43 protein-coding genes, 2 tRNA genes and 1 riboswitch are annotated in these 48,400 nt (G+C 72.2%); of the genes, 38 read left to right on the forward strand and 7 right to left on the reverse strand.

The annotated features are described in order from the left end of the window. Positions 1–192: 192 nt before the first annotated feature. Positions 193–606 (reverse strand): SsgA family sporulation/cell division regulator, encoded by a 414-nt coding sequence (locus tag ABD323_RS15325; protein WP_030056266.1) that lies wholly within the window; start codon positions 604–606, stop codon positions 193–195. Between the two features lie 330 nt (positions 607–936). On the opposite strand from ABD323_RS15325, the gene ABD323_RS15330 reads away from it, so the two are divergent. Together ABD323_RS15330 and ABD323_RS15335 are read left to right on the forward strand one after the other, a co-directional pair. Continuing rightward, a tRNA-Val gene (locus ABD323_RS15330) sits at positions 937–1,008 on the forward strand. Between the two features lie 212 nt (positions 1,009–1,220). Further along, positions 1,221–1,292, forward strand: a tRNA-Val gene (locus ABD323_RS15335). Between the two features lie 117 nt (positions 1,293–1,409). Here ABD323_RS15335 and ABD323_RS15340 read toward each other — a convergent pair. After that, complete coding sequence (locus ABD323_RS15340; RefSeq protein ID WP_425556002.1) at positions 1,410–2,150, reverse strand: 3'-5' exonuclease; 741 nt, start codon at positions 2,148–2,150, stop codon at positions 1,410–1,412. A gap of 245 nt (positions 2,151–2,395) precedes the next feature. On the opposite strand from ABD323_RS15340, the gene thrS reads away from it, so the two are divergent. Continuing rightward, complete coding sequence (thrS, locus tag ABD323_RS15345) at positions 2,396–4,375, forward strand: threonine--tRNA ligase (protein WP_344442123.1); 1,980 nt, start codon at positions 2,396–2,398, stop codon at positions 4,373–4,375. Between the two features lie 81 nt (positions 4,376–4,456). After that, a complete protein-coding gene (locus ABD323_RS15350) occupies positions 4,457–5,020 on the forward strand; it encodes an HIT family protein (protein ID WP_344442124.1) in 564 nt (187 codons plus the stop codon). A gap of 110 nt (positions 5,021–5,130) precedes the next feature. On the opposite strand, the gene ABD323_RS15355 is transcribed toward ABD323_RS15350, so the two are convergent. Continuing rightward, a complete protein-coding gene (locus ABD323_RS15355) occupies positions 5,131–6,780 on the reverse strand; it encodes a hypothetical protein (RefSeq protein ID WP_344442125.1) in 1,650 nt (549 codons plus the stop codon). 160 nt (positions 6,781–6,940) lie between these two features. On the opposite strand from ABD323_RS15355, the gene ABD323_RS15360 reads away from it, so the two are divergent. The 16 genes from ABD323_RS15360 (at position 6,941) to ABD323_RS15435 (ending at position 23,259) form a co-directional block, all read left to right on the forward strand. Next, positions 6,941–7,354 carry a thiol-disulfide oxidoreductase DCC family protein gene (locus ABD323_RS15360; protein WP_344442126.1) on the forward strand — a complete coding sequence of 138 codons (414 nt, stop codon included), beginning with the start codon at positions 6,941–6,943 and terminating at the stop codon, positions 7,352–7,354. 167 nt (positions 7,355–7,521) lie between these two features. Next, positions 7,522–8,169, forward strand: a complete 648-nt coding sequence (gene pgsA / locus ABD323_RS15365) for a phosphatidylinositol phosphate synthase (RefSeq protein WP_344442127.1) — start codon at positions 7,522–7,524, stop codon at positions 8,167–8,169. A 53-nt stretch (positions 8,170–8,222) separates the two neighbouring features. After that, complete coding sequence (locus ABD323_RS15370; RefSeq protein ID WP_344442128.1) at positions 8,223–9,197, forward strand: phosphatidylinositol mannoside acyltransferase; 975 nt, start codon at positions 8,223–8,225, stop codon at positions 9,195–9,197. A gap of 30 nt (positions 9,198–9,227) precedes the next feature. Continuing rightward, positions 9,228–10,394: a glycosyltransferase family 4 protein gene (locus tag ABD323_RS15375; protein WP_344442129.1), complete on the forward strand. Its 1,167-nt coding sequence runs from the start codon at positions 9,228–9,230 to the stop codon at positions 10,392–10,394. A 131-nt stretch (positions 10,395–10,525) separates the two neighbouring features. Next, complete coding sequence (locus ABD323_RS15380) at positions 10,526–11,071, forward strand: hypothetical protein (protein WP_344442130.1); 546 nt, start codon at positions 10,526–10,528, stop codon at positions 11,069–11,071. Between the two features lie 186 nt (positions 11,072–11,257). Next, positions 11,258–12,172: a pyridoxal 5'-phosphate synthase lyase subunit PdxS gene (gene pdxS, locus ABD323_RS15385; protein WP_344442131.1), complete on the forward strand. Its 915-nt coding sequence runs from the start codon at positions 11,258–11,260 to the stop codon at positions 12,170–12,172. Between the two features lie 113 nt (positions 12,173–12,285). Next, positions 12,286–12,897 carry a pyridoxal 5'-phosphate synthase glutaminase subunit PdxT gene (pdxT, locus tag ABD323_RS15390; protein ID WP_344442132.1) on the forward strand — a complete coding sequence of 204 codons (612 nt, stop codon included), beginning with the start codon at positions 12,286–12,288 and terminating at the stop codon, positions 12,895–12,897. Positions 12,898–12,999: 102 nt separating this feature from the next. Further along, the gene (locus ABD323_RS15395; protein ID WP_344442133.1) at positions 13,000–13,764 is read left to right on the forward strand and encodes a YebC/PmpR family DNA-binding transcriptional regulator; all 765 of its coding nucleotides are present in this window, start codon (positions 13,000–13,002) and stop codon (positions 13,762–13,764) included. 152 nt (positions 13,765–13,916) lie between these two features. Next, on the forward strand, positions 13,917–14,564 hold the full coding sequence (gene ruvC / locus ABD323_RS15400; protein ID WP_344442134.1) for a crossover junction endodeoxyribonuclease RuvC: 648 nt from the start codon (positions 13,917–13,919) through the stop codon (positions 14,562–14,564). Then, positions 14,561–15,172 (forward strand): Holliday junction branch migration protein RuvA, encoded by a 612-nt coding sequence (ruvA, locus tag ABD323_RS15405; RefSeq protein ID WP_344442135.1) that lies wholly within the window; start codon positions 14,561–14,563, stop codon positions 15,170–15,172. Before ruvC ends, ruvA begins: the two co-directional genes overlap by 4 nt. Positions 15,173–15,281: 109 nt before the next feature. Beyond that, positions 15,282–16,379: a Holliday junction branch migration DNA helicase RuvB gene (ruvB, locus tag ABD323_RS15410; protein ID WP_344442136.1), complete on the forward strand. Its 1,098-nt coding sequence runs from the start codon at positions 15,282–15,284 to the stop codon at positions 16,377–16,379. A 182-nt stretch (positions 16,380–16,561) separates the two neighbouring features. Further along, complete coding sequence (yajC, locus tag ABD323_RS15415; RefSeq protein WP_344442137.1) at positions 16,562–16,960, forward strand: preprotein translocase subunit YajC; 399 nt, start codon at positions 16,562–16,564, stop codon at positions 16,958–16,960. 112 nt (positions 16,961–17,072) lie between these two features. Next, positions 17,073–18,950: a protein translocase subunit SecD gene (secD, locus tag ABD323_RS15420; RefSeq protein WP_425556003.1), complete on the forward strand. Its 1,878-nt coding sequence runs from the start codon at positions 17,073–17,075 to the stop codon at positions 18,948–18,950. Positions 18,951–18,954: 4 nt separating this feature from the next. After that, on the forward strand, positions 18,955–20,085 hold the full coding sequence (gene secF / locus ABD323_RS15425) for a protein translocase subunit SecF (RefSeq protein ID WP_344442138.1): 1,131 nt from the start codon (positions 18,955–18,957) through the stop codon (positions 20,083–20,085). Between the two features lie 20 nt (positions 20,086–20,105). After that, complete coding sequence (locus tag ABD323_RS15430; protein ID WP_344442139.1) at positions 20,106–20,657, forward strand: adenine phosphoribosyltransferase; 552 nt, start codon at positions 20,106–20,108, stop codon at positions 20,655–20,657. A 157-nt stretch (positions 20,658–20,814) separates the two neighbouring features. After that, positions 20,815–23,259, forward strand: a complete 2,445-nt coding sequence (locus ABD323_RS15435) for a RelA/SpoT family protein (RefSeq protein ID WP_344442167.1) — start codon at positions 20,815–20,817, stop codon at positions 23,257–23,259. Between the two features lie 108 nt (positions 23,260–23,367). Here ABD323_RS15435 and ABD323_RS15440 read toward each other — a convergent pair whose 3' ends face one another. Further along, positions 23,368–24,597, reverse strand: a complete 1,230-nt coding sequence (locus ABD323_RS15440; RefSeq protein ID WP_344442140.1) for a DUF349 domain-containing protein — start codon at positions 24,595–24,597, stop codon at positions 23,368–23,370. Positions 24,598–24,850: 253 nt separating this feature from the next. Then, positions 24,851–25,672 carry a peptidylprolyl isomerase gene (locus ABD323_RS15445; RefSeq protein ID WP_344442141.1) on the reverse strand — a complete coding sequence of 274 codons (822 nt, stop codon included), beginning with the start codon at positions 25,670–25,672 and terminating at the stop codon, positions 24,851–24,853. 268 nt (positions 25,673–25,940) lie between these two features. On the opposite strand from ABD323_RS15445, the gene ABD323_RS15450 reads away from it, so the two are divergent. The 7 genes from ABD323_RS15450 to rpsD all read left to right on the forward strand — a co-directional run bounded on the left by ABD323_RS15450 (position 25,941) and on the right by rpsD (position 33,689). Then, positions 25,941–26,648: an MBL fold metallo-hydrolase gene (locus ABD323_RS15450; protein WP_344442142.1), complete on the forward strand. Its 708-nt coding sequence runs from the start codon at positions 25,941–25,943 to the stop codon at positions 26,646–26,648. A gap of 11 nt (positions 26,649–26,659) precedes the next feature. Further along, entirely contained in the window at positions 26,660–27,922 is a 1,263-nt protein-coding gene (gene hisS / locus ABD323_RS15455; RefSeq protein WP_344442143.1) for a histidine--tRNA ligase, read from the forward strand. Further along, positions 27,919–29,709 carry an aspartate--tRNA ligase gene (aspS, locus tag ABD323_RS15460; RefSeq protein WP_344442144.1) on the forward strand — a complete coding sequence of 597 codons (1,791 nt, stop codon included), beginning with the start codon at positions 27,919–27,921 and terminating at the stop codon, positions 29,707–29,709. Before hisS ends, aspS begins: the two co-directional genes overlap by 4 nt. A gap of 77 nt (positions 29,710–29,786) precedes the next feature. Continuing rightward, positions 29,787–30,293 (forward strand): GNAT family N-acetyltransferase, encoded by a 507-nt coding sequence (locus ABD323_RS15465; RefSeq protein WP_344442145.1) that lies wholly within the window; start codon positions 29,787–29,789, stop codon positions 30,291–30,293. Between the two features lie 153 nt (positions 30,294–30,446). Then, positions 30,447–31,367, forward strand: a complete 921-nt coding sequence (ppk2, locus tag ABD323_RS15470; protein WP_344442146.1) for a polyphosphate kinase 2 — start codon at positions 30,447–30,449, stop codon at positions 31,365–31,367. Positions 31,368–31,404: 37 nt separating this feature from the next. Next, positions 31,405–32,754, forward strand: coding sequence for a replication-associated recombination protein A (locus tag ABD323_RS15475; protein ID WP_344442147.1), 1,350 nt, complete (start codon positions 31,405–31,407; stop codon positions 32,752–32,754). Positions 32,755–33,074: 320 nt separating this feature from the next. After that, positions 33,075–33,689 (forward strand): 30S ribosomal protein S4, encoded by a 615-nt coding sequence (gene rpsD / locus ABD323_RS15480; protein WP_344442148.1) that lies wholly within the window; start codon positions 33,075–33,077, stop codon positions 33,687–33,689. A gap of 21 nt (positions 33,690–33,710) precedes the next feature. Here rpsD and ABD323_RS15485 read toward each other — a convergent pair whose 3' ends face one another. Then, positions 33,711–35,921: an ATP-binding protein gene (locus ABD323_RS15485; protein WP_344442149.1), complete on the reverse strand. Its 2,211-nt coding sequence runs from the start codon at positions 35,919–35,921 to the stop codon at positions 33,711–33,713. Positions 35,922–36,112: 191 nt separating this feature from the next. Between ABD323_RS15485 and ABD323_RS15490 the strand changes: the two genes are divergently transcribed. From ABD323_RS15490 to ABD323_RS15520, 7 genes are all read left to right on the forward strand, one after another. Further along, positions 36,113–36,589, forward strand: a complete 477-nt coding sequence (locus ABD323_RS15490; RefSeq protein WP_344442150.1) for a DUF948 domain-containing protein — start codon at positions 36,113–36,115, stop codon at positions 36,587–36,589. Between the two features lie 6 nt (positions 36,590–36,595). Continuing rightward, positions 36,596–37,009, forward strand: a complete 414-nt coding sequence (locus ABD323_RS15495) for a DUF6167 family protein (RefSeq protein WP_344442152.1) — start codon at positions 36,596–36,598, stop codon at positions 37,007–37,009. A 15-nt stretch (positions 37,010–37,024) separates the two neighbouring features. After that, positions 37,025–39,694, forward strand: a complete 2,670-nt coding sequence (gene alaS / locus ABD323_RS15500; RefSeq protein ID WP_344442153.1) for an alanine--tRNA ligase — start codon at positions 37,025–37,027, stop codon at positions 39,692–39,694. Continuing rightward, positions 39,694–40,185, forward strand: a complete 492-nt coding sequence (ruvX, locus tag ABD323_RS15505; protein WP_344442155.1) for a Holliday junction resolvase RuvX — start codon at positions 39,694–39,696, stop codon at positions 40,183–40,185. Before alaS ends, ruvX begins: the two co-directional genes overlap by 1 nt. 98 nt (positions 40,186–40,283) lie before the next feature. Then, a complete protein-coding gene (mltG, locus tag ABD323_RS15510) occupies positions 40,284–41,492 on the forward strand; it encodes an endolytic transglycosylase MltG (protein WP_344442156.1) in 1,209 nt (402 codons plus the stop codon). 172 nt (positions 41,493–41,664) lie between these two features. Continuing rightward, positions 41,665–43,602, forward strand: coding sequence for an endolytic transglycosylase MltG (mltG, locus tag ABD323_RS15515; protein WP_344442157.1), 1,938 nt, complete (start codon positions 41,665–41,667; stop codon positions 43,600–43,602). A 35-nt stretch (positions 43,603–43,637) separates the two neighbouring features. Beyond that, positions 43,638–44,462, forward strand: coding sequence for a shikimate dehydrogenase (locus ABD323_RS15520; RefSeq protein WP_344442158.1), 825 nt, complete (start codon positions 43,638–43,640; stop codon positions 44,460–44,462). Positions 44,463–44,499: 37 nt separating this feature from the next. Here the strand turns inward: ABD323_RS15520 and ABD323_RS15525 are convergent, their stop codons facing one another. After that, the gene (locus ABD323_RS15525) at positions 44,500–44,751 is read right to left on the reverse strand and encodes a CBU_0592 family membrane protein (protein ID WP_344442159.1); all 252 of its coding nucleotides are present in this window, start codon (positions 44,749–44,751) and stop codon (positions 44,500–44,502) included. A 20-nt stretch (positions 44,752–44,771) separates the two neighbouring features. Then, positions 44,772–44,836, reverse strand: a riboswitch (guanidine-III (ykkC-III) riboswitch). A gap of 199 nt (positions 44,837–45,035) precedes the next feature. Here ABD323_RS15525 and aroC point away from each other — a divergent pair. The 4 genes from aroC to aroQ all read left to right on the forward strand — a co-directional run bounded on the left by aroC (position 45,036) and on the right by aroQ (position 48,346). Then, positions 45,036–46,220: a chorismate synthase gene (aroC, locus tag ABD323_RS15530; protein WP_344442160.1), complete on the forward strand. Its 1,185-nt coding sequence runs from the start codon at positions 45,036–45,038 to the stop codon at positions 46,218–46,220. Next, positions 46,217–46,750 (forward strand): shikimate kinase, encoded by a 534-nt coding sequence (locus ABD323_RS15535; RefSeq protein ID WP_344442162.1) that lies wholly within the window; start codon positions 46,217–46,219, stop codon positions 46,748–46,750. The genes aroC and ABD323_RS15535 overlap by 4 nt, the downstream gene beginning before the upstream one ends. After that, entirely contained in the window at positions 46,747–47,832 is a 1,086-nt protein-coding gene (aroB, locus tag ABD323_RS15540) for a 3-dehydroquinate synthase (protein WP_344442163.1), read from the forward strand. Before ABD323_RS15535 ends, aroB begins: the two co-directional genes overlap by 4 nt. Before the next feature lie 73 nt (positions 47,833–47,905). Beyond that, a complete protein-coding gene (aroQ, locus tag ABD323_RS15545) occupies positions 47,906–48,346 on the forward strand; it encodes a type II 3-dehydroquinate dehydratase (RefSeq protein ID WP_344442164.1) in 441 nt (146 codons plus the stop codon). Positions 48,347–48,400: the final 54 nt, after the last annotated feature.

A 48,400-nucleotide genomic window follows, 5' to 3' on the forward strand; every position in this document is an offset into this window, starting at 1 on the left:
CCCGCCGCGACGACGGCGGGAGGGCTGCGCAGGGCGCCGGACGTCTGGGCCGGCGTCCCCGCGCGCAGGATCGGACGCCGTGAACCGACGGAGCCCGGGAACCGCGCGGCGCGGTTGCGTGGGTGGCCGTGCCCCCGAGTAGGACAGCCACCAAGGTGTCGACCAGACCGCCGGGGGCTCGCCCCCGGGGTTTCAGCTCTCGGCAAGGATGTGCGACAGCTCCCGATCCAGATCGAAGTGACGGTGTTCGGTGCCGGGCGGCACGGCGGCGTCGGTCCGCTTGAGGAAAGACTCAAGCGCCCGGGCCGGGGCCTCCAGCAGGGCTTCTCCTTCCGGAGAGCTCAGCGCGATGCAGACGACTCCCTGTCCGTGACTGCGTGACGGCCACACCCGGACGTCGCCGGTCCCGGTGGGTCGGTGCAGCCCCTCCGCGAGGAGGTCGCGGGCGAACACCCACTCCACGGTCTCGTCGGCACCGGTGTGGAAGGTGGCGTGCACGGCATAGGGGTCGGCAGTGTCGTAGCGCAGGCCCGCGGGGACGGGCAGTGACGACTCGCTGGACACGATGAGGCGCAGGTGCAGCTCGCAGCTGACCGTGGTGTTCATAAGCGCCAGGGCCTTTCGCTCAGTGTGCGCTCGGGGAATCGCACGTCGGCGAACGGACCATCCCACCCCCAGCGCCGATGTAAACCCCTCTGTCCCGATTCGGGGCCCGCCGGTAACCCTTCCGGCGCATTGCGCAAAGGGCCGGAAGCGGTGGTCCGCGGCGATATCGGACGGTCGGGTCGGCCGGCCGCGACCGCCGGGCGGGTGGTGACGGAGAGTGATCGGGAGCGGTTGCCGGGCTGGTGGAGTCCTGCGGACGGGGACGGGGAGTGATCGGGGAGGGGTGGTGCGGAGCACCCCTCGGGATGCGGTAATGTTTTCCCTGCACCCGGGCGATTAGCTCAGCGGGAGAGCACTTCGTTCACACCGAAGGGGTCACTGGTTCGATCCCAGTATCGCCCACCGGATAGTGCAGTAAGGCGTAGGACTCTGGTTTTTTATGACCGGAGTCCTACGCCTTTTTTCATTCCGTCATGCTGTTCCCGATCTCCCGGGGAGCTGAGCGGTCGTCACCGTGCCTTTCGGCGGCGGCTGCTGGCGGGGCGTCGGGCGTCCCCGGGACAACCGCCTTGCAAGGCACCCCCACCACGGTGCTATTGTTCATCTCGTTGCCCGGGCGATTAGCTCAGCGGGAGAGCACTTCGTTCACACCGAAGGGGTCACTGGTTCGATCCCAGTATCGCCCACCGGACAACATCGGGCCCCGACTGCCACGGCAGTTGGGGCCCGATGCATGTCTGAGGGGCTGTCAGGCCCGGTTCCGCGCCGAGGGTCGGGGCGGCTGCCGGTCGGCCCCCACGGGGTCAGGCCGCGTCCTCCGAGCGGGCCGCCGGGCGCAGCGGCCAGGAACGGTCCACCCGTTCCGCGGTGCCGGACCGGTCGAACCACTCCTGCAGCCCGCGCGCCTGGGCGGCGTGCCAGACCCGCTGACGCAGGTGCAACTCACCGGGGGAGACGTCGCCCAGGGCCGAGCGGTGCCGGATCCCTATCGCCCGCACCAGCTCCAGCGCCGCCGTCGCGTCGGCCGCCGCGTCGTGTGCGCCCCGCAGCTCGACGCCGTAGTGGGCGCAGAGGTCGGTCAGCGTGCGGCGCCCCTTGCGGTAACGGTCCAGGTGCTTGTCGAGCACCCGCGGATCGACCACCAGCAACTCGGCGCCGGCCAGGAAGGTCTCCAGCGAGCCGAGCCCGTGGCGGCGCAACTCGCGGTCCAGCAGCGTCAGATCGTAGGGGGCGTTCATCACCACCAGCGGGACGCCGGCGCGGGCCTGCTCGGCCAGCGCCCGGGCGATCTCGGCGGCGACCGCGGCCGGCGGGCGGCCGTGCGCGCGCACGTGCTCGTCGCTGATGCCGTGCACGGCGCGGGCGCCCTCGGGGATCGGGATGCCGGGGTCGGCCAGCCAGGTCCGCCGCTCCAGCGGGCCGCCCGGCGCGTGCTGGACGACCAGGGCGCCGGAGACGACCCGGTCCTGCTCGACGTCGACGCCGGTGGTCTCGGTGTCGAAGGAGGCGAGTGGACCCTCGTACCAGTCGTGGCTCTGCATCATGACCACCCCTCAGGTTCCCCCGGCCCGTGCGGTGCACCGCCGAGGACTGGCGGTGCACCGGCTCATGGTGCCGTTCCGACCAGGTGATACCCCGTGACGCCACCGGTTCAACCCCGCCGCGGTCGGTGGCACGGCGCGGGGGCGGGCCGGGTGGAGATGGGTGCACGGCGAGGTGGGCGGGCTCGGTACCATCGGGGAACGCAGCATCAGCTGCGTCATCAGATCCAGCACGTCAGGAGAGACCGGTGACGGACGTCCGGGTAATCATCAACCGCGAACCCGATCGGGAAGAGCGCGTGGTGACCACGGGCACCACCGCCGCCGAGCTGTTCGCCGAGGACCGCGCGGTCGTCGCGGCCAGGGTCGGGGGCGTGCTGAGGGACCTCGCGTACCAGGTGCAGGACGGCGAGGTCGTCGAGCCCGTCGAGATCGGCAGCCCCGACGGCCTCAACATCCTGCGCCACTCCACCGCGCACGTGATGGCGCAGGCCGTGCAGGAGATCTTCCCCGAGGCCAAGCTGGGCATCGGCCCGCCGATCAAGGACGGCTTCTACTACGACTTCGACGTCGAGAAGCCCTTCCACCCCGATGACCTGAAGACCATCGAGAAGAAGATGCAGGAGATCATCAAGCGCGGGCAGAAGTTCGCCCGCCGGGTGGTCACCGACGAGGCGGCCCGCGAGGAGCTGGCCGGCGAGCCGTACAAGCTGGAGCTGATCGGGCTCAAGGGCTCGGCCGCCAGCGCGGGCGAGGGTGCGGACGTCGAGGTGGGCGGCGGCGAGCTGACCATCTACGACAACCTGGACCCGAAGACCGGCGAGCTCTGCTGGGGCGACCTGTGCCGCGGCCCGCACCTGCCGAGCACCCGGATGATCCCGGCCTTCAAGATCATGCGCTCGGCCGCCGCCTACTGGCGGGGGAGTGAGCGAAACCCGCAGCTGCAGCGGCTCTACGGGACCGCCTGGCCGACCAAGGACGAGCTGAAGGCCCACCTGGACTTCCTCGCCGAGGCCGCCAAGCGCGACCACCGCAAGCTCGGCAGCGAGCTGGACCTCTTCTCCATCCCCGAGGAGATCGGCTCCGGCCTCGCGGTCTTCCACCCCAAGGGCGGCGTGATGCGCCGGGCCATGGAGGACTACTCCCGCAAGCGGCACGAGGAGGCGGGCTACGAGTTCGTCTACACCCCGCACGCCACCAAGGGCACGCTCTTCGAGCTCTCCGGTCACCTCGACTGGTACGCCGACGGCATGTACCCGCCCATGCAGCTCGACGGCGAGAACGACTACTACCTCAAGCCGATGAACTGCCCGATGCACAACCTGATCTACCGCTCGCGCGGTCGCTCCTACCGGGAACTGCCGCTGCGGCTCTTCGAGTTCGGCACGGTCTATCGGTACGAGAAGTCGGGCGTGGTGCACGGCCTGACCCGGGCCCGCGGCTTCACCCAGGACGACGCGCACATCTACTGCACCAAGGAGCAGATGGCCGGCGAGCTCGACTCGCTGCTCACCTTCGTGCTGGAGCTGCTGCGCGACTACGGCCTGACCGACTTCTACCTGGAGCTCTCCACCCGGGACCCGGAGAAGTCGATCGGCTCGGACGAGGACTGGGAGGAGGCCACCGAGACCCTGCGGGCGGCCGCCGAGAAGCAGAACCTCGAGCTGGTCCTGGACCCGGAGGGCGCGGCCTTCTACGGCCCGAAGATCTCGGTGCAGGCGCGGGACGCGATCGGCCGCACCTGGCAGATGTCGACCATCCAGGTCGACTTCCAGCTGCCGAACCGTTTCGAGCTGGAGTTCCAGGGCGCGGACGGCAACCGCCAGCGCCCGGTGATGATCCACCGCGCGCTGTTCGGCTCGATCGAGCGCTTCTTCGCGGTGCTCCTGGAGCACTACGCCGGTGCCATGCCGCCGTGGCTGGCGCCGGTGACCGTGGTCGGCATCCCGATCACCGAGGAGCACGTGCCGTACCTCCAGGAGGTGGCGGCCGAGCTGCGCAAGCGCGGCATCCGGGTCGAGGTGGACGCCTCGGACGAGCGGATGCAGAAGAAGATCAGGAACGCCCAGAAGTCCAAGATCCCGTTCATGCTGATCGCCGGCAACGACGACGTCGAGGCGGGCGCGGTGAGCTTCCGCTACCGCAACGGCGAGCAGAAGAACGGCATCGCCCGTGACGAGGCGATCGCGGAGATCGTCGACGCGGTGGAGCGTCGCATCCAGGTCTGAGGCACGCAGCGGTGATCCGGCGCGGGGCAGGCTCTTTCGGGAGTCTGCCCCGCGCCGGTCTGTCGGCGGGCCGGGCCGAATATGCTGATCAGCATGACGAGTGAGCCGGAACTGCAGCAGGGCGTCGGGGAGCCGGACGGCTTTCGGCGCCTGTGGACGCCCCATCGGATGGCCTACATCCAGGGCGAGAACAAGCCCACCGGACCCGCCCCCGACGACGGTTGTCCGTTCTGCTCGATCCCGGCGCTCAGCGACGAGGACGGGCTGATCATCACCCGCGGCACGCACGTCTTCGCGGTGCTCAACCTCTATCCGTACAACGGCGGCCACCTGATGGTCGTCCCCTACCGGCACGTGGCGGACTACACCGAGCTGACCGACGAGGAGACCGTCGAGCTGGCGGCGCTGACCAAGCAGGCCATGACGGCGCTGCGGGCGGCCTCGGGGGCGCACGGCTTCAACATCGGGATGAACCAGGGCGGGGCGGCCGGCGCCGGCATCGCCGCGCACCTGCACCAGCACGTGGTGCCGCGGTGGGGCGGCGACACCAACTTCATGCCGGTGGTGGGCCACACGAAGGTGCTGCCGCAGCTGCTGGCGGACACCCGCAAGATGCTCGCGGAGTCCTGGCCGCAGCAGGGCTGAGACCGGCGCGCCCGCGTCGCGACACGCGTCAGGGGTGGATCCGCACCGTGCGGATCCACCCCTGACGCGTCCTCGTGCCGGATCCGGCGCCGAGCGGATCCGACGCGGGGTCAGCCGGCGTCGTAGACGTCCGCCCGGAAGGGGCGCACGCCCTGCAGCTCGGACTTGAGGATCATGCCGCGGGTGCCGAAGCGGTCCACGGCGATGTCGTGCTCGGTGAGGAAGTCCAGGGTGGCGGCGAGCACCGCGCTGACCACGGGGGTGGCGATCCGGATCGAGTCGTCCGACATGAAGCGGCTGCCCCACGGCGCGGTGGCCCAGGCGGTGCGCAGCCCGAAGGGCTCCGGCAGGGACATCCCGCCGCCGAGCCAGGCGAGGATCGCGGGGGCCTTCATGAAGGGTGCCCGGACGGCCTGGCGGACCACCTCGTCGTTGTCGATCAGCGGCAGGGTGATGGTCTCCTCCAGCCACGGCCGGCCGGTCTTGGGGCGGGTGAGCTCCTTGGGCTTGGGCTTGTCGGTGAAGACGCCGTTGACCGGTCCCAGGGTGTGCCCGTTGACCGAGACCCGCAGGGTGTTGCTGAGCACGGTGACGGTGACCAGCACGCTGACGATCAGCTTGCCCTTGTTGAGGACGAACTGGGTGCCCAGGTAGTGCCGGGGGCCGTCGGCGCCGAACTCCTGGCGGTTGGCGATGTCGACCACGGCGTGGCTGCGCATCCGCGCGCCGTCCATCTCGGGGCCCTCGGGGCGTCCGATCTCGTCCGCGCCGGCGCCGACCTCCAGGATCACCCACTGCTCGACCGAGGAGTGCGGGACGGCGCCGTTGCCGACGTCGCTGCGGCTCAGGCCGTTGAGCCGGTCGGTGATCTTCTTGACCAGGTCCCAGGTGTGGAAGGTGCGGAAGTCCTCGTGGCCCTCCAGGGGGTGCAGGTCCTCGACCATCTCCCAGGAGCCCCAGCGCTTGCCGAGGCCGAGTATGCCGTTGACCCCGGCGTAGTGCAGGACGTTGGTGTCCTGCTCCATGACCAGCTGGGTCAGCCGGGTCTTGAGGAACGCGGCCTTCTTGTCCTGGTCGTCGCGCGGGACGGCCTTGGGGACGACGGCGGCCAGCACGCTGCCGTCCAGCAGCCCGGCCCAGCGGGCCCGCAGCTCCTTGGTGGAGGCCAGGCTGATCCGCTTGGCGAGGAACCAGCCGAGGACCGGCATCAGCAGCAGCGGCCGGCAGTAGATGCTCAGCGGGCCGTGGAAGGGCGGGCGCACGGCGAAGAGCACGGCCAGGCCCAGCAGCGCCACCACGACCAGCGGGTTGTAGAGGCCGGCGCGCTGCGGGTGGTGGCGGGTGATCCAGCCGCGCAGCCCGAAGCCGGCCAGCCAGATCAGTGTGCCGGGCAGGAAGAGCACGCCGGTCAGGAAGCTGACCATGGCCAGCTTGCGGTCCCGCTCGGCGCGCAACTCCTCGGCGGCCAGGCAGTGTTCGACGACCATGCGGGGGTCGGTGCCGAACGAGGGCACCACCGGCTTGCGTCCGGCGCCCAGGGTGCGGGCGATGACCGCCTTGCTGAAGGCCTCGCCGAGGTTGGGTTCGAAGAGGGCGAAGCGGGCCTTCTTCTTCTTGATGTCCGGCTGCGCTTTGCCGGTGAAGTCGTCGATGGTGCCGTCGCGGTAGGCGATCGACGAGAGAGCCTGGGTGACCGCGGTCTGCGGACCGGCTTCCGTGCGGGGTATCTGCGCACCCGGGGTCATGTCGAGCTTGCTCATGGCGGCCTCCCCTCCTCCCCTTGTCAGCGGCAGGTTACCGTGCTGCCGACGCGTCGCGCCGATGATCTCTGAAGATCTGTCACCTGTGCGGGGGCGCACGGGGGCTCGGGGATTCTTCCCCGATGCGGGCACTTCGATCCCGATGCGGCAGGATCGTGTCATGAGCCCTCTCACCTCCGTGCGGGTCGATCCCGTCCTGGTCTTCGACGGGGACCGCGCGTTCTGCGGTTCGTGCGTCCGCCTCGCCGAGCGGTACCTGCGCCAGACGCTGGACTCCGGGGGGTGGACGGCGGTGCCGTACCAGGACGCGCCGCTGGCGGAGCTGGGGGTGACGGCGCAGCGGGCCGAGCGCGAGGTGCTCTGGGTCACGCCGGCGGGCCGGGTGTACGGCGGTGCGGCGGCGGTGGCGCGGTTGCTGATGCGCTCGGGCAACGTCTGGGCGTACCTGGGGGCGGTGCTGGCGCTGGCGCCGGTGCGGCCGGTGGCGGAGCTGGTCTACCGGCGGGTGGCGCGCAACCGGCACCGGATGCCGGGCGGTGCGGCGGCGTGCGCGTTGCCGCGGGTGGTGCGCTGAGCGGGGGCGCGGGCCGGCTGCGCCCGATCGGGTGCGGGGCGGCTCTGGGCGCTCGGCGGGCTGGATACCATGGGTCCCGCCGGGTGGGCTGATCCATTCGGCCGCCCGGTGACGCCGCTTCGGCCGCCGGTGGAACACCCGGTGAGATCGGAGCGGTCCGGAAGGCCATGCTCAACAAATACGCGCGTGCCTTCTTCACACGTGTCCTGACCCCGTTCGCCTCGATGCTGCTGCGCTGGGGGGTCAGTCCGGACGCGGTGACCCTGATCGGTACGGCCGGTTCGGTGGCCGGGGCCCTGGTCTTCTTCCCGCGTGGGGAGTTCTTCTGGGGCACGATCACGATCACCCTCTTCATCTTCTCCGACCTGGTGGACGGCAACATGGCCCGCCAGGCCGGTACGTCCAGCACCTGGGGCGCCTTCCTGGACTCCACGCTGGACCGGGTCGCGGACGCGGCGATCTTCGGCGGGCTCGCGCTGTGGTACGCCGGGCGCGGGGACAACGACCTGCTCTGCGCGATCGCGGTGCTCTGCCTGGCGAGCGGCCAGGTGGTCTCGTACACCAAGGCGCGGGCGGAGAGCCTGGGCCTGCCGTGCGACGTGTCGGGGCTGGTGGAGCGGGCCGAGCGGCTGGTGATCACCCTGGTGGCGGCCGGGCTCTCGGGGCTGCACACCTTCGGGGTGCCGTACGTGGAGTGGCTGCTGCCGGTCGCGCTCTGGCTGGTCGGGGTGGGCAGTGTGATCACGGTGCTGCAGCGGATGCTGACAGTGCGGCGCGAGGCCTTCGAGGCGGCCTTGGCGGCGCGGGACAGCTAGGGACTCGCGGGGCGGCCATCGACGCGCGGGACGGCTACGGAACTGAGGCACGGATGCGGGAGAAGCTGGTCGACGTCGGGTACGCGGCGGGCTGGGGGGCGGTGAAGCTGCTGCCCGAGCCACTGGTGCGCCGGCTCGGTGAGCAGGTGGCGGACAGCACCTGGCGCCGGCAGGGCAAGGGGGTGCGGCAGCTGGAGCGCAACCTCGCCCGGGTCCGTCCGCAGGCCACCGCGGCCGAGCTGCGCGAGCTGTCGCGGGCCGGGATGCGCTCCTACCTGCGCTACTGGACGGAGTCGTTCCGGCTGCCGGTGTGGAACGACCGCACGATCGCGGACCGCATCGTGGTGGACGGCATCGAGCACCTGACCGGGGCCATGGACGCGGGGCGCGGTGCGGTGATAGCGCTGCCGCACATGGCGAACTGGGACCACGCCGGGGCCTGGGTGGTGCGCCACCTGGGGTACAACTTCACGACGGTGGCCGAGCGGCTGAAGCCCGAGTCGCTCTTCGACCGGTTCGTGGCCTACCGCGAGGGCCTGGGCATGGAGGTGCTGCCGCTGACCGGCGGCGGGGTGTCGGTGATCGGCACGCTGGCGCGCCGGCTGCGGGCGGGCAAGCTGATCTGCCTGGTGGGGGACCGGGACCTGTCGGACGCGGGGCTGCCGGTGCAGTTCTTCGGCGAGACGACCAAGATGCCGGCGGGTCCGGCGGCGCTGGCGCTGCGCACGGGGGCCGCGCTGATGCCGGTGACGCTCTGGTACGAGGGTCCGGTGATGCGCGGGACCATCAACGCGCCGATCGAGGTGCCGCAGGTCGAGGACCAGCGGCAGGCGACCGCGCTGATGACGCAGGCGATGGCCGACATCTGGGCGCGCGGGATCGCCGAGCACCCGCAGGACTGGCACATGCTGCAGAAGTTCTGGCTGGCCGACCTGCCGGCCGCCAAGGCCGCCCCCGCCGCTGCCGCGGGCGGCCCTGCGGCGGGCGACGCTTCCGCCGGCGGCGCCGAGCCGCGCGAGAAGGTCTGAGGGCCCGATGGTTCTGCGAGAGGGTGACAGGTGAAGATCGGCATCGTCTGCCCGTACGACTGGGACGTGCCCGGCGGTGTGCAGTTCCACATCCGGGACCTGGCCGAGCACCTGATCGGCCTGGGCCACCAGGTGTCGGTGCTGGCGCCGGCCGAGGACGACTCGGGGCTGCCGTCCTACGTGGTGTCGGCGGGCCGGGCGGTGGCGGTGCCCTACAACGGGTCGGTGGCGCGGCTGAGTTTCGGCATCATCTCCGCGACCCGGGTGCGCCGTTGGCTGCGGGACGGTGACTTCGACATCCTGCACGTGCACGAGCCGGCCTCGCCGAGCCTGTCGATGCTGGCGGCCTGGGCGGCGACCGGGCCGATGGTGGCGACCTTCCACACCTCCAACCCGCGCTCGCGGGCGATGATCGCGGCTTCGCCGATCCTGCAGCCGGCGCTGGAGAAGCTCAGCGCCCGGATCGCGGTGAGCGAGTACGCCCGGCGCACGCTGGTGGAGCACCTGGGCGGCGACGCGGTGGTGATCCCCAACGGGGTGGACGTCGAGTTCTTCGCCGGGGCCGAGCCGAACCCGAGCTGGTCGGGCGGCACGATCGGGTTCATCGGGCGGATCAACGAGCCGCGCAAGGGGCTGCCGACGCTGCTGGCGGCGCTGCCGCGGATCCTGGCGGCCCGCCCGGACACCCGGCTGCTGGTGGCGGGCAAGGGGGACGAGGAGGAGGCGGTCGCGGGGCTGGCCCCCGAGGTCCGGGCCAGGGTCGAGTTCCTGGGGATGGTCAGCGACCGGGACAAGGCGCGGCTGCTGCGCAGCGTGGACCTGTACGTGGCGCCCAACACCGGTGGCGAGAGCTTCGGGATCATCCTGGTCGAGGCGATGTCGGCGGCGGCCCCGGTGCTGGCCAGCGACCTGGACGCGTTCGCCCAGGTGCTGGACGGCGGGAAGGCCGGGGAGCTCTTCCCGGTGGAGGACGCGGCGGCGCTGGCGGCGTCCGCGGTGCGGCTGCTGGGTGATCCGGACCGGCGCGCGGAGCTGCGCGAGGCGGCCTCGCGGCACGTGCGGCGCTTCGACTGGGCGACGGTGGGGGCGGACATCCTGGCCGTCTACGAGACGGTCACCGAGGGCACCGACGCCCACGGGGTGCGCGAGGACGAGCCGACCGGGTGGCGCGAGCGGCTGGGGCTGGCCCGGGACTAGGGCCGGGTGGCGCGCGGTCCTCGCGCGGATCGGGGTGATCCCGCTCACAGCCGCGCGGTCCGGCGGTGCCCGCGGTCGGCGGTGCGTGCGGTGGCCGGGCGCAGGGCCCGCGGCCGGTAGCGTGTCGCCCCGTGACTACCTGGATCTGGGCCGCCGTGGCCGTGGTGCTGTTCGCCGTCTACCTGAGCTGGATGGCGGGCCGGCTGGACCGGCTGCACGCGCGGATCGACGCCGCGCGGGCGGCGCTGGACGCGCAGTTGCTGCGCCGGGCGTCGGTGGCGCAGGAGCTGGCCACCTCCTCGCTCTTCGACCCGGCCGCCTCGCTGGTGCTGTACGAGGCCTCGCACGCGGCGCGGCAGGCCGACGAGGAGCACCGCGAGGTGGCGGAGAGCGAGTTGAGCCAGGCGCTGCGCGCGGTCTTCGCGGAGCCGGAGCAGGTGGAGGTGCTGCGGGCGGCGCCCGGTGGGGACGAGGCGCTGCGCGATCTGACGGCCGCGGTGCGCCGGGTGCCGATGGCCCGGCGGTTCCACAACGACGCGGTGCGCGCGGCGCGGGCGGTGCGGGTGCACCGCCTGGTGCGGTACTTCCGGCTGGCCGGGCGGGCGCCGTTCCCGCTGGCCTTCGAGATGGACGACGAGGCGCCGGCGGCGCTCGTGCCGCAGGGTGCGCCGGCCTGATCCGGGTGGCGGGACGGGTACCTGAGGGGGGTCGGGTGGGAGCGTCCAGCAGGCGGACTTTCCGGTTGGTTCCAGCCTGTTTGTCGTGTCGGATGACGGCCGCTGGACTTGGTGGCGCATCAATGAGGCACGCGAACGGCCTACCATAGGGCGATAGCACCGGTTCGTCTTCGAGTGAGGTCTCACGTGTCCACCACCACTCCCGCTTCCGCCGACCAGCCGCAGATCGGTACCGCCCGGGTCAAGCGCGGCATGGCCGAGCAGCTCAAGGGCGGTGTGATCATGGACGTGGTCAACGCCGAGCAGGCCAAGATCGCCGAGGACGCCGGTGCGGTCGCCGTCATGGCGCTCGAGCGCGTTCCCGCCGACATCCGCAAGGACGGCGGGGTCGCCCGGATGTCCGACCCGGACATGATCGACGGCATCATCAGCGCGGTCTCCATCCCGGTCATGGCCAAGTCCCGGATCGGCCACTTCGTCGAGGCGCAGGTCCTGCAGGCGCTCGGCGTCGACTACATCGACGAGTCCGAGGTGCTGACCCCGGCCGACGAGGTCAACCACTCCGACAAGTGGGCCTTCACCACCCCCTTCGTCTGTGGCGCCACCAACCTGGGCGAGGCGCTGCGCCGCATCGCCGAGGGCGCGGCCATGATCCGCTCCAAGGGCGAGGCCGGCACCGGCAACGTGGTCGAGGCCGTGCGCCACATGCGCCAGATCAACGGTGACATCCGTCGCCTGGCCACCCTGGACGAGAACGAGCTGTACGTCGCGGCCAAGAACCTGCAGGCCCCGTACGAGCTGGTCAAGGAGGTCGCGCAGCTGGGCAAGCTCCCGGTCGTGCTGTTCTCCGCCGGTGGTGTGGCCACCCCGGCCGACGCCGCGCTGATGATGCAGCTGGGCGCCGAGGGCGTCTTCGTCGGCTCCGGCATCTTCAAGTCGGGCGACCCGGCCAAGCGCGCCGCGGCCGTCGTGAAGGCCACCACCTTCTTCGACGACCCGAAGGTGATCGCGGACGTCTCGCGCGGCCTGGGCGAGGCCATGGTCGGCATCAACTGCGACACCCTGCCCGAGAGCGAGCGCTACGCCAACCGCGGCTGGTAGTCCCGCTTCCCGGTCCGTCGCGCGTGCAGGTGGCGCGGCGGACCGTCGTGCGTTCCCCCGCCGAAGATCGAACCGCGACGACCGGTCGCGACGACGGAATGAAGGTAGTCACCGTGCCCAGCAGCACCCCCGTGATCGGCGTCCTGGCCCTGCAGGGCGATGTCCGTGAGCACCTGGTCGCTCTCGCCGAGGCGGACGCCCTGGCCCGCCCGGTGCGCCGGGTCGAGGAGCTGGCCGAGGTCGACGCCCTGGTGATCCCCGGTGGGGAGTCCACCACGATGTCCAACCTGGCGCTGGCCTTCGGGCTGATGGAGCCGCTGCGCGAGAGGGTGGCCGCGGGGATGCCGGTCTACGGCTCCTGCGCGGGCATGATCATGCTGGCGGAGAAGATCCTGGACGGCCGCGACGACCAGCAGAGCGTGGGCGGCATCGACATGACGGTGCGCCGCAACGCCTTCGGGCGGCAGAACGAGTCCTTCGAGTCCGCGATCGACTTCAAGGGCTTCGAGGGCGAGCCGGTGCACGGCGTCTTCATCCGCGCGCCGTGGGTCGAGTCGGTCGGCGCCGGCGTCGAGGTGCTGGCGGAGCTGCCCGCCGCCGACGGCGCGGAGAGCCGGATCGTGGCGGTCCGTCAGGGCAACCTGCTGGCCACCTCGTTCCACCCCGAGCTGACCGGCGACCACCGGGTGCACGCGTACTTCGTCCGGATGGTCGAGGCCCGCTGACGCACGGTCGGCGCCGCGCGCTGACCGGTGACCGGTGACCCGTGTGACACCGGTAGGATCTCCGTTGTTTCATTTCCCGTTGGCGACGAAAAGGAGCTGGTGATGTCCGGCCACTCTAAGTGGGCTACCACCAAGCACAAGAAAGCCGTGATCGACGCCAAGCGCGGCAAGCTCTTCGCCAAGATGATCAAGAACATCGAGGTGGCGGCGCGGACCGGTGGCGGCGACCCGGCCGGCAACCCGACGCTCTACGACGCCATCCAGAAGGCCAAGAAGAGCTCGGTCCCGATCGACAACATCAACCGGGCCGTCAAGCGCGGCTCGGGCGCCGAGGCCGGCGGGGCCGACTACTCGACGATCATGTACGAGGGTTACGGCCCGAACGGTGTCGCGGTGCTCATCGAGTGCCTCACCGACAACCGCAACCGCGCCGCCTCCGACGTGCGGGTCGCGATGACCCGCAACGGCGGGAACATGGCCGACCCGGGCTCGGTGTCGTACATGTTCAACCGCAAGGGCGTCGTCATCGTCCCCAAGGGCGACGGCGTGGACGAGGACAGGGTCCTCGAGGTCGTGCTGGAGGCCGGCCTGGACGTCGAGGAGGTCAACGACCTCGGCGAGACCCTCGAGGTGATCTCCGCGCCGACCGACATGGTCGGGGTGCGCACCGCGCTGGTGGAGGCCGGGCTCGACTACGACTCGGCGGACGCCAACTTCGTGCCGAACCTGCAGGTCGAGCTGGACGCCGACGGCGCCCGCAAGATCTTCAAGCTGATCGACGCGCTGGAGGACAGCGACGACGTGCAGAACGTCTTCGCCAACTTCGACATCTCCGACGAGGTCGGCGCGCAGCTCGACGCCGAGTGAGCTGATCCGCTCCGCGGCCCGGTGGTCCTCCTGGACCGCCGGGCCGGTGTCGTTGGTGGAGCGGTGTCGTGGGTGGGGTTGTCGGTGGCTGGCGCTAGGGTCCTGTCTGACCCTTGGCTCTGGGCCGGCGGGACGGACGAAGGGTGGGCACGATGCGGGTACTGGGTGTGGACCCGGGGCTGACCAGGTGCGGTGTCGGGGTGGTCGACGGCGCGCCGGGCCGCCCGCTGCGGATGGTGGCCGTCGGGGTGGTGCGCACCCCGGCCGAGCAGGAGGTCCCGCAGCGGCTGCTGCTGATCGAGGCGGGCCTGGAGGAGTGGATCGACGCCCACCGGCCCGACATCGTCGCCATCGAGCGGGTCTTCGCCCAGCACAACGTGCGCACCGTGATGGGCACCGCGCAGGCCAGCGCGGTGGCGATGCTCTGCGCGAGCCGGCGCGGGATCCCGGTGGTGCTGCACACGCCCAGCGAGGTCAAGGCGGCCGTCACCGGGTCGGGTCGGGCCGACAAGGCGCAGGTCACCGCGATGGTGACCCGGCTGCTGCGGCTGGACGCCCCGCCCAAGCCGGCGGACGCCGCCGACGCGCTGGCGCTGGCGATCTGCCACATCTGGCGCGGCTCGGCCACCGACAAGATCGCGGCCGCGCTCGCCCGCACCACCACGGCCGCCGCGGCCGCCGTCGCCGCCCGAACCGCTGCCGCCGCCGGCGCCGCCCGAAGTGCCGCCGCCACCGCTCGAACCGCTGCCGCCGTCACCACCGGTGCCCGGCCGGCCGTCCGCAAGGAGTACCGCCCGTGATCGCGTTCGTCCAGGGCCCGGTGGCCGCCCTCGCCACCGGCACCGCCGTCGTGGAGGTCGGCGGGGTCGGCTTCGCCGTCCAGTGCACCCCCCTCACGCTGGCCACCCTGCGGTTGGGCCAGCCGGCCCGGCTCGCCACCTCCCTGGTGGTCCGCGAGGACTCGCTCACCCTCTACGGCTTCGCCGACGAGGACGAGCGCGCCACCTTCGAGATCCTCCAGGCGGCCCCGGGCGTGGGACCGCGCCTGGCCCAGGCGATGCTCGGCGTGCACAGTCCCGACGCGCTGCGCCTGGCGGTGGCCGGCGGGGACGAGCGGGCGCTGATCCAGGTGCCCGGGATCGGCAAGGCCAAGGCGGCCAAGCTGCTGCTGGAGTACAAGGACAAGCTCGGCGCCCCGCACGGAACGGTGCCCGCGCAGAAGCCGCTCGCCGCCGGCCCGGCGCCCTGGAGCGAGCAGCTGCACGCGGCCCTGGTCGGGCTCGGCTACGCTCCGCGGGAGGCCGACGAGGCGGTGACCGCGGTCACCCCGCAGGCCGAGGAGCAGGCGGTCACCGACGTCGGTGTGCTGCTCAAGGCCGCACTGCGCACGCTCAACCGCACCCGCTGAGCGGCCGCGGCGGTGGCCGGTGCCCCGGCCCACCGTGCCGCGCCGCCGGTCGTCATGACCCCATGACGATCTGACGCCCTATCACCTTGTCGACTTGGAGCCCGCCCTGATGAGCCCGTACGACTCCGACCCCGACGACCGGCTGCCCGCCGACCGGTTGGTGGCGCCCGCCGCCGACGGGGAGGACCAGGCGGTCGAGGCGGCGCTGCGGCCCAAGATGCTGGACGAGTTCATCGGCCAGGAGCGGGTCCGCGAGCAGCTCTCGCTGGTCCTGCGGGCGGCCCGGATGCGCGGCGCCGCCCCGGACCACGTGCTGCTCAGCGGCCCGCCCGGGCTGGGCAAGACCACGCTGTCGATGATCATCGCGGCCGAGCTGAACGCGCCGATCCGGATCACCTCGGGGCCGGCCATCCAGCACGCCGGTGACCTGGCCGCGATCCTCTCCTCGCTCACCGAGGGCGAGGTGCTCTTCCTCGACGAGATCCACCGGATGTCGCGCCCGGCCGAGGAGATGCTCTACATGGCGATGGAGGACTTCCGGGTCGACGTGATCGTCGGCAAGGGGCCCGGCGCCACCGCGATCCCGCTGGAGCTGCCGCCGTTCACCCTGGTCGGCGCCACCACCCGGGCCGGCCTGCTGCCGCCCCCGCTGCGCGACCGCTTCGGCTTCACCGGGCACATGGAGTTCTACGCCCCCAGCGAGCTGGAGCGGGTGGTGCACCGCTCGGCCGCCCTGCTGGACGTCGAGATCGACCCGGCCGGCGCCGCCGAGATCGCCGGCCGCTCCCGCGGGACGCCGCGGATCGCCAACCGGCTGCTGCGCCGGGTGCGCGACTACGCCCAGGTCGAGCACGACGGCGTGGTCAGCCGGCAGATCGCCGCCCGGGCCCTACAGGTCTACGAGGTGGACGCGCGCGGACTCGACCGGCTGGACCGGGCGGTGCTGGACGCGCTGCTGCGGCTCTTCGGCGGCGGACCGGTGGGGCTCTCCACGCTGGCGGTCGCGGTGGGGGAGGAGGCCGAGACGGTCGAGGAGGTGGCCGAGCCCTTCCTGGTCCGCGAGGGTCTGCTGGCCCGCACCCCGCGTGGCCGGATCGCGACGGCCGCGGCCTGGCAGCACCTGGGCCTGACCCCGCCCGTGCAGCTCCCCGGCGGACGCGTGGCGGCCCCCGCGCAGCGGGAGCTCTTCGACCCCGCGGGCGAGTGAGTTCGACCCCGGAACAGAGAGAGCCGGTCGGGACTCGCCACCTTTGGCGGCAGGATGCGATGCTTGGCGTTGTCCGATCAGATCGAGTCTCCTAGACTTCGCCGGACCGCCCCGTCTCACCGGACGGGCCGACCATCTCCACTGGCCACCCGCCGGGTGGCGCATAAAGGACCCTGTCTGTAGTGATTACTCTCATCATCCCCCTCTTCATGGTCGGCGCGATCGTCCTCATGATGAGGTCGCAGAAGAAGCGCCAGCAGCAGGTCCAGAGCATGCAGTCGGCCATGGAGCCGGGCTCGGCGGTGCGCACCATCGGTGGCCTCTACGCCACGGTCAAGTCGATCAACGACTCCACCGTCGAGCTCGAGATCGCCCCCGGTGTCATCACGCACTTCGCCAAGAGCGCCGTCGCCGCGGTGATCGACCCGCAGGAGTACGACGAGATCATCAACGGCCGCCCCGAGGGGGACGAGGAGGCCGAACTCGCCGACGTCGAGCCCATCGAGACCGAGGACGACACGACGCACGACGAGGCCGTCAGCCTGGACAAGGGCGAGGGCGACAAGCCCGTCGGCAAGTAGTACAGACGGTCTGCACCACCAACTTCACGGTTGTCCGCGACCTGCGCTGCCTGCTGTCCCCACGGGCCGGCAGCGCTGAGTCGGCGGCATGGGACAGGGAGAAACGAGCAAGGTGGCAACACCCAAGTCGCGTCCGCGCGACGGCTACCCGGGGCGGGCACTGGCCCTGGTCCTGGCAATCGCCGTCGGACTGGTCGCCCTCATGTTCAGCACGGGCCACAGGACGCCTCGTCTCGGGATCGACCTCGCCGGCGGGACCAGCGTCACGCTGACGGCCACGTCGCAGGACAAGAGCGCGATCAACCAGGCCAACATGGACGTCGCGGTCGGGATCATCCAGAAGCGTGTCAACGCTTTCGGTGTCTCCGAGGCGGAGGTCCAGACCCAGGGCAGCGACAACATCATCGTCAACATCCCGAACGGCGGTGACAACCAGAAGACGGCACAGCAGGTCGGCACCACCGCCAAGCTGTACTTCCGCCCGGTGTTGGCGATCGCCCCGACCGGGGTGACCCTTCCTCCCGCCACCAGCAGCCCCAGCGCTGCCGGCAGCGGCAGCCCGCAGCCCGCGCCCAGCGGTTCGGCCTCGGCGCCCGCCGGCACCGCCGCCGCCTCGGCCGCGCCGAGCGGTTCGGCCAAGCCCACCGCCAGCGCCTCCACCGCCGGCCGCGCGCTCTCGCAGGGCCTGAAGGCCGCCGACCCGACCTCCTCGGCGTCGGCCTCCGCCCCCGCCTCGCCCGCCGCCAGCGGCTCCGCCGCCGCCTCCGCGCCGGCCTCCGCGCCCGCCAGCGGTGCGCCTTCCGCGGCCCCCTCGGCCCCCAGCGCCGCCGACATCTCGGCCGCGATGACCCAGGGCACCGTGCCGGCCGAGCTGCAGCAGCAGTTCACCGCGCTGGACTGCTCGAAGCCCGCGCAGCAGGCGCTGGACTACCAGACCGCCCCGGACAAGGCCACCGTGGCCTGCTCCTACAACAAGGAGCAGGGCGGCTACTACAAGTACGCGCTGGGCCCGGTGGGGGTCAACGGCTCGGACGTCACCAAGGCGCAGGCCGGCTTCGACAACCAGCACGGCTCCGGCTGGGAGGTGCTGCTGACCTTCAACGACGCCGGCTCCAAGGCGTTCGCCGACACCACCGGCCAGCTCGCCGCGCTGGGCGCCAGCGCCCCGGGCACCCCCGCCAACCAGTTCGCCATCGTGCTGGACGGCAAGGTCGTCTCGCACCCGTCGGTGCAGGCCGCGATCCCCGGCGGCAACGCGGTGATCTCCGGCACCTTCAGCCAGGACGACGCGAACAGCCTCGCCAACGTGCTGAGCTTCGGCGCGCTGCCGCTGAGCTTCACCCAGAGCGACGTGACCACCGTCTCCCCGCAGCTCGGTGGTGACCAGCTGCACGCCGGTCTGCTCGCCGGCGGCATCGGCCTGCTGCTGGTCGTGCTCTACTCGCTGATCTACTACCGCGGCCTGGGCCTGGTCTCCATCGCGGGCCTGGTGGTCTCCGCGGTCCTGACCTACGCGATCATGTGCCTGCTGGGCGCCGGGATCGGCTTCGCGCTGAACCTGCCCGCGATCTGCGGTGCGATCGTGGCGATCGGTATCACGGCGGACTCCTTCATCGTGTACTTCGAACGCATCCGCGACGAGGTCCGCGACGGCGCTCCGCTGCGCCCGGCCGTGCAGCGCGCCTGGCCGCGCGCCCGACGCACCATCCTGGTCTCCGACTTCGTGTCGTTCCTCTGTGCCGCGGTGCTCTACATCGTCTCGGTCGGCAAGGTCCAGGGCTTCGCCTTCACCCTGGGTCTGACCACGCTGCTCGACGTCGTGGTGATCTTCCTCTTCACCAAGCCGATGATCACGGTCCTGGCCCGGCGCAAGTTCTTCGCCGACGGACACCCGTGGTCCGGTCTGGACCCGAAGCGCCTGGGCGCCCGCCCGCCGGTGCGCGGCGGCCGCCGTCGCCCCGCCACCTCTGCTGCCGCGAAGGAGGCCTGACCCCATGTCACGCTTCGGCAATCTCGGCCACCGTCTCTACCAGGGCGAGGTCAGCTTCGACTTCGTCGGCCGGCGCAAGCTCTGGTACAGCATCTCGGCCGCCATCGTGGCCGCGGCGGTCATCGGTCTGACCGCGATCGGCCTGCACCTGGGCATCGAGTTCAAGGGCGGCTCGGTCTACACCGTGCAGAAGCCCGGCCTGTCGGTCTCGCAGGCCCAGGACGCGGCCAACAAGATCACCGGCGACGGCACCGCGGTGGTGCAGTCCACCGGTGACGGCAAGATCCGCATCCAGGTCAGCTCCAACGAGAAGATCCCGGCCGACACCTTCACCCAGCAGCTCTCCACCGACCTGAGCGTGCCGGCGAAGAACATCGACGCCCAGGTGGTGGGCCCGAGCTGGGGCCACCAGATCTCCCAGAAGGCCCTGCTGGGCCTGGTGATCTTCATGGTGCTGGTCACCGCCTACCTGGCGGTCGCCTTCGAGTGGCGGATGGCGGTGGCCGCGCTGGTCGCCCTCGTCCACGACCTGCTGATCACCATCGGCGTCTACGCCCTGGTGGGCTTCGAGGTCACGCCCGGTACGGTGATCGGCTTCCTGACGATCCTCGGGTACTCGCTCTACGACACGGTCGTCGTCTTCGACACCGTGAAGGAGAACACCAAGAACCTCGAGAAGCAGAACAAGGTCACCTACAGCGAGGCCGCCAACCACGGCCTCAACCAGACCCTGGTGCGTTCCATCAACACCACCGTGGTCGCCCTGCTGCCGGTGGCCGCGCTGCTCTTCATCGGTGGCGGCCTGCTCGGCGCCGGTACCCTGAACGACATCTCGCTCGCCCTGTTCATCGGCCTGGCCGCCGGTGCCTACTCCTCCATCTGCGTCGCCACCCCGCTGCTCGCGCAGCTCAAGGAGCAGATGCCGGAGATGAAGGCGCTGACCAAGCGGGTCGCCCAGCGACGCGCCTCGGAGGCCAAGGCCGCGGCCCTGGCTCCCCAGGACGACGCGTCGGCGCAGGGTGACTACGAGGGTGACGATGACGCGGTCGAGGGCGTGACGGCGGCTATGGTCGGTCAGCGTAACCAGCCGGTCAGCCGCAGCCGCGGCAAGAACCGCCCCTCCGGCAAGCGCTGAACCCCACCGAAGGAATCCCCGTGACCAGCCCTGACACCGCCCTGGCCGACCTGCTGACCAGCAGGATCCGGGACGTCGCCGACTACCCGAAGCCCGGGGTGCTGTTCAAGGACATCGCCCCGCTGCTCGCCGACGCCGAGGCCTTCGCGGCCCTCACCAGGGCGCTGGCGCAGCGGGCCGGCGAGCTGGGGGCGACCAAGGTGGTGGGCCTGGAGGCGCGCGGCTTCGTGCTGGCGGCTCCGGCGGCCTTCGCGGCCGGGCTCGGCTTCGTGCCGATCCGCAAGAAGGGCAAGCTGCCCGGCGAGGTGTTCCAGCAGTCGTACGACCTGGAGTACGGGTCGGCGACGCTGGAGGTCCAGTGCGACGCGTTCGCCCCGGGCGAGCGGGTGCTGGTGGTCGACGACGTGCTCGCCACCGGCGGCACCATCGCCGCCTCGCTGGACCTGGTCCGGCGCACGGGGGCGGAGCTGGTCGGGGTGGTCGTGCTGATGGAGCTCGGCTTCCTGGACGGCCGCGCGCGGCTCGCCCCGCACCTGGGCAGTGCCCCGCTGGAGACGCTGGTCACGGTCTGAGGTACCCGGTCACCCGGGAGTGCGAGAGCGCCGTTCTCTTCGGAGAGCGGCGCTCTCGGCATGTCAGCGGCCGGGCGGCGGAACGCCGCCGCGTCACCCTCGGTACCATGAAGGTTCATCCGGTGCGTACCGAGGAGTGTCCTTGCCCGACGAGGTAGTGCCCGCGGCCAAGGCCGCCGCCCCCCAGAACCAGCAGCAGGGCGACCGGCCCGCGCCCTCGGGGGCCACCCCGGCACGCCCGGCAGCGCCCTCGGCGGCCCCCTCACGCCCGGTGGCGCCGGCCGGCCGCCCGTCCTCCTCCGCCGGCGGCATGCGCGCGCGCCTGGCCCGCTTCGGCGGCCAGCGCACCACCGTCCTCAACCCGGTCCTGGAACCGCTCTTCCGCACCATCCGGGCCGGCGACCCCAAGGCCGACCCGGCCCTGCTGCGCGACATCGAGCGCGCCTACACGGTCGCCGAGCGCTGGCACCGCGGCCAGAAGCGCAAGAGCGGCGACCCGTACATCACCCACCCGCTGGCGGTGGCCACCATCCTGGCCGAGCTGGGGATGGACGCGCCGACCCTGATGGCGGGCCTGCTGCACGACACCGTCGAGGACACCGACTACGGCCTGGAGACCCTGCGCCAGGACTTCGGCGACTCGGTCGCCCTGCTGGTGGACGGCGTCACCAAGCTCGACAAGGTGAAGTTCGGCGAGGCCGCGCAGGCGGAGACGGTCCGCAAGATGGTCGTGGCGATGGCCAAGGACCCGCGGGTCCTGGTGATCAAGCTCGCCGACCGCCTGCACAACATGCGCACCATGCGGTACCTCAAGCGGGAGAAGCAGGAGAAGAAGGCCCGCGAGACGCTGGAGATCTACGCCCCGCTGGCGCACCGGCTGGGCATGAACACCATCAAGTGGGAGCTGGAGGACCTGGCCTTCGCCATCCTCTACCCCAAGATGTACGACGAGATCGTCCGGCTGGTGGCCGAGCGCGCGCCCAAGCGCGACGAGTACCTGGCCACCGTGATCGACCAGGTGCAGGGCGACCTGCGCGGCGCGCGGATCTCGGCCGCGGTGACCGGCCGCCCCAAGCACTACTACTCGGTCTACCAGAAGATGATCGTCCGCGGCCGCGACTTCGCGGAGATCTACGACCTGGTGGGCATCCGGGTCCTGGTCGACACGGTGCGCGACTGCTACGCGGCGCTCGGCACCATCCACGCGCGGTGGAACCCGGTCCCCGGCCGGTTCAAGGACTACATCGCGATGCCCAAGTTCAACATGTACCAGTCGCTGCACACCACGGTGATCGGCCCCGGCGGCAAGCCGGTCGAGCTGCAGATCCGCACCTTCGACATGCACCGGCGGGCCGAGTACGGCATCGCCGCGCACTGGAAGTACAAGCAGCGCGCGGTGGCCGGCGCCTCCAAGGTCCGCACCGACACGCCCTCCCAGGTCCGCAAGGACGACAAGGCCGGCGCGGTCAACGAGATGGCCTGGCTGCGCCAGCTGCTGGACTGGCAGAAGGAGACCGAGGACCCCAGCGAGTTCCTGGAGTCGCTGCGCTTCGACCTCTCCAACAACGAGGTCTTCGTTTTCACCCCCAAGGGCGACGTCATAGCGTTGCCGGCCGGTGCCACCCCGGTGGACTTCGCCTTCGCCGTGCACACCGAGGTCGGGTACCGCTGCATAGGAGCCCGGGTCAACGGGCGCCTGGTGCCGCTGGAGTCGACGCTGGAGAACGGCGACCTGGTGGAGGTCTTCACCTCCAAGGCCGAGGGCGCCGGCCCCTCGCGGGACTGGCTGGGCTTCGTCAAGTCGCCGCGGGCCCGCAACAAGATCAAGGCCTGGTTCTCCAAGGAGCGCCGCGAGGAGGCGATCGAGCAGGGCAAGGAGGCCATCGCGCGGGCCATGCGCAAGCAGGGCCTGCCGATCCAGCGGATCCTCACCGGCGACTCGCTGGTCACGCTGGCGCACGAGATGCGCTACCCCGACATCTCCTCGCTCTACGCGGCGATCGGCGAGGGCCACGTCGCGGCGCAGAACATCGTGCAGAAGCTGGTCCAGGCACTCGGCGGCGAGGAGAGCGCCACCGACGACCTGGCCGAGACCGCGACGCCCACCAGCGACGGCCGCGCCGCGCGCCGGCGCCGGGCCAAGGGCGACCCGGGCGTGATCGTCAAGGGCGTGGACGACGTCTGGGTCAAGCTCTCGCGTTGCTGCACCCCGGTGCCGGGCGACCCGATCGTGGGCTTCGTGACCCGCGGCAACGGCGTCTCGGTGCACCGCGCGGACTGCGTCAACGTGGACTCGCTCACCCAGCAGCCCGAGCGGATGATCGAGGTGGAGTGGGCGCCGACCCAGTCCTCGGTCTTCCTGGTGGCCATCCAGGTCGAGGCGCTGGACCGCTCCCGGCTGCTGTCGGACGTCACCCGGGTGCTCTCCGACCAGCACGTCAACATCCTGTCGGCGGCGGTGCAGACCTCGCGCGACCGGGTGGCGATGAGCCGGTTCACCTTCGAGATGGGCGATCCCAAGCACCTGGGGCACGTGCTCAAGGCGGTGCGCGGGGTGGAGGGCGTGTACGACGTCTACCGGGTCACCTCGGCCCGCAAGTAGGCCGCCACGGCCCGCCGGTGGGCCGTGGCAGCCGTGACGGACGCGAAGGGCCCGGGACCACCTGAGGTGGTGGTCCCGGGCCCTTCGCGCACCCACGCGGGGCGGGTGTCAGCCGCTGAACTCCTCCAGGCTCTTCAGCGCCTGGTCCAGCAGTGCCTGACGGCCCGCCAGTTCACCCTCCAGCTTCTTGGCCTTGGCCTCGTTGCCGGCCGCCCGCGCCTTGTCGGCCTCGGCGCGCAGCTTGTCCACCGCGCTCTGCAGCAGACCCGTCATGCCGGCCGCGCGGGCCTTGGCCTCCGGGTTGGAGCGCTTCCACTCGGCCTCCTCGGCCTCGCGCACGGCCCGCTCCACGGTGTTCAGCCGGGCGTCCAGCTTCGGACGGGCGTCGCGCGGCACGTGCCCGATCGCCTCCCAGCGCTCGTTCACGTCGCGCAGCGCGGCCTTGGCGGCCTTGAGGTCGGTGATCGGCAGGATCGCCTCGGCCTCGACGAGCAGGGCCTCCTTGAGCTTCTGGTTCTCACCCTGCTCGGCGTCGCGCTCGGTGAAGACCGCCGAGCGGGCCTGGAAGAAGACGTCCTGCGCGCCGCGGAAGCGGGCCCACAGCTCGTCCTCGGCGTCGCGCTGGGCGCGCCCGGCGGCCTTCCACTGCGCCATCAGGTCGCGGTAGCGGGCTGCGGTGTCACCCCACTCGACGGAGCTGGAGAGCGCCTCGGCCTCGCTGACCAGCCGCTCCTTGACCGCCTTGGCCTGGTCGCGCTCGGCGTCCAACGACGCGAAGTGCGCCTTGCGGTGCTTGGAGAAGACCGACCGGGCGTGCGAGAAGCGGTGCCACAGCTCGTCGTCGCTCTTGCGGTCCAGGCGCGGCAGGCCCTTCCAGGTGTCCACCAGCGCGCGCAGCCGGTCGCCGGCCTCCCGCCACTGGGTGGACTCGGCGAGCTGCTCGGCCTCGGCGACCAGCGCCTCCTTGGCGTGGCGGGTCTCGTCGGCCGCCTTGGCGCGGGCCGCCTTGCGCTCCACCTGACGGGACTCGATCTCCCCGCTCAGGGTGTCCAGCCGCTTGGCGAGCGCGTCCAGGTCACCGACCGCGTGCGCCTCGACGACCTGGGCGCGCAGGTGGTCCAGCGCGGTCTGCGCGTCCTTCGCCGCCAGGTCGGTCTTGCGGATCCGGTGCTCCAGCAGGCCGATCTCGGCAGCCAGGCCCTGGTACTTGCGCTCGAAGTAGGCGAGAGCCTCCTCGGGGGAGCCCGCCTGCCAGGAGCCGACGACGCGTTCGCCCTCGGCGGTCCTGACGTAGACGGTCCCCTGCTCGTCGACACGGCCCCACGGGTCGCTGCTCACAGCGCCTCCTCCACATGACGTTCCGCCGACCGCCGTGCGGTGCGGATCCGTCGTCCACAGTTGAATGTGCGGCGGACCGATGGCCCACCGTCCCTGCCCGCCCGGTTCTACCAGTTGCCGAGGGTGACGGCGAACGGGTCAGGGCACCCTACACAACAGCAACATAGGCGACCAGGCCCGGTGCTGTCCGCATCCGGGCCGGGCCAATTCGCGCGGCGGTGACGATCGGTGCGCCGGCCGCCGCGCGAGATCGTCAGCCCTTGGTGGTGGTCACCTTGTCGAGCACCACGTTCGCGTTCGGGGCGCCGTCGCCGGTGCCGCCCTGCACGCCGCCGGCGGCGATGTTGGTGAGCACGTCCAGGCCGCCGGTGATCTTGCCGAACGGGGTGTAACTGGGCGGCAACTGGGTGTCCTTGTAGACCAGGAAGAACTGGCTGCCGTTGGTGCCCGGGCCCGCGTTGGCCATCGCCACGGTGCCGGCCGGGTAGGTGGCGCCGGTCAGGTTCTCGTCCGGGAACTGGTAGCCGGGGCCGCCCGAGCCACCGGGGTTGGTGGCGCTGGCCGTCGGGTCACCGCACTGCAGGACGTAGATGCCCGAGGTGGTCAGGCGGTGGCACTTGACGTGGTCGAAGTAGTTCTGACCCGCCAGGAACACGAAGGAGTTGACCGTGTGCGGCGCCTTGGCGGCGTCCAGCGCGATGGTGACCGTGCCGCAGCTGGTCTCCAGGTCCGCGGTGTACTGGGCGTTGGTGTCCAGCGCCATCGCCGGCTCGCTGGTCCACTTCTTGCCGTTGGGGGCGCCGGCCGCCGGCGGGTTGCAGCCCTTGACCGGGCTGGGCGCGGCCGCGGGTGCGCTCGCGGTCGGCGCGGCGTTCGCGGTGTCGGTCTTCTTGGCGTCGGACTTGAAGACGCCACCGGCCCAGGCACCACCGGCGGCCAGGACCACCACGGCCACCGCGGCACCGATGCCGGCGTTGCGCCGCCGGGCCTTGGCCTGGGCCTTGGCGCGGTTCGCCTGCTGCCGGTCGTACTTCTCGCGGGCGAGCTGCCGCCGCCGCTGTTCGCTGCTGACCACCGGCCGTGTCTCCTCAGTACTGGCGCGCGCCGGGTTCGCCGCGCGAAACGTGTCGGGCGGATCATCGCATCCGCTGGGCGCCAAGTGTAGGGACCTTGTCTGTAAGAACACGGTGAGGCGGGCATGGCAATGATCACGAACGACCGGCCCGGCGGCACGCTCGTATCTGGTTCGCGGCCGGTGCCGTGGCGCCGGTAGGCTGCACCGGAGCACTCCGCACCCCCGATCGCCCGCCGCCGACCGCCCACCGAACTGCCGAAGGACTGCCGTGTTCATCGCCGGATTTCCCGCCGGAGCCTGGGGCACCAACTGCTACCTCGTCGCGCCCGCGGCCGGCGAGGAGTGCGTGATCGTGGACCCCGGACACCAGGCGGCCGCCGGCGTCGAGGCGATGGTGCGCGAGCACGGTCTCAAGCCGGTCGCCGTGGTGCTCACCCACGGACACATCGACCACGTCGCCTCGGTGGTCCCGGTCTGCGGCGCCAAGGACATCCCGGCCTACCTGCACCCCGAGGACCGGTTCATGCTCACCGACCCGGAGAAGGCGCTCGGTCGCTCGATCGGGCAGCAGCTGATGGGCGAGTTGACCATCGGCGAGCCGGCCGACCTGCGCGAGCTGACAGACGGCGTGGAGCTGGAACTGGCCGGACTGCGGCTGACCGTCGACCACGCGCCCGGCCATACCAAGGGGTCGGTGACGTTCCGGACGCCCGCGACCGACCAGGTCCCACCGGTCCTGTTCTCGGGCGACCTGCTCTTCGCCGGCTCCATCGGGCGCACGGACTTCCCCGGCGGCAGCCACAGCGCGATCATGCGCTCGCTCGCCCGGGTCTGCCTGCCCCTCGACGACGCCACCGTGGTCCTCTCCGGCCACGGCGACCAGACCACCATCGGCCGCGAGCGCGCCACCAACCCCTACCTCCAGCAAGCGGCAGGGGCGTTGCCCGCCCCCGCGGCCCCGCGACGAGGAATGTGACGGAAGAGAAGTTGAGCACCTTCACCGCCCCCAAGGGCACCTACGACCTGCTTCCGCCGAGGTCCGCGACGGTCCTGGCGATCCGCGCGGCACTGTCGGCGCCGCTGCGCCGGGCCGGCTACGGCTACGTCGAGACCCCGGTCTTCGAGGACGTCAAGCTCTTCTCCCGCGGTGTCGGCGAGTCCACCGACATCGTCAGCAAGGAGATGTACACCCTCACCACCAAGGGCGGCGACGACCTCGCGCTGCGCCCGGAGGGCACCGCCTCGGTGGTCCGCGCCGCCCTGCAGGCCAACCTGCACAGGCTCGGCAACCTGCCCGTCAAGCTCTGGTACGGCGGCTCCTTCTACCGCTACGAGAAGGCCCAGAAGGGCCGTTACCGCCAGTTCGCCCAGGTCGGCGCGGAGGCGATCGGCGCCGAGGACCCGGCGCTCGACGCCGAGCTGATCATCCTGGCCGACGACGCGTTCCGCGCCCTGGGCCTGCGCGACTACCGGCTGCTGCTCAACAGCCTGGGCGACAAGCAGTGCCGGCCGGTCTACCGCGCCGCCCTCCAGGCGTTCCTGGCCGGCCTGGACCTGGACGAGGACACCCGGCGCCGGGCCGAGATCAACCCGCTGCGGGTGCTGGACGACAAGCGCGAGGCCGTGCAGGCCCAGCTGGTCGACGCCCCGCGGCTGCGCGACTACCTCTGCGAGGACTGCAAGGCCTACGACGAGCAGGTCCGCGAGCTGCTCACGCTGGCCGGCGTCGCCTTCGTCGACGACCCCAAGCTGGTGCGCGGCCTGGACTACTACACCCGCACCACCTTCGAGTTCGTGCACGACGGCCTCGGCGCGCAGTCCGCGATCGGCGGCGGCGGGCGCTACGACGGTCTGTCCGAGATGCTCGGCGGCCCCGCGCTGCCCTCGGTGGGCTGGGGCCTGGGCGTGGACCGCACCGAACTCGCGCTGGAGGCCGAGGGCATCGTCCTGGACCTGCCGGCCACCACCGAGGTCTACGCGGTGGCGCTCGGCGAGGAGGCCAAGAACGTGCTCTTCGCCAAGGTCACCGAGCTGCGCCGGGCGGGCGTGGCCACCGACCTGGCCTTCGGTGTCAAGGGCATCAAGAACGCCATGAAGTCCGCCGACCGCTCCGGGGCCCGCTTCGCCCTGGTCGCAGGAGACCGCGACCTCGCCGAAGGGGTCGTCCAGCTCAAGGACCTGACCACCGGCGAGCAGGTCCCGGTCGCTCTCGAAGCACTCGTCACCACCCTGAAGGAGAAGCAGCTGTGATCCGCACGCACGACGCGGGCACGCTCCGCGCGGAGCACGCCGGAACCACCGTCACCCTGGCCGGCTGGGTCGCCCGCCGCCGCGACCACGGTGGGGTGGCGTTCATCGACCTGCGCGATGCCTCGGGCACCGTGCAGGTCGTGGTCCGCGACCTCGACTCGGTGCACGGCCTGCGCGCCGAGTACTGCGTGAAGGTGGTCGGCGACGTCCGGATCCGCCCCGAGGGCAACGAGAACGCGGACATCGCGACCGGCGCCGTCGAGGTCGTGGTGAGCTCGATCGAGGTGCTCTCCGAGGCCGCGCCGCTGCCCTTCCAGGTCGCCGAGTACGAGCCGGGCACCGTCAACGAGGAGGTCCGGCTGCGCTACCGCTACCTGGACCTGCGCCGCGAGGGCCCGGCCCGCGCGCTGCGCCTGCGCTCGAAGGTCAACCACATCATCCGCACGGTGATGGAGGAGAACGACTACCTCGACATCGAGACGCCGTACCTCACCCGCTCCACCCCCGAGGGCGCCCGCGACTTCCTGGTCCCGGTCCGCCTGCAGCCGGGCCACTGGTACGCCCTGCCGCAGTCCCCGCAGCTCTTCAAGCAGCTGCTGATGGTCGCCGGCATGGAGCGCTACTACCAGATCGCCCGCTGCTTCCGCGACGAGGACTTCCGCGCCGACCGCCAGCCGGAGTTCACCCAGCTGGACATCGAGGCCTCCTTCGTCGACCAGGAGGACGTGCTGGCCCTGGGCGAGAAGCTGGTCGCGCGCATCTGGTCCGAGGTGCACGGCTACCAGCTCCCCAGCCCGCTGCCGCGGATCAGCTACGCGGACGCCATGAGCCGCTACGGCTCCGACAAGCCCGACGTCCGCTTCGGCCAGGAACTCACCGACCTGACCGAGTACTTCAAGGGCACCGAGTTCCGGGTCTTCCAGGCGCCGTACGTCGGCGCGGTGGTCATGCCCGGCGGAGCCTCGCAGCCGCGCAAGGCGCTCGACGCCTGGCAGGACTGGGCCAAGGCGCGCGGCGCCCGGGGCCTGGCCTACGTGGTCATCGACGCCGAGAGCGGCGAGCTGCGCGGTCCGGTCGCCAAGAACCTCAGCGCCGAGCACCTGGCCGGCCTGGCCGCGGCCGCCGGCGCCAAGAACGGCGACGCGATCTTCTTCGCGGCCGGCAAGCAGACCGCCTCCCAGGAGCTGCTGGGCGCCGCCCGCCTGGAGATCGGTCGCCGCTGCGAGCTGATCGACGAGTCGCAGTGGGCCTTCCTGTGGGTCGTGGACTTCCCGATGTTCGAGCCGATCGAGGACGACAAGGGCGCCTTCCAGGGCTGGCACGCGGTGCACCACCCGTTCACCGCGCCCACCGCGGAGTCGCTGGCGACCTTCGACACCGACCCCGGCAGCGCGCTCTCCAACGCCTACGACCTGGTGCTCAACGGCTCGGAGCTCGGCGGCGGTTCGATCCGTATCCACCAGCGCGACGTGCAGAAGCGGGCGTTCGACGCGATCGGCCTCTCCGAGGAGGAGGCGGCCTCGCAGTTCGGCTTCCTGCTGGACGCCTTCAACTACGGCCCGCCGCCGCACGGCGGCATCGCGCTGGGCCTGGACCGGGTGGTGACCCTGCTCGGCGGGTACGACACCATCCGTGACGTCATCGCCTTCCCGAAGACGTCCACCGGTGGCGACCCGCTCACCGGTGCCCCCACCCCGATCACCCCCGCGCAGCGCCGCGAGGCCGGCGTGGACGCCCAGCCCAAGCTCCGCGAGGAGCCCAAGTCGCAGGCTCCGCAGGAGTCCTGACACTCGATTGACCATCACCGCTCCGGCCGGTGCGCCTCTCTGCGCACCGGCCGGAGCGCGTCCACAAAGGAGTGGGCATGGAGCTGCGGATCAGAGTCGAGGAGCCGGCCGACGCACCCGCCACCAGACGGGTGCACATGGCGGCCTTCCCCGGACCGGAGGAGGCCGACCTGGTGGACGCGCTGCGCGCGGACCCGTGCTGGCTGCCGGAACTGTCGCTGGTCGCCGTCGACGAGGGCGGCCTGGTGGTGGCGCACGTGCTGATGACCCGGCTGCGGGTCGGCGACGGCGCCGCGCTGGCACTGGCGCCGGTGGCGGTGGCCCCGGAGTGGCAGCGCCGCGGGGTCGGCGAGCAGGTGGTCCGGGCGGCCCTGGCGGCCGCCGAGGGCGCGGGGGAGCAGCTGGTGGTGGTGCTGGGCGATCCCGCGTACTACGGGCGGTTCGGCTTCGGGCCGGCCGCCGGGCACGGCGTGAGCGGCCCCTACGAGGTGCCCGACGAGGTCTTCCAGGTGCTCACGCTGCCCGCCTACGACGGCACCCCGCGCGGCCACTGCGCCTACCCGGAGCCGTTCGACGGCCTCTGACGGCTGCTGACGGTTCCTGACGGCGGCCCGCGGCTCCCCGGCCGGCGCGATCACCCGGCTGCCCGGTCGCCGCCGGGTGCGCCGTCCTGCGCGGGTGGGCTGATCGGACATACCGTGAGGGGTCGTCAGAACCCTTCCCGCGGAGGCGCCACCGTGACCCTTGAGCCCGCCAAGCAGCCCCGACTCGCCAAGGCCCTGTACGAGAAGGAGCTGCTGCGCCTGCAGAACGAGCTGGTCAAGCTCCAGGAGTGGGTGCGGGTGGAGGGCATCCGGCTGGTGGTGGTCTTCGAGGGCCGGGACGCGGCGGGCAAGGGCGGCGCCATCAAGCGGGTGACCGAGTTCCTCAACCCGCGCATCAGCCGGGTCGCCGCGCTGCCCGCCCCCACCGAGCGCCAGCGCGGCCAGTGGTACTTCCAGCGCTACGTGGAACAGCTGCCGGCGGCCGGCGAGATGGTCCTGTTCGACCGCAGCTGGTACAACCGGGCCGGCATCGAGAAGGTGATGGGCTTCTGCACGGACGAGGAGTACCGGCAGTTCCTGCACCAGTGCCCGACCTTCGAGCGGATGCTGATCGAGGCGGGCATCGTGCTGCGCAAGTACTGGTTCTCGGTCAGCGACGCCGAGCAGGAACGCCGCTTCCGCTCCCGGCTGACCGACCCGATGCGGCGCTGGAAGCTTTCCCCGATGGACATCGAGTCGATCACCCGCTGGGAGGACTACTCCCGGGCCAAGGACGAGATGTTCGTCCACACCGACATCCCCGAGTCGCCGTGGAACGTGGTGGAGAGCGAGGACAAGCGCAGCGCCCGGATCAACATGATCGCCCACCTGCTCTCCACCATCGACTACCGCGACGTCACCAAGCCACCGGTCGCGCTGCCGCCCCGCCCGGCGCCCAAGGGCTACCAGCGTCCGCCGCGCGACCTGCAGAAGTACGTGCCGGACCACGCGGCGCGCCTCGCGGCGGGCGGCGGCGACGACGGCAGGAAGTCCGACAAGAAGTCCGACAAGAAGTCGGACAAGAAGCCGGACAAGAAGTCCGAAAAGTCCGACAAGAGGTCCGGCAAGACGTAGGCGCCGGCCTGTCGGTCGCCTCGCATAGGGTGGCCGGGTGGACGAACCGGACCTCTTCACCGCCGCCGCCGAGGACCGCCAGGCCAAGGAGCCCGGGCGGGCGCCGCTGGCGGTGCGGATGCGCCCGCGCACGCTGGACGAGGTGGCCGGGCAGCGCCAGCTGCTGCGCGACGGCTCGCCGCTGCGCCGCCTGGTCTCCGGCGCCAAGGGCCCGGCGGCCACCAGCTCGGTGATCCTCTGGGGGCCGCCCGGCACCGGCAAGACCACCCTCGCGCACGTGATCAGCCAGGCCGTCGAGGGCCGCTTCGTCGAACTCTCGGCGATCACCGCCGGCGTCAAGGAGGTGCGCGCGGTGATCGACGGCGCGCGCCGCGCGGTGGGCATGAGCGGCACCGAGACGGTGCTCTTCCTGGACGAGATCCACCGCTTCTCCAAGGCCCAGCAGGACTCGCTGCTGCCCGCGGTGGAGAACCGCTGGGTGACGCTGATCGCCGCCACCACCGAGAACCCGTACTTCTCGGTGATCTCCCCGCTGCTCTCGCGCTCGCTGCTGCTGACCCTGCAGTCGCTCACCGACGAGGACGTGCGGGCCCTGCTGCGCCGCGCTGTCGCCGACGAGCGCGGCCTGGAGGGGCGGCTCACCCTCGACCAGGAGGCCGAGGACCACCTGGTCCGGCTGGCCGGCGGCGACGCGCGCCGGGCGCTGACCACCCTGGAGGCGGCGGCCGGCGCGGCGCTGGAGCGGGGCGTCGGGGTGATCGACCTGGCCACCACCGAGACGGCCGTCAACCAGGCCGCCGTGCGCTACGACAAGGACGGCGACCAGCACTACGACGTGGCCAGCGCGCTGATCAAGTCGATCCGCGGCAGCGACGTGGACGCCACCCTGCACTACCTGGCCCGGATGATCGAGGCCGGCGAGGACCCGCGCTTCATCGCCCGGCGGCTGATGATCTCCGCCAGCGAGGACGTCGGCCTGGCCGACCCGACCGCCCTGTCCACCGCGGTGGCCGCGGCCCAGGCGGTGGCGCTGATCGGGTTCCCCGAGGCGCGGATCATCCTCTCGCAGGCCGCGATCGCGCTCGCGCTGGCGCCGAAGTCCAACGCCGCCTACCTGGCCATCGACGCGGCGCTGGCCGACGTGCGCCAGGGGCTGGCCGGCGCGGTGCCGCCGCACCTGCGCGACGCGCACTACGGCGGGGCGGGCAAGCTCGGTCACGGCAAGGGCTACCAGTACCCGCACGACCTGCCCGGCGGGATCGCCGCCCAGCAGTACGCGCCGGACACCGTGCACGGCAAGGAGTACTACCGGCCGACCCGGCACGGCGGCGAGGCCCGGTACGCCGACGTCGTCGAGTGGACCAGGGCCCGGCTCAAGGGGGACTGACCACCGGGTATACTCGCTCGAAGTGCCCTGTCCCGGGCACGGCGGCGGGCGCGAGCCCGACCGACCGGCCGCACCAGCGGGACAACGGCCCGGAGCGCCCCCTCGTGGGGTGCCCCCAGGAGCGTCGCGCACCGTTTCGGTGTCGCGGGCAGCCCACCACCTCACGGCGGTGGGCCACCCGTGTGCTTGCACCTCTCGTGCCCGGCTCCGGAGAGCGGCTGACCAGTCCCGTCAGGGGCGGTTTTTCTCCGGTCCGCGACAGGCGACCTCCGTCAACACCTGGTGAAGCCGTATTCGCAACTGAAAGAGGTAATGGTTCCATGGCGAACCAGAAGCGTCCCAAGGTCAAGATCGCCCGTGCCCTTGGCGTGCCGCTGACCCCGAAGTCCGTCAAGTACTTCGAGGCCCGCCCGTACCCGCCCGGCCAGCACGGCCGTGGCCGCAAGCAGAACTCGGACTACAAGGTCCGTCTGCTCGAGAAGCAGCGTCTGCGCGCCCAGTACGACCTGAGCGAGAAGCAGATGGCCCGCGCGTTCGACCGCGCGAAGAAGGCCGAGGGCAAGACCGGTGAGGCGCTCGTCGCCGACCTCGAGGTCCGCCTCGACTCGCTGGTCATGCGCTCGGGCATCGCCCGGACCATCTACCAGGCTCGCCAGATGGTCGTCCACGGCCACATCGAGGTCAACGGTGGCAAGGTCAACAAGCCGTCGTTCCAGATGAAGCCGGGCTACGTCGTCACCGTGCGTGACCGTAGCAAGGAGAAGGTCCCGTTCCAGGTCGCCCGTGAGGGTGGCTACGCGGGTGAGGGTCAGACCCCGAAGTACCTCGAGGTCAACCTCAAGGCCCTGGCCTTCCGCCTGGACCGTGCCCCGCAGCGTCGTGAGGTCCCCGTGATCTGCGACGAGCAGCTGGTCGTCGAGTACTACTCGCGCTGACCCGCGTCCCCGCTCCCCGGCTCACGAGTCGAGGATCGCGACGGAGCCCCCGCAGCCTTCGGGCCGCGGGGGCTCCGCCCGTTGCGGCGCCTCACGGACCGCGGTCGGCTGCTCGCGGTGCCCGCGGGCGCCCTGCGGCCGGCCGCCCAGCGCCCGGCGCACCGCCGCGTCCAGGTCCAGCGCGGCGCCCTGGCGGAACGCCTCGGCGAACTCGCCCGCGCTCAGACCGGCCTCGGCGCGCGCCGCGCACTCCAGGTGCGGGGCGTTGAAGCTGGTGGAGCCGAAGAGCGGGATCCCCACCGCCTGCCAGATCCGGTGCGCGGCGCCCTGCAGCAGCCGTGCCTCGCGCAGGTCGGCCGGCTCCTTGGGCCCCTGCAGCGGCTCGGTGGCCAGCAGCGCCAGCATCTCCAGGCCGAGCACGATCCCGACCAGGTCGCGGAAGAGGTGGTTGAGCCGCACGCACTCGCGCGCGTGCGCGCGGGCCTGGCGCACGTCGCCGCAGAGCCACTGCGAGTACGCCATCGCGTAGAGCCCGTACGCGTACGCCCACTGCTCGCCGTGCTCCTCGCAGAGCGCGCGCACCCGGCTCATCCAGTGCTCGCCCTCGGCCGCCTCGCCCTGGAAGAGCCGGGCCAGCCCGAGTTCGAACATCGCCATCAGCACGTTGCTGTTGAGCTCGCCGATCGTCTCGTAGTGCCAGAGCGCGTCCTCGAAGAGCTCGGCGGCGCGGGCCGGCTGGTCGCCGATCAGCGCGGCGCAACCCAGCCGGTGCAGCGCGTAGGCCAGCGCCCGGTCGTCGCCGGTGTCCAGGGCCTGCTGCCGGCACTCCTCCAGCGCCGGCAGCGCGCGGGCCGGGTCGCCCTGCAGGGTGGCCATGTAGCCGGTCACCCAGAGCGCCTTGGCCCGGGCCGGGGTCGGCTCGGGGGCCAGCGCCAGCGCCCGGTCCAGCCAGTGCCGGCCCTCGCCCAGGTGGCCCGAGCCGACCCAGAAGTACCAGAGGGTGCCGGCCAGCACCAGGGCCGGCTGCTCCTCGCCGGGCTCGCCCAGGCAGAACTCCAGGGCGGCGCGCAGGTTGCCGTGCGCCAGCGCGGTCCGCTCGGCGGCCTGCACCTGGCGCGGGCCGAACCACTCCAGCTCGCCCCAGCCGGCCAGCCCCAGGTACCAGTCGCGGTGCCGGCGGCGCAGCCGGTCCTCCTCGCCGGTGGCCCGCAGCCACTGCGCGCCGTAGTCGCGCAGGGTGTCCAGCAGCCGGTAGCGCACCGCCCCCGCGCCCTCCTCGCGCAGCAGCACCGACTTGGCGACCAGCTCGGCGACCAGGTCGAAGACGTCCTGCGGGTCGATGCCGTCACCGGCGCAGACGTACTCGGCGGCCTCCAGGTCGAAGCCGCCCGCGAAGGCGGTCAGCCGGGCCCAGAGCAAACGTTCCTGCGACGTGCAGAGTTCGTGGCTCCAGCCGATCGTGGTGCGCAGCGTGCGGTGCCGCGGGCAGCTGCCGCGTTCGCCGCCGGTGAGCAGCTGGAAGCGGTCGTCCAGGCGCAGCGCGATCTGCTCGACGGTGAGCGCGCGCAGCCGTCCGGCGGCCAGCTCCACGGCCAGCGGGATGCCGTCCAGGCGGCGGCAGAGCACGGTGATCTGCGCGGTGTTGCGCTCGGTGAGCGCGAACCCGGGCAGCACGGCGGCCGCGCGATCGGCGAAGAGCCGTACCGCGTCCGGGAGTTCGCGCCCCGGTGCGGTCACCGGCAGCGGCGCGACGGGCAGCAGGTGCTCGCCGGCCGCCCGCAGCTGCTCGCGGCTGGTGGCCAGGATCCGCAGGCCGGGCGCGGCCCGCAGAAGCGCCCCGACCAGCTCGGCGCACGGCTCCACCAGGTGCTCGCAGCCGTCCAGCACCACCAGCAGGCGGCGGTCGGCCAGCTGCTCGGCCAGCACGTCCAGCGGCGGGCGGGCGGTGGCGTCGGTGAGGCCGAGCCCCTCCAGCACGGCGTGGCCCAGCAGCAGCGGGTCGCGCACCTGGCCGACCTCCACCAGGTGCGCGCCGCCGCTGAAGCCACCGGCCACGGCGGCGGCCGCGCGCAGCGCCAGGCGGGTCTTGCCGACGCCGCCGGGCCCGGTCACGGTCACCAGCCTGGCCCGCTCCAACAGCGCTGCCAGCGCGCCGAGTTCGGCCCGCCGGCCGACGAACCCGGTGATCTCCGCGGGCAGCCGCCCGGGCGGCTCCGTCCCGTGCTCCAGCACCGCCGCACTCCTGTCCGCCGCCGCGACCCCGGATCCCGTGGTCCGGTCTCCCGCCCGGCCCAACGAGGTGACCGGCCGGTAGGTTACGGAGCGCGGCTCGCACACCCGAGCGCCTCGCCAGCGGTTATCGGGTCGGGACCTGGGGCGCGGGCGCGATAGGGTTCCGTATCGAGGAGCGAAGGGAGCACACGGTGTCCGTGGGAGAGCTGGCCGGCCTGCTGGTGGCCGTGGGCTGGGCGGTCCTGGTCACCCTGCTCGCCGTCGTCCTGGTACGGCTGTCCAAGGTGCTGCGCGAGGCCACCGTGCTGGTCACGGCCGTCACCGAGCAGGCCGTGCCGCTGCTGACCGAGGCCGGCGCCGCGGTGCGCAGCGCCCAGCAGCAGCTCGACCGGGTGGACGACATCACCGCCAACGTGCAGGACGCCGCCGCCAACGCCAACGCCCTGTCCTCCACCGTCGCGGCCACCCTGGGCGGCCCGCTGGTCAAGGTCGCCGCCTTCAGCTACGGCGTGCGCAAGGCCGTCAGCCGCCAGAACGGCACCCTGACCCTGCCTCAGCAGGGTCCCGAGCGCGACGCGCTGGCCCGGCTGATCCGCGCCGAGGTCCGCGCCGCCACCGCCCCCCGCGGCGGCCTGCTCTCCCGTGTCCGGCGAGCCGTGAAGGGCTGATGCACCGTGGTTCGACGCATCTTCTGGATGACGGTCGGCGCCGGCGCCGCCGTCTGGGCCATGAACAAGGCCAACGAGGCCACCCGCCGCCTCACCCCTGACAGCCTGTCGGGCACCGCCGCGCGCGGCGCCCTGCACCTGGGCGACGCGGCCAAGCGCTTCGCGCAGGACGTCCGCACCGGCATGGCCGAGCGCGAGGAGCAACTGCGCGCCGACCTCGGCCTGGACGGCACCGCCGTCCTGGAGCCCGCGCCGCGCCGGCGCCGGACGGCCGCGCCCCGCGGCGCCGAGTACCGAGCTATCTCGGCGGCCCCCGGTTCCCCGGGCGTCGCCCTGCCCCCCTCGCGCGCCGGTTCCACCCCCCCAGCCCTCACGTCAACGCCCCGCCAGCTCGAACAGCGCCGGGGCAAGCACCCTTAACCGGAAGGACCCCTCATGGAGTCGGCAGAGATCCGCCGCCGCTGGCTGCGCTTCTTCGAGGAGCGCGGCCACACCGTCGTTCCCTCGGCGTCCCTGGTCGCCGACGACCCCACCCTGCTGCTGGTCAACGCGGGCATGGTGCCGTTCAAGCCGTACTTCCTGGGCGAGGTCAAGCCCTCCTTCAGCACCGCCACCAGCGTGCAGAAGTGCGTGCGCACCCCGGACATCGAAGAGGTCGGGAAGACCACCCGGCACGGCACCTTCTTCCAGATGTGCGGCAACTTCTCCTTCGGTGACTACTTCAAGGAAGGGGCCATCTCCCACGCCTGGGAGCTGCTGACCTCCTCCGTGGAGAGCGGCGGCTACGGCCTGGACCCCGAGAAGCTCTGGATCACCGTCTACCAGGACGACGACGAGGCCGAGAAGATCTGGCTGGAGAAGATCGGCGTCCCCTCCGAGCGCATCCAGCGCCTGGGCAAGGCCGACAACTTCTGGTCGATGGGCGTGCCCGGCCCCTGCGGCCCCTGCTCGGAGATCAACTACGACCGCGGTCCCGCCTACGGCGAGGAGGGCGGCCCGGCGGTCAACGGCGAGCGCTACATGGAGATCTGGAACCTGGTCTTCATGCAGTACGAGCGCGGCGCCGGCACCGGCAAGGACGACTTCCCGATCCTGGGCGACCTGCCGGCCAAGAACATCGACACCGGCCTGGGCCTGGAGCGGCTGGCCACCATCCTGCAGGGCGTCGACAACCTCTTCGAGATCGACACCACCCGGATGATCCTGGGCCGGGCCGCCGAGCTGACCGGTCACCGCTACGGCGCCGGCGAGAAGACCGACGTCTCGCTGCGCGTGGTCGCCGACCACATCCGCACCTCGGTCATGCTGGTCGCCGACGGCGTCACCCCCGGCAACGAGGGCCGCGGCTACGTGCTGCGCCGCATCCTGCGCCGCGCGATCCGCAACATGCGCCTGCTGGGCGCCACCGACCCGGTGGCCCGCTCGCTCACCGAGGTCACCATCGAGGCGATGGGTCCGCAGTACCCGGAGCTCTTCGAGGAGCGCAAGCGGATCGAGACGGTCATCGTCGCCGAGGAGGCGACCTTCCTGCAGACCCTGCGCAGCGGCACCGCGATCCTGGACACCGCGATCGGCGAGACCAAGTCGGCCGGCTCCGCAGTGCTCGCCGGCGACAAGGCCTTCCAACTGCACGACACCTACGGCTTCCCGATCGACCTCACCCTGGAGATCGCCGCCGAGCAGGGCCTGTCGGTGGACGAGGACGGCTTCCGCCGCCTCATGAAGCAGCAGCGCGACGCGGCCAAGGCCGACGCCCGGGCCAAGAAGCTCGGCCACGCGGACGTCTCCGCCTACCGCGAGGTGGCCGACGTCTCGGGCGCCACCGTCTTCACCGGCTACACCGACACCTTCGGTGAGGCCACCGTGGTGGGCCTGCTGGTCGACGGCCTGCCGGCCCCGGCCGCGCACGAGGGCGACGACGTCGAGCTGGTGCTGGACCGCACCCCGTTCTACGCCGAGGGCGGCGGCCAGCTCGCCGACCACGGCCGGATCCGGCTCGACTCGGGCGCCGTGGTGGAGGTCCGCGACGTCCAGCAGCCGGTGCCCGGCGTGATCGTGCACAAGGGCTCGGTGCTGGTCGGCGAGGTCGTGGTCGGCGCGGCCGCCTACGCCCAGCTGGACGTGGAGCGCCGCCGGGCGATCGCCCGCGCCCACAGCGCCACCCACCTGACCCACCAGGCGCTGCGCGACGCGCTGGGCCCCACCGCCGCCCAGGCCGGTTCGGAGAACTCCCCGGGCCGCTTCCGCTTCGACTTCGGCTCGCCCGCCGCGGTGCCCGGCTCGGTCCTGGTGGACGTCGAGCAGAAGATCAACGAGGTGCTGGCCCGCGAGCTCGACGTCACGGCCGAGGTCATGACGATGGACCAGGCCCGCAAGGCCGGTGCGATCGCGATGTTCGGCGAGAAGTACGGCGACTCGGTGCGCGTGGTCACCATCGGTGACTTCTCCAAGGAGCTGTGCGGTGGCACGCACGTCGGCAACACCGCCCAGCTGGGCCTGGTGAAGCTGCTCGGCGAGTCCTCGATCGGCGCCGGCGTGCGCCGGGTCGAGGCGCTGGTCGGCGTGGACGCCTACAACTTCCTGGCCCGCGAGCACACCGTGGTGGCCCAGCTGACCGAGCTGGTCAAGGGCCGCCCGGAGGAGCTGCCGGAGAAGATCTCCGCGATGCTCGGCAAGCTCAAGGAGGCCGAGAAGGAGATCGAGCGGTTCCGCGCCGAGAAGGTGCTGGCCGCGGCCGCCGGACTGGTCGACAGCGCCCAGGACGTCCATGGCGTGGCCCTGGTGGCCGCCCGGGTCCAGGACGGCACCGGCGCCGACGACCTGCGCAAGCTGGTGCTGGACGTCCGGGCCCGGCTCGGCGCCCGGCCGGCCGTGGTGGCGGCCTTCACGGTGGCGGGCGGCCGTCCGCTCACCGTGATCGCCACCAACGAGGACGCCCGCGCCCGCGGCGTCAAGGCCGGCGAGCTGGTCCGGGTCGCCGCCAAGACGCTGGGCGGCGGCGGTGGCGGCAAGGACGACGTGGCCCAGGGCGGCGGCACCGACGCCTCCGCGGTGGACGCGGCCGTCGAGGCCGTGCGCAGGCTGGTCGCGGAGCGCGCGTCCTGATGGAGCCCGAGCAGACCCAGGAGCCCAAGCCCTGGCGCCGGGGTCGGCGGATCGCCGTCGACGTCGGTGACGCCCGGATCGGGGTCGCGTCCTGCGACCCCGACGGGCTGATCGCCACGCCCGTCGAGACGGTCCCCGCCGGGGGCCGCTCGCAGGCGCGGCTGCAGGCGATCGTCGAGGAGTACGACGCGATCGAGGTGGTGGTCGGTCTGCCGCGCTCGCTCAGCGGCAAGGAGGGCCCGGCCGCGGAGAAGGTGCGCGCCTACGCCGGCCGGCTGGCGATGCGGCTCTACCCGGTGCCGGTGCGGCTGGTCGACGAGCGGATGACCACCGTCACCGCGACCCAGGGCATGCGCGCCGCCGGCGTGAAGGCCAAGAAGGGCCGCGCGGCGATCGACCAGGCCGCGGCCGTGGTGATCCTGCAGAGCGCGCTTGAGACCGAACGGGTGAGCGGTCGGGCGCCCGGCGAGAGTGTCGAGCCGATCAGCTGATCATCCTGCCCTAGCGTGCTGTGTGAGGGGCCCGTCCGGACGCGTCCGGACGGGCCCCGACCGTTTCCCGCGACCGGGCAAAAGGGGACTGGCACGCCATGGACCAGGACTGGGCGCCCGGGCTGACCCCGGGCCACCTCGGAGCACCCGCCCTGGAACCCCCGCCGCAGCGGCCGCCGGGCACCGAGCCGGGTGCGGGGCCGGGCGGCGGGTCCGCGCCCGATCCGGACGACCCACGGCGCCCCGACCGTACCGGACTGGCCTGCGGCCTGACCCTGCTGCTGCTGGCGCTGATGGCCGGCTCACTGCTGCTGACCGCCCAGGCGCTGCTCGGCGGCACCCGGCACCCCGCCGCGGCCGACTTCTCCGGCGGCGGCAGCGGCAGCGTGCAGGTCTCCGTCCCGCAGGGCGCCAGCCTCACCCGGATCGGCCAGATCCTGGTGCAGAACAAGGTGGTGGCCAGCGTCCAGGCCTTCACCGACGCCGCGGCCAAGGCGGCCGGCCAGCGCATCCAGCCCGGCACCTACCCGCTGCGCCACCGGATGTCGGCGGTCGCGGCGGTGGGCGTGCTGGGCAACCCGTCGCTGGCCAACGGGCTGACGGTCCCCGAGGGCTGGCGGGCCACCCAGGTCTACGCGGCCGTGGACCAGCGCCTGAAGCTGCCGGCCGGCACCGCCCAGCACACCGCCGAGCAGCACCTGTCCGAGCTCGGGCTGCCCGACTACGCCGGCGGCAACCCCGAGGGCCTGTTCTACCCGTCCACCTACAGCGTGACCGGCGAGAGCACGCCGCTGGCGCTGCTCCAGCAGATGGTCAAGCAGGCCGCCCACGAGTACGACAGCGACGGCCTGGGCCAGGCGGTGACCGAGCGCAACCTGACGCCGTACCAGATCCTGGTGCTGGCCAGCCTGCTCCAGGGCGAGGCGGACAATCCCGACGACATGGCCAAGGTCTCCCGGGTGATCTACAACCGGCTGGCCAAGAACCTGCCGCTGCAGCTCGACTCCACCGTCAACTACGCGCTCGGGCGCACGACCCTGCACACCTCCACGACCGACACCCGGCTCGACTCGCCGTTCAACACCTACCGCAACCCCGGCCTGCCGCCCACCCCGATCGACAACCCCGGACACGACGCGCTCCAGGCCGCGCTGAACCCGGCGCCGGGGGACTGGCTCTACTTCGTCACGGTGCGCCCCGGCGACACCCGGTTCACGGACAGTGAGCAGCAGCAGCGCAAGAACGTGGAGGAGTTCAACGCCTACCAGTCCCAGCACCCCGGCGCCTCGGGCTCACCGAGCCCCTGACCAGGGGGTGGTGGGCGGTTGCCGCGAGGACGGGACCACGGGAGGTACCGTGCGGTACGGTAACGTCTCCCCTCAGGCGCTGCGCTAGCACGCCGGTTCGAGATACTGCCGGGACGCCGTCCCGGACGGCCGGTCCGATCAACCGACCGTCTCCGTCGGTCTAAGGGATTCGATGACTGATCAGGGTCGGGGCTACGGCTCCCAGCCATGGAACCCCGCCGAGCCCGGCTTCGGTGAGCAGCAGCAGCTCCAGCAGCAGGCCCCCGTCCAGGGCGGCCCCGGCCACCTCGGCCAGGGTCAGTACGTCCAGCCGGGCCAGCCCGGCCAGCCCGGCCAGCCGATGATGCAGCAGCAGGTGCCGTACGGCGGCCAGGGGCAGGGCCAGTACCCGATGCAGGGCGGCGAGTACGACCCTCGGTACGCCCCGGTGGACCCCTACGCGCAGGCCCAGCAGCAGGGCCAGCCGCTCCCGGGGGACCCGTACGGGCAGCAGCAGCAACAGCAGCAGTGGCAGCAACAGCAGTCGCCGCAGCAGCAGCCGCAGCAACAGCTGCCGTACCAGCAGTACCCCCAGCAGCAGGGCTACCCGCAGCAGCAGGGCTACCCCCAGCAACAGATGCCCCAGCAGCAGCAACAGGTCCCGCAGCAGCCGATGCAGCAGCAGGTGCCCCAGCAGCCGATGCCCCAGCAGTACGCGCCCGCCCCGCAGCCGGCGCCGGCCGCGCCGGCTCCCGCGCAGCCCAGCGGCCCGGGCCCGGACGGCATCGACTGGGAGGCCGAGGCCGCCGCGCTGGACAACCCGCAGCCCGGCGCCGAGATGTACGACGCCGACCTCTACGCCGACGACGAGTACGCCGAGGGCGAGTACGCCGAGGGCGAGTACGTCGAGGAGGAGCACCCCGAGGGCGACCTCGCGCAGGACGAGCTCGCCGAGGAGGCCGAGCAGCACGACTCGTTCTTCGACGCCGGTCAGGACATCAGCGACGAGGCCGAGGCCAAGCGCAAGGCCAAGGGCAAGAAGTCCGGGCTGCGCAACAGCGGCGCCTGCCTGGTGGTCACCCTGGTCCTGCTCGGCGGCATGGGCGGCGCCGGCTGGTGGGGCTACGGCTTCTACAAGAGCCACTTCGGCCCGCCGGCCGACTACGCCGGCGCCACCGCCGCCACCGGGACGACCGCCGTCACCATCGAGATCAAGGACGGCGCCACCGGCAGCGACATGGGCACCGTCCTGAAGGACGCCGACGTGGTGAAGAGTACGGACGCCTTCATCGCCGCGTACGGCAAGAACCCCAAGGGCAACACCATCCAGCCCGGCACGTACACCATGAAGCACCAGATGTCGGCGGCCGCGGCCGTGCAGCTGCTGGTGGACTCCAACGGTGGCAACGCGCTGATCATCCCGGAGGGCATCCGGGCCTTCGAGATCTACGCCAAGATCGACACGAAGCTCAAGCTCAAGGCGGGCACGACCGCCGCGGTGGCCAAGAGCCAGGCGAACAACCTGGACCTGCCGGCCTACGCGCAGGGCAACCTGGAGGGCTTCCTCTTCCCGCAGAAGTACTCGATCACCGACGGCATGAAGCCCGAGGACCTGCTCAAGCAGATGGTCGACACCGCGGTCCAGCACTACCAGCAGCTCAACCTCGACCAGGGCGCGCAGAAGATCGGCCTCAAGAGCGGGTACGAGGTCCTCGTCGAGGCGAGCATCCTGCAGCGCGAGGGCAACAACGACAACGACTTCGGCAAGATCGCCCGGGTCCTGTCCAACCGCCTCAACACCAACGCCACGCAGGGCAAGCTGCAGCTCGACACCACGCTGCAGTACGAGCTCGGCCGCACCAACTTCACCGACGCCGAGCGCAACGGGAAGACCCCGTACAACACGTACCAGATCAAGGGCCTGCCGCCCACGCCGATCTCCAACCCGGGGGACGCGGCGATCGAGGCGGTGCTCGCGCCCACGCCCGGCGACTGGGTCTACTTCGTGGCGGTGTCGCCGACCGAGACCCGCTTCAGCAACACCTTCGCCGCCTTCAAGAACGACGTGAAGGACTACTGCACCGCGCACGGCCAGGGCTTCGACGACCAGCAGGGCACCTGCAAGACCTGACGCGCGACCCGAAGCGCGATCCGAAGGACGTGACGATGCAACACCGGGCTGCCGTGCTCGGCTCGCCGATCGCCCACTCGCTCTCCCCGGTGCTGCACCGGGCCGGCTACGCGGCGCTCGGGCTGACGGGCTGGCGCTACGACCGCTTCGAGGTGGACGAGGCCGCGCTGCCCGGCTTCCTCGCCGGGCTCGACCCGCGGCAGTGGGCCGGCTGCTCGCTCACCATGCCGCTCAAGCGCGCGGTGATCCCGCTGCTGGACGAGGTGAGCCCCACCGCGCTGGCGGTGGAGGCGGTCAACACCCTGGTCCTGGAGGCCGACGGGCGGCGCACCGGCGACAACACCGACGTGCCGGGCCTGCTCGCCGCGCTGCACGAGCGCGGGATCGAGAAGGTCCCGGCGGCGGCCGTGCTGGGCGCCGGCGCCACCGCCTCCTCCGCGCTGGCCGCGCTGGCGCGGATCTGCACCGGCGAGGTCACCGTGTACGTGCGCGGGCCCGAGCGGGCCCGCGAGATGCGGGCGCTGGGGGAGCGGCTCCAGGTGGCGGTCCGCACCGCCGACTGGGAGCGCGGCGCCGAGGGGCTGGCCGGCCCGCTGACCGTCTCGACCACCCCGGTGGGCGCCACCGACGCCTTCGCCGCCGCGCTGCCGGACGCGCCCGGGGCGCTCTTCGACGTGCTCTACCACCCCTGGCCGACCCCGCTGGCCGCGGCCTGCGCGCGGCGCGGTGCGCCGGTGCTGGGCGGTCTGGACCTGCTGGTCCACCAGGCGGTGCTGCAGTTCGAGCGGTTCACCGGGGTCACCGCGGGGCCGCTGGCGGCGATGCGGGCGGCGGGCGAGGCGGCGTTGGCCGGGCGCTAGGGTCCCGGACCCGTCGGTGGGCGCCGAGCCGCCGCCGTCAGTGCTGGGCGGCGGGCTCGCGGCCGCGCAGCACGGCGACCAGGCCGATGAGCGACACCACCGCCCAGACGCCCTCCAGCAGCAGGAACCCCCACTGCGCGGTGAGCGCGGCCTGGGTGGCGAGGACCGCCGAGCCGGCGAGGTTGAGGACCAGGTACCCCCGCGAGCGCGCACTGATCCGGCCCCACTGGGCCAGCGCGAAGGGGATGAGAATGAGGATCGATCCGAGGATCTGGACGGCCTGCTCCATACCGGCACCCTCCTGACGGGGCTGCGTCGTCTTGTCGGTCCGGGTACGGCGCGTCTCGTCCGGTGGCCGCCGGTGGGCGGTCCCCTCCATTGTGCCCGAACGCGCGGTGGACGGCGGGGCCCGGGGTGTCCACCACGATGTCCGCCACGCGGACCGCGGCCCGGGGTGACCTGCGGACGTGAAAGGATTCGCAGGCGGGCGCGCATGACGACGCCCGTTGGATCGAGCCCCGGCCGGGAGCGCGGCGCGAGCGCCGCGACCGGACCGCTGACGAAGGAGCACCGTTGGGTACGTTGCGCTGGCTGACGGCGGGGGAGTCGCACGGCCCCGCCCTGGTCGCCACCCTGGAGGGTCTGCCCGCGGGCGTGCCCGTGACCACCGCGATGGTGGCGGACGCGCTGGCGCGGCGCCGGCTGGGCTACGGCCGCGGAGCCCGGATGAAGTTCGAGCAGGACGAGGTGACCTTCCTCGGCGGTGTTCGGCACGGCCTGAGCATGGGCAGCCCGGTGGCCGTCATGGTCGGCAACACCGAGTGGCCCAAGTGGGAGCAGGTGATGTCGGCCGACCCGGTCGACGAGCAGATCCTGGCGGGCCTGGCCCGCAACGAGGCGCTGACCCGCCCCCGTCCCGGCCACGCCGACCTGGCCGGCATGCAGAAGTACTCGATCGACGAGGCCCGCCCGATCCTGGAGCGCGCCAGCGCCCGGGAGACCGCCGCGCGGGTGGCGCTCGGCGTGGTGGCCCGCTCGTTCCTCAAGGAGACCTGCGGGATCGAGATCGTCTCGCACGTGGTCGAGCTGGGCGCCGCCAAGGCCCCGGCCGGCGTGCTGCCGCAGCCCGGCGACGAGGCGCGCCTGGACGCGGACCCGGTGCGCTGCCTGGACGCGGACGCCTCCGAGCGGATGGTCGCCGAGATCGACCAGGCGCACAAGGACGGCGACACGCTCGGCGGCGTCGTCGAGGTGCTCGCCTACGGCGTGCCGGTGGGCCTGGGCTCGCACGTGCACTGGGACCGCCGGCTGGACGCGCGCCTGGCGGCCGCGCTGATGGGCATCCAGGCGATCAAGGGCGTCGAGGTCGGCGACGGCTTCGAGCTGGCCCGGGTCCCCGGCTCGAAGGCGCACGACGAGATCGTGCCGAGCCCCGAGGGCATCCGGCGCACCTCCGGGCGCTCCGGCGGCACCGAGGGCGGCCTGTCCACCGGAGAGCTGCTGCGGGTGCGGGCGGCCATGAAGCCGATCGCCACCGTGCCGCGCGCGCTGCAGACCGTCGACGTGCGCACCGGTGAGCCGGCCAAGGCCCACCACCAGCGCTCGGACGTCTGCGCGGTGCCGGCCGCCGGCATCGTCGCCGAGGCGATGGTCGCGCTGGTGCTGGCCGACGCGGTGAGCGAGAAGTTCGGCGGCGACCACGTCACCGAGACCCGCCGCAACGTGCGCGGCTACCTCGAGAACCTGATCGTCCGATGAGCCGGGACGAGGGCGCGGGCAACCTCCCGCTCGTCCTGGTCGGCCCGCCCGGCGCCGGCAAGAGCACGGTGGGCCGCCTGCTGGCCGAGCGCCTGGGCACCGGCTTCCGGGACACCGACGCCGACGTCGAGCAACTGGCCGGCAAGCCGATCCCGGAGATCTTCATCCAGGACGGCGAGCCGCACTTCCGCGAGCTCGAGTGCCGGGCCGTGGCGCAGGCGCTGGCCGAGCACCGGGGCGTGCTCGCGCTCGGCGGCGGCGCCGTGCTGGCCGAGCCGACCCGGGCGCTGCTCGCCGGGCGGACGGTGGTCTTCCTGGAGGTCGCCCTCGGCGACGCGGTCAAGCGGGTCGGCCTGGACGCCCCGCGCCCGCTGCTCGCGATCAACCCGCGCCAGCAGTGGCGCGAGCTGATGGAGCGGCGCCGCCCGCTCTACCTGGAGGTCGCCACGGCCGTGGTCGGCACCGAGGGACTCACCCCGGAGCAGGTCGCGGACGCGGTACTGGAATCACTGAAATGGGAACACGCATGAGCACCGTCACCATCCACGTCGGCGGATCGGCCGGCCACGCGCCGTACGACGTGCTGATCGGGCAGCAACTGCTCGGTGAGCTGAGCGGACTGATCGGCGGCCAGGCCCGCCGGGTGGCGATCATCCACCCGGAGGCGCTGGCGGCCACCGGCGAGGCCGTCCGCGAGGACCTGGAGGCCGAGGGCTACCAGGCCATCGCGCTGCAGGTGCCGAACGCGGAGGAGGCCAAGAGCGCCGAGGTCGCCGCCTACTGCTGGTCGGTGCTGGGCCAGACCGGCTTCACCCGCTCCGACGTGGTGGTGGGCCTGGGCGGCGGCGCCACCACCGACCTGGCGGGCTTCGTGGCGGCCAGCTGGCTGCGCGGGGTGCGCTGGATCGCGATGCCCACCACGCTGCTGGGCATGGTGGACGCGGCGGTCGGCGGCAAGACCGGCATCAACATCGCCGAGGGCAAGAACCTGGTCGGCGCCTTCCACCCGCCCGTCGGCGTGCTCGCCGACCTGGCCACCCTGGAGACCGTGCCGCGGCACGACTACGTCTCGGGCCTGGCCGAGGTGATCAAGTGCGGTTTCATCGCGGACCCAGTGATCCTCGACCTGGTCGAGGCCGACCCGCAGGGCGCGACCACGCCGAGCGGCCCGCACACCGTGGAGCTGATCCGGCGGGCCATCCAGGTCAAGGCGGACGTGGTCTCGGGCGACCTCAAGGAGGCCGGGGCGCGCGAGGTCCTCAACTACGGCCACACCCTGGCGCACGCCATCGAGCGCAACGAGCGCTACAAGTGGCGGCACGGCGCCGCGGTCTCGGTCGGCATGGTCTACGCCGCCGAACTGGGCCGGCTGGCCGGGCGGTTGGACGACGAGACGGCCGACCGGCACCGCACCGTACTGGCCTCGGTGGGCCTGCCGCTGAGCTACCGGGCGGACGCCTGGCCGAAGTTGCTGGACGCCATGAAGATCGACAAGAAGTCGCGCGGCGACCTGCTGCGCTTCATCGTGCTGGACGGCCTGGCGAAGACCTCGGTGCTGGAGGGTCCCGACCCCTCGCTGCTGGTCGCTGCCTACGCGGAGGTTTCCGCGTGAGCGAGCGAAGCGAGCGAGCAGGTCAGAAGGTGTGCGTGCGCGAAGCGCTCGCCGAGCGCAGCGAGGTGGGCGCATGAGCCGGGTCCTGGTGCTGAACGGACCGAACCTGGGCCGGCTCGGCAGTCGCGAGCCGGACGTCTACGGCGCCACCTCCTACGCGGGCCTGGTCGAGCGCTGCACCGCGCTGGGCAAGGAGCTGGGCTTCGAGGTGGAGGTCAAGGAGACCAACTCCGAGCAGCAGATGATCGAGTGGCTGCACTGGGCGGCCGACGAGAAGACGCCGGTGGTGATCAACCCGGGCGCCTTCACGCACTACTCGTACGCGCTGCGCGACGCGGCCGCCCAGCGCACCGCGCCGCTGATCGAGGTGCACATCTCCAACCCGTACGCCCGCGAGGAGTTCCGGCACAACTCGGTGATCGCGGCGATCGCCTCGGGGACCATCGCGGGCTTCGGCCTGGGCTCCTACGAGCTGGCCCTGCGGGCGTTGGCCGACCAGCTCGGCCCGCGCTGAGGCCCTGAGCAGGGGCGGGGGGGCCGGCGCCGGTCAGCGCGCGCAGGTAGGCCA

The organism is Kitasatospora nipponensis, assembly GCF_039528135.1.
Lineage (GTDB): Bacteria > Actinomycetota > Actinomycetes > Streptomycetales > Streptomycetaceae > Kitasatospora > Kitasatospora nipponensis.

Coding starts and splice junctions, on each gene's coding strand:
- ruvC (WP_344442134.1), top strand. CDS start 13,917: ATGCGGGTACTGGGTGTGGACCCGGGGCTGACCAGGTGCGGTGTCGGG.
- ABD323_RS15520 (WP_344442158.1), top strand. CDS start 43,638: ATGCAACACCGGGCTGCCGTGCTCGGCTCGCCGATCGCCCACTCGCTC.
- ABD323_RS15350 (WP_344442124.1), top strand. CDS start 4,457: ATGCTGATCAGCATGACGAGTGAGCCGGAACTGCAGCAGGGCGTCGGG.
- ruvB (WP_344442136.1), top strand. CDS start 15,282: ATGAGCCCGTACGACTCCGACCCCGACGACCGGCTGCCCGCCGACCGG.
- ABD323_RS15465 (WP_344442145.1), top strand. CDS start 29,787: ATGGAGCTGCGGATCAGAGTCGAGGAGCCGGCCGACGCACCCGCCACC.
- aroB (WP_344442163.1), top strand. CDS start 46,747: ATGAGCACCGTCACCATCCACGTCGGCGGATCGGCCGGCCACGCGCCG.
- mltG (WP_344442156.1), top strand. CDS start 40,284: ATGGACCAGGACTGGGCGCCCGGGCTGACCCCGGGCCACCTCGGAGCA.
- ABD323_RS15525 (WP_344442159.1), bottom strand. CDS start 44,751: ATGGAGCAGGCCGTCCAGATCCTCGGATCGATCCTCATTCTCATCCCC.
- pgsA (WP_344442127.1), top strand. CDS start 7,522: ATGCTCAACAAATACGCGCGTGCCTTCTTCACACGTGTCCTGACCCCG.
- ruvX (WP_344442155.1), top strand. CDS start 39,694: ATGGAGCCCGAGCAGACCCAGGAGCCCAAGCCCTGGCGCCGGGGTCGG.
- secF (WP_344442138.1), top strand. CDS start 18,955: ATGTCACGCTTCGGCAATCTCGGCCACCGTCTCTACCAGGGCGAGGTC.
- alaS (WP_344442153.1), top strand. CDS start 37,025: ATGGAGTCGGCAGAGATCCGCCGCCGCTGGCTGCGCTTCTTCGAGGAG.
- rpsD (WP_344442148.1), top strand. CDS start 33,075: ATGGCGAACCAGAAGCGTCCCAAGGTCAAGATCGCCCGTGCCCTTGGC.
- ABD323_RS15360 (WP_344442126.1), top strand. CDS start 6,941: ATGAGCCCTCTCACCTCCGTGCGGGTCGATCCCGTCCTGGTCTTCGAC.
- ABD323_RS15340 (WP_425556002.1), bottom strand. CDS start 2,150: ATGATGCAGAGCCACGACTGGTACGAGGGTCCACTCGCCTCCTTCGAC.
- ABD323_RS15535 (WP_344442162.1), top strand. CDS start 46,217: ATGAGCCGGGACGAGGGCGCGGGCAACCTCCCGCTCGTCCTGGTCGGC.
- mltG (WP_344442157.1), top strand. CDS start 41,665: ATGACTGATCAGGGTCGGGGCTACGGCTCCCAGCCATGGAACCCCGCC.
- ABD323_RS15355 (WP_344442125.1), bottom strand. CDS start 6,780: ATGAGCAAGCTCGACATGACCCCGGGTGCGCAGATACCCCGCACGGAA.
- ABD323_RS15325 (WP_030056266.1), bottom strand. CDS start 606: ATGAACACCACGGTCAGCTGCGAGCTGCACCTGCGCCTCATCGTGTCC.
- ABD323_RS15395 (WP_344442133.1), top strand. CDS start 13,000: ATGTCCGGCCACTCTAAGTGGGCTACCACCAAGCACAAGAAAGCCGTG.
- aroQ (WP_344442164.1), top strand. CDS start 47,906: ATGAGCCGGGTCCTGGTGCTGAACGGACCGAACCTGGGCCGGCTCGGC.
- ABD323_RS15370 (WP_344442128.1), top strand. CDS start 8,223: ATGCGGGAGAAGCTGGTCGACGTCGGGTACGCGGCGGGCTGGGGGGCG.